Consider the following 57,671-nt stretch of genomic DNA (forward strand, 5'->3'; position numbering starts at 1 on the left):
CGTGCCCAGCACATCGGCGAGGCTCTGGGCCTGCCCGGCCGGGAAACGGGACACCGCGAGAGCGAGCCGCCCCCGGGCGATTCCGGCCGCGAGCGCTTCCGGAGTCTGCCCGAGCCGGTCCGCCGGCTCCCGGCCTGCCAAGATCCTCCGGAACTCTTCGAACGGCAACCGTCCGCCGTCGGGCCTGAGCAAGCCACCGGATGCCCGCTCGGCCACGACCAGCTGGACGCCCGGCGGGACCCGCACTGTTTCGAGCGACCGCAGGACCCCGCCGAAGTCCGCGCCGAGGCCGGGGAACACCCGGACGCTGCCTCGTCCGATAGACGGATCGGCGCCTTCCCATCGAGCGGTGTGTCCTTCCGGGACGTTCGCGAACAGGCGGAGCAGCCGCGCCTCGGCCGCCGGATCCGCCTGGAGGATCTCCAGCAGATCGTGGAACTGTGCGCCGCTCGACGCCCTCGCCGGATCGGCGGCCACCTGGTAGGCCGAGTCCTCGCCGAGAACGCGGCGTTCGAGTACCACGCTCGGATTGAGCGCCCTGTCCAGGAGGCCCAGGTACAGGTCCGACAGCGCCACCAACGCGCCCGGGTCTCGGACGAGGTAGGGCAGCCGGAAAGAGACCGAATGCTCGTGGAGCGAGAAGAAGTTTCCGAACTCGATGTGATCGTGCGGACCGCCGTTGTACCCGCCGCTCTCGGTGACACCCGGTGCCGAGGGGTAAGGATTCGGTACGGCCTCCGTCCGGAGCATCGGCGGGGTACGTCCGGCCGCGGCGACCGCGAGATCGAAGATCGGTCTCTCGAAGATCTTGCCCAGCCGCGCCAGCCGGTACGCGGCGTCCACCAAATACTCGGCGGTTCCCGGCCCTGCGGGTCCGAGGTCCACGTGCAGAGCGTCGACGCCGGGCGACCCGGCGATCGTGGCGGCGAACGCTCCCCACCCGTGCTGCTGGAACCAGGCCGGTGGTGACCGGAAGGCCGACCTGTCCGGGCTCGATCGCCATCCCTGCGGCAGCGCGATCGTCCGGTCGTCACCGGGGATCCGCGCCCGCGCCGAAACGGCGAACCCGACGTAACCGTGCCCGGACCAAGCGTGGTGGTCGCCCGTCGAGCCAATCGGCAGCGGACCGATCTCGCCCGCGTAACGCCGGATCTCCTGGCGCTCCCAGTCACGCCGTTCCTCCCGCAGTTCGTCGATCGCCCTGCCCCATTGCCTCAGCCGCGTGAGAAAGTCGGCATTGCGGCCGGGGTCTACCGGAGCCTGCCGCCAGACATCCACCCGGTGCTCAGCCACATCGGCGAATTTATCCAGCTCAAAGGTGTCACCGTCGGGACCGATCAGGTCACGATCGGCATCCCAGAGGTAGCCGTCCGGCGCGACCGTTTGCAGTACGGCGTTAGCCATCGGCATTCGCTGGATGACGTCCAAGGTCTCCTGGATGAGCAGCCGTGCCTCGGCCTCCAGTTGATCGGCTTCGACCGAGGCGCGCTCGAAGTCCGCCTCCGCGGCCTCCGCGGCCTCCGCGTTCCGCCGGGCCGTCGCCTCGGCCTCGGCCGACCACGGCCGGGAATGCACCACCGGCTCCCGGCCGTCGGGAAAATGCCGGACCCAGGACCGGCCGGCGGTGGGCCGCCGGTCGACCGGACGTCCGAGCTCGGCACTGAGCTCCTGCGCGAACCCCGGCAACGACCGGAAATCCGGTCCCTCCAGCCGGAGGACCGGGCGTTGATCGACCCCCTCCACACGGAGCTGCCGGGCCACCGCCGAGACGTCCGCCCCGGTGGCCACCCGCACCAGCACCCGGTCCGTCTCCGCGCGCACCACAGCCGGTTCCGTGGAGGTGTCCGGATCGAGGCTCACCACCGCGTCCGCCGGACGCTCGCCCGGCACGATCGTCCCGTTGGCACGCACATGCAGGCGCACGTCCAGCGCATACGGCACCACCCGCACATCCCGCGCGTCCGGCCGCGCGTCCACTTGCCGCTGCACCGACTCCACCACCGGATGCGTCAAATCGCACGCCACCAGCAGCAATCGCGACATCCGCGACCACGGCACCAGCGTCGCCGGCAGCTCCGCCACCGCACCCGGACCCGCTTCTTCCGGCACTTCGAGCCTGCCGTCGCTATGGCGGCCCACGACCACGAACGTCCCCGGCTCGACGTCCATGCGCGCCACCGCGGCGGCGACCGGACCCGCGGCCTCACGCGGCACGAACGCCACGGCGCCCATCAGGTTGCCGTCGCCCGCCAGCGGGACCGTCACCACCGCCTTTCCGGACTCCGCCGCCTTGCCGGGGTGGCTGTCCGAAGGCGGCTCCGGGGTGGTCGCCTCGATCCGGGCTTCGGCCGTGGCGGGAGGCGTCGGCCTCGACTCCACGGCTCCGGCGGTCCGGTCGCCGGCCGCGGGGCGAGCCGCCTCGGAGGACGCCGGGGTGGTCCGATCGGACAGGGCGGACACTGTCGGGACCTCACCGCCGGGAGCCCTGCCCGCGGCGGCCATCGACCGCTCACCGCCGGTGCTCGGAGCGGCCGTGGACTGTCCGGCTGACGACGTGACCGGAGGGCGGGTGCCGCCGCCCGCGATTGCCGTGCTCCGAGCGGACGCCTCACCACCGGGCCGGGTTTCGGTACCCGGTCGCACGGTTTCCGCGGCCGGCGCGGCGGCGACGCGCACCGAACCGTCCTGAATGGACGGTGCGGCGGCCGAAATCGGAACCGCCGCGACGGTGGGTTCGCCGGTGAAGAGCATGCCCAGCCCGCGCGAGCCCTCCCCGGCCGCGGCGACCGGGCCGCCATCCGCGATCGTCGCGGGTGAATAGGCCGGTGGCGCGAACATCGAGTACGGGGGCGGTGTGGCTTCCTTCTCGTCGACGATCGCCGAGAGCTTTTCTTTGCTCTGCGCGGCAAGGAACTTCGCGATGTCGGTGCCGACGGACGTCTCGGTCCCGACGTCGGCGGGTTTCTCATCTGCATTGGGGATCCTGAACTCCGGCGCCTTCGACAGCTCGAATCCCGGCGCCGAGTCATCCAGCGACGCGGCGTTCCCTCCTCGGCGACCCCCGCCGAACCCGCTGAGCGCCCCCAGCACCCCCAGCCACGGGCTGGTCCCCGGAGCGCCGGTCGCGAGGTTGATCAACGGCGCGGTCGCCAACGCCGCCAGCACCTGTGCCGATCCATAGGAGAAATGCCCGGACGCGCGCAGCACTCCCGGCAGGCCCTTCGGCACGGTCTGCGCCGTGCCCCGCAGCCAGATCGCGCCCGCGTGCACGATCCCCGCGAACGCGCCGCCCATCGCCCCACCCACGAACGACCCCAGCAGCGAGTGTCCGTCGAGGTCCGCACGGAGTCCTGCTGCCTGCTGGACCCCCTGGATCGTCAGATCGAGCCCACCGAACAACCCGCCGCCGATCGCCGCGAACTTCGCCGCCTGCTTACCGACTTCGGCCAGCCCGATTCCCGCTCCTCGCATCGTCAGGGAACCGAGCCGGGTCACCAGCGCACGCCACAAGGCCGCCAGCGCGGCTCGGGCTCCCGCCAGCACCACGCTCACGAACAACGCCCCGAACACCGACACCAGCAGTTCGATCACGGAGGCCAGCGCCATGAGTGCGATGGCCACCATCATGACCTTGGACTTGACCACGTTGGCCGCGCTGTTCTTCGCCATCCGCTCCAGCTCGGCGGCAGACGTCCGCAGCTGGTCCGCGCCGGAGGCGGCATCTCCCTTCAGCCAGGACGAAAAGAACTCGCCCACCTCGGAGGCGAGTGCCTCGGCCACGCCCGCCCCGCCTGCCGCCACCGCCTGCTCGAACTCGTCCAGTGCCGTCCCGAACCGCTTCCAGGCATCACTGATCGCGTACAGGCCCTCGTCATTGCTTTCCGGCCAGGGCATCCCCAGCGTCACCTGGAAGAACTTCTGCAATTCCGGAGGCAGGTTCACCGCACCGCCGCTCACCCACTCTCACCTTCCTCCGGCAGCGAACATGTCCTCACCTGAGCATTTCCCCGAAATCGGGTGACGCTCGCCGGAAGACGGCCGCGCTCGCCATCGGTGGGAGGAACCCCCACCAGGCCCGGTGCCCGGGCCGTCTGAAAGGGCAGCGAGGATTGCCGAACACACCTGCCAGGTGTTGTGTCCGGTGGCCGCTGAGGGCGCGGAGTGTCGCTCAGGGTGAGAGGTGTGTGGATATAGGGACGTTGAACGTCCCTATATCCACACACCCCTTCGCGATTGGTCCGGTCACGCGGGACTGTGTGGATTTCTGGTCATCCAACGCTCCGAAATTCACACGGTGGGTGCCCCAGGTCCGGCGTCGCGCAGAGCCACTGACCCGCCCACGAACACGCCCCTCTGCTTCACCCCTCAATAACCCTCATCGCCACTCACGACCCCAGGAGAACCCTCAACGGAACGCCCGCCGGCGGTCCCGGACCGGGAGGGTGCTCACGGTCGGCCCGTGAGGTAATTCCCTCCGATCAGACGGCGTGACGGACACATGGCCGGTCTCAGGGGCCCGACGAAAGCAGAATATTGCCGTCCGTGTCGGAAAGTGTCCGCTGGGTGATCAACCGGGGTACGGGGAGGGGTCCGTTGTGGGCGGGGGTGGGGTGGCCGTTCCGCCGGAGGTGCGGCGCTTTCTGGAATTCACGCTGGGGTTGTCGTGGCCGGAGAGCGACGATCAGGGTTTGGTCGCGTTGTGGAAGGCGTGGGAGGCCTTCGAGACAGCCGCCGACGTGCTGGAGGCGGCCGCCCGGGCCTCGGGAGCCGGGGTGTCGCGGGAATTGAGAGGCGAGACAGGAGAGTTCTTCGCCCGTTTTCTCCGGGTGACGATCGCCGATGGCGTGGCGGGGCTGGGCGACGCGGCCGGGCGGCTGGCGAAGATGTCGCAGAACGCGGCGGCGGATGTCTACAAGACCAAGGTGATGTTCGTGGTGTTCGCCGCGTTCACCCTGGCCGCGGTCCTGCATCTGCTGGCCACGGTGGTCGGGGCGTTGTTCACCGGGGTGGTGATCGCGGCCGCCCGGGTGGCCCTGTCCGCCATCTGGCGCGCTCTGGTCGCCCAGTTGAGTCAGTTGTCGGTGCGGGGTGGGTTGTCTCAGGCGACGAGGACGGCCTTGCTCACGTTCGCGAAGAATCTGGCGCTCAAGACCGGCGGGTTCGCCGTGTTCGGGGCGGCGTTGATGGGCGGCACCGATTTCGGGGTCCAGGCCAGGCAGATCGCCGAGGGCGACCGTGAGGGCTGGGACATCCGGTCCTTGACCTCGTCACTGGCCGGGGGCGCGCTGGGCGGCGCGTTCGCCGGAGTCTTCCACGCGGCCGCCGGTGGTGTCCGCCGGACCGCGTTCTCCCTGCGCGACCGGCTGGAAGCCGAACCCGGGCACCTCGACGCCCTGCTGCCGCGTGCCTCAGGCAGCGGCGTCACCGCCCGCGAGGTGACCACCGCGATCACCGGACCGCTGGCCGCGGTCGGCGACCTCGCCTACGCCCTGGGACAGTTCGCCACCGCCGTCGTCGCCGCCGTCCCGATCAACTACCTGCTTCACGACCCTCACGGCAATCCCTTCCTCGGCGCTCTCGGAGCCTTCTCCCGCTACGGCGGCGGCCGCACGACGACCATCCACGGCGGCATCAGCCTCGACACCTTCCACCCACCCATCCCGCCCGAACTCACCATCACGGCACCGGAAAAACCTCATGCGAGCACCGGAAGAACCACCGCGGACGCGGAGAAATCACCGGCCTACGTCACCGACACGCGCTACGGCGCAGCGGCTTCCCAGCCGTCCACACCCGTGACCGGCGCGATCGATCCCGCCGCCCTCGACTCGCACGAAACCGCGCCTCCCCTCGCGACGGCCGCGCCCCCGCTTTTCGGCACAGCGGTCGGTGTCACCGGGGCACCGGCCTTCCTCGACGCTTCGGTCTCACCACCGGTTTCCCCCGCCGTCACTCAGCCCGACGCCCCAGCGTCCGCCGGCACCGGCCCGGCACGGCCCCTGCGCACGATTCCACTTCCCGGCAACGGTGGAGTCGCCTTCCTCCACGACACCTACACCGCCAACGTCGTCAACGCCTTCCCGCACGCCGAATCCGGTGTCTATCGAGTCATCGTCGAGGGCGGCGGCAACGACACTTTCCTCCTCCCCGGGCATCGCGACCACCCCACTCCCCTGCCGCATCACGATCTCGCCGTCACCCTCGCCGGCCTTCCCTCACACCTGGCGACCTGGAACCGCGACACCGTCATCAAGCTCTGGTCGTGCGACCTCACCCGCGCCCACCACGAGCTCCTCGCTCCTTCGATCCGCACCACCCTCGGCACCGCACTCGCCATCGCCCACCTCGACCAGCCCATCACCATCACCCCCAGCGGCGCCGTCAACACCCCCGGCCCCCACGACCCGGACACCCTCCACCTCGGCCCCAAACGCAAGGCCACCCTGACCGACCCCGCCGGCCCGGGCAAACGAGTCAGCACGGACCCCGCTACCCAGGAAACGCACAAGGCCGCCGGGGAAATTCTTCGCCGGCACGGGACCATCGGCGACGACGTGCTGGCCTCGCACCTGCTCTCCACAGGTGTCACGGACCTCACGCACGCCAACGCCGTGAAAGCGATAGCCCGGGCGCAAGCGGAACTCAAGAAGACCGGAGAGCTTTGGGGCCCCCGATTCGTGGGCGCGTCCCACCCTGGGAGGTTCGACCCGGACGAGCCGGACGAGCTGACCGTCTGGTTGTGGTGGCACGCGGTCACGAACCCCGGATCCTCCATCACAGAGCTCGCGCAGGCGGCGCAGGCGGCGGGATTCACGGTCACCGCCCCTGAGGACTTCGTCTCGTTCGCCGGAAAAGCGATCGAGGCCGCCGAGGACGACGGTCGCCGGAACCCGGAGTTGCGGATCGGCAACGCGGAGGACAAGCCGGCGATCATGGCCCGGCTCGATCGGATCCTCGACGAGGACACCCATACAGCGGAACAACGAACCGACGCGGCCTATCTGACCGCCGCGTTGACGCGGCGCCACGTGAGTGGGCAGCAGTACCGGATCCGAGCGCTGGTGGCTGCTCACTTGCGTGTCCGGGCCGCGGGACCGCCCGTGCCCACGAGTCGGCCGGATCCGCTTCCGCGGCCGGCCCGGACCTTCCTCGGCCGATCGCTGGACATCGGTACGGCTTCGGACCGGGTTTTGATCGAGAAGCTCGCCTACATCGCTGCCTGGTCGGACAAGACCGCCATTCCCGCCGCACTGGCTGCCCGGTTGATCGCCGACGACCTGGTGAACGGCTCCGCGGCGGACCTGGAGAAGCTGGTATCAGGCGTGGTGGCCACCGCGACCAGAAACGGTGACCGGCTCGTGCCGCTGTCGGTCACCGACCAAGCCCACGCGACCGAAGTGATGGACCGGGCCTTGGGCGTCGCCCTCGGCACGCCTCGGCTACGCGAACCGGAACGATTGACCGACCTGATCCGGCACCTGCGCGTACGGCATATCGCCGGACCGCACGAGGCCGTGACGGAACTCGCCACCCTGGTCCAGCAGACCGTCGCGGATCTGCCACCGGACGCGGTGGTCGTCGACGGCCTTTCCGTGGACCCGCTCGTCCTCCCCGAGGCGAAACTCGATCCCTCCGACTCCGGCAGCCAGGCGGCCATGGACGAACTGATCCGGACGGTCATCACCGAACGGGGCCGCCTCACCAGGAGCGCCCTGACCTTTTGGCTACGGCAAAAGATCATGGAGAACCCCGGGTTCTCCCCGGCGATAGCACGGGGCCTTCAGCAAGCGGAATCCGAAGGCCGGTCGTGGCACCCCGCCTTTGGCGGCAGGGAAGCACATGTGCAAGGGGCGCACCGGGCATTCACCTCGGCCGAGCCGTCGGACTTGGCGGCCGCGCTGTGGCTATTGGTGATCGACCACCCTCGAGAGTCCCGGCCGGAGCTCGCGCGACGGGCCGAACAAGCCGGCTTCATCGGCGGGGACAGGCTGCTTCTGAACATCGACGAGGCGATCGACCTCGCCGTGCGTGACCGGCGGCGCCATCCGATCCTGGAACTCACGGAGCCGGCCCATCGTCCCGCGATCGACGAGCTGATCGCCGCTCTGCTCACCGATTCAGGGCGTACCGGGCCGACAGGTTCCACCAAGTCGATCTCCGATCTCGCGCGCGCGTACAACGTCGCCGGAGGTTCCGGCCCGCTGTCGGACGCGGTGAATGCCGTTCGGGACCGGCTCACCGCGGCGGCGATGAAGGGGGCGGCTGGGCTGCCTGTACTGCGGCCGACCGGCACGTTCGCGGGCCGGACACTCGACGCCGACGTGCTCACAGACCACGCCACGATCGCGAAACTGGCTTACGCCGCGGCGTGGGCGGACAAGAGCGCGGATACCGGGCAGCTGATCGCCCGATTGAAGCGGGAAGGCGTCACCGGGTCAGCCGAGACGCTCTCCCAGCTCGTGACCGATTCGATCGTCGAAGCCACCCGAAACGGTGACCGGCTGGAAACCCTGTCCGTCGCGGACAGCGGCGCGCTCGAAGCCATCCATGCCCGCGCACTGGACATCCTGCGTTCCGAGCCGCACCTTCGCACCCCAAACCGCCTGGACGATCTGATCACCCACATGCGCATCCGGCATATCACCGGGCCTCAACGCCTGCTGGAGGAAATCGCCGGCACGGCGCTTCGGACGCCGGCGGACTTCACTTCGCCCGCCGCGCCTTTCACCCCTCTCGACCGTTCTCGCAAGTTCAGTCGCGGCTGGCACGAGGATCACCAAGGCGTTACTTCCCTGGCGACAAGAATTCTCGCTGAACACGGCAAGCTCGATCGGGCGCAGCTGGCTCACTACATGAGCCTCGAGTCCGCGCGAACGGATGCTCCGACGTATTCGGCGCTCAAGAGTGCGACGGCTCTCGCCAAGGCCGACGGCTCAATGTGGCTCCCCACCTACCGCGGGGTCGTGGGGATGATCGATCCCGGACATCGCTCCGCCGCGGTATGGCAGCTGGTGGTCGACCATCCGAACGCGACGCCGACGGACATCCTGTACCTGGCGCAGGAGGCGGGGCTCCCCAACCGGAAAGGTCTCATCGCTGAAGCCCAGCAGGCCGTCGCCGCCGCCGAGCGGCACGGGCGGCGGCCGCCGATCCTCAAAATCGGCGACCGGATGAAGGACCGCTCGGTTCACGATCTCATCGACGCCGTCCTCATCACCGAACCCCACCTCGACCCCGGTGTCCTCGTTCTGCGCCTGTACGACCTCAACCTCCAAGGCGGGAGGCAACCCGTTCGTGCGGCGGTGGCGGAACGGATGCGTGCGCTGGCGGAGGTCACGCACGATGCGGACGCCATCGCCGCCGCGCGAAAACGCTTGACGCTCGTACCCGAACCGACGTTCTTCGACCGGAAGCTCGACAGCGGTGTGCCCGCCGATCGCACGATGATCGAAAAGCTCGCTTACGCCGCGGCCAGGGCACACAAAACCGACAGCGCCGGGCAGATCCTCGACTGGCTGGGTGCCAACGGCGTCACCGGGCCACGCGAGGTCTTGACCGGACTCGTCGCCGACGCCATCGAAAGTGCCGATCGGCACGGCGACCGGCTCGTCACGTTGACCGCCGCGGTGTCCACACATCACCACGCCATCCGAGAACGCACGGACGACATCCTGACGAATTTCCCCGAGCTGCGGCATTCCAGTACGCCGTACCGCGTGAACAAGCTCGTGGCACAGATGCGACTCCATCACATCACCGGCCCGCAGACCGTGCTGCGGGGAATCGCCGAAACCGCCCTCAGTGCCGATTTCGCGCCGCCGCCGCAATCCCTCGTCCTGCTCGGCGGCAATCCAGGCCGCCCGCGGAGCCCCCTCGACGCCACCGCCGAGACCGATCTCCAGGCGATCTACCGGCGCACCGGTGAACTGGTGCTCCAGCTGACGAGATCGCTGGCCGCGTCCGGAGAGCTGTACGAGAACTCGCGCTCATTGCTCAACCCCGGCAATCCTCACCGAGTGTCCGACCTGGTGAAACACATGTCCCAGAACGGCATCTCCGGTCCCGCGGAGGTGCGGCGCCAGCACGCCGAGACCGTTCTCGGCGTCCGCACCGGCCAGCCAGTGCCCGGAAAACATTCGATCCCGTTCTCCACCGACGGCGAACCGGTGCGGCTCGTTCCGCTGCCCGACGGTGTCGCATTCGTGACCGAGGCCGACGCCCCGGCGGTGCTCGACGCGTTCTCGCGGCCCGCGGCCACGACCCTGCGCCTCATCGCCCTTCGCGAGGACGGCCCGGACGGCGCCTTCCTGATCCCCGGGCCTGACGGTGACCTCGCGCCGGCCGACGCTCACCGGCTGCTCGACATCACCGCCGCCTTCGCCTCCACCCTGCCCGCCTGGAACCGGTTCACCGAACTCGAAATCTGGACCTCCGCCACCGCGTCGCAGCATGAGGAACTCGCCGGTCTCGTGAAGGTCCATCCCGCTCTCGGACACCTCGCTCTCACGATCCCGGGTCCGATGGGCCGTGAGCTGTGAAGGCGAAGATGGCGTGCGCCCGGCCCCCAAGACCCGCGGTCAGGGACGGCCCGCGAACAGCTGAACGGCCTCGACCGCCCAGTCCTGCCACTGCTCGGTCGTCCAGCCGCACTCGATGCAGAACTTCGTATAGGTCTCGATGCTGACCAAGCCCCACACGATGTCGACCGTGCGGTCGTCGGCTTGGCGCCCGTAGACCAGTTCGAGCATCTCGGACATCGTCGTCCGCCGCCCCGCTTCGAGCTCGGTGCACCATTGAGCCACCTCGGGGTCACCGGCGGCGGCCTCGTTCAAGGCCCGCCAGAGACGGGAAACTGGGCCGGAGTAGATCTGCCCGGCGATCGCGATCGCTCCCCGCAGCCTGCGATCCGGCGGCTCCGCGCTCAGTTTTCGGTAGGGCTCACGCTCCACGAGCGGAACCGGGTCGGCGTCGCCCACTATGGCGACGTCCATGGCGGCGCGCAGCAGGGCCTTCTTCGATCCGAACCCGCTGTAGACCGTCTCGACGGCGACCCCGGCCTCCGTGGCGATGGCGCCCACTGTGGTCCGGGCCCACCCGTTCCGGGCGAACAGGTCCACCGCCGCGTCGAGGACCTCCTGCCGGGTCTGCTCGACCTGCCGGGCCCGCAGCGCGGACCGATATCTCCGCGGCGTGCCCGCCGCACCCTTGGTCACGGTTGCGATGGTACAGCACACCCTGATTCAATACAGTGGCATTCCAGCGGATTACTGGACCGCATCTCGGCAAGGAGATGACATGCCAACCCCGCACCAGCCACCCCCGCCGGACACAGCCGTGGACGTGCGCGACATGCTCGTCGCCCATCAGGCGTTCCGGCGGGAGTTCCGGCTCGCCCCGGCCGCGGTCGAGCGCGCCGCCGACGGTGATCGTCGCCAGGTCCGGAAAGTCGCGAAGCACCTGAGACTCCTGATCCGTCTCCTTGATCACCACCACACCGGAGAAGACCGGCTGCTCTGGCCGAAGCTCCACCAGCGGGTACCCGACCGGCTCGACGCCCTGGTGACGTCGATGGAACACCAGCACGAGGAGCTGCACGCACTCCTCACCGCCGTCTCCGAACAGCTGACCGTCTGGGTGGCACACGGCGGCACCGAAGCACGTGACCGGCTCGCCGACACACTCAGGCTCCTGTCCCGGGCACTGGACGAGCACCTGGACGACGAAGAGGACCAGATCCTGCCGCTGGCCGCGCGGCACCTGGAGGTGGACGAATGGCAAGAGCTGGAGCGTGACGGTATCGGCGCCCTGCCCAAGACCCGGGCGGCGCTCGCCTTCGGCATGCTCATGTACGAAGGCGATCCCGAGGTCGTCTCCCTCATGCTCGGCCGTGCGCCCGCGCCTGCCCGGCTGCTCATGCCCCGCCTCGCACCGCGCGCCTACGCACGCCACGCCCGGCGCATCCACGGAACACCGACTCCCGAAACTCACCCTGCCGCGGACTCAGGACTCGAAGCCGTCGCCCGACGCGTGTACACGGACCTCTGGAACGACCGGCGGTACGACGTCGCCGACGACCTCTTCCATCCCGATTTCGCCTCTCCCGCCGCACCCGGACTCACCGGCGGAGCCGCGAAGCTCGCTGCCATCCGCGGTTACCACGCGGCCTTCCCCGACCTGAATGTCACCATCGACCAGCTGATCGCGTCCGCCGGTCAGGTCGCCGTCCGCTGGACCATCACCGGCACCGACACCGGTGGCCTCCGCGGCAGGCCGCCCACGGGCCGAACCGTCACGACCTGGGGCGTCGACTTCCTCGAATTCGAGGACGGACGCATCATCCGGGACTGGGTCGGGACCGATTGGCTCGGCACTCTCGTTCAGCTCGGCGTCATTTCGTCTCCCTGGGCGAAACCCGCGCCGGGAAGCGTCCACAGCTAGCCGATGGTGTTTCGTCCACGATGGGAGCGCGTTCTGTGATCGGCACCGAAACGAACCGGCATCTCGTTCAGGCGCACGCGGTGGAGGTTCCAGCGCAGGCGGAGTCCCCGGAAACGCCGAAAGTGGCCGTGCACCACGATTGCCACGCCGCCGAGGCCATGGCGGTCGGCATGCGGGGACTCGACCGGCCCTTGGCGACCCGGCTGGCCGATCGCGCGCTCACCACGGCACCGTGCAGAGACGACCTCCGCTGCGTATGGCGCGCGATGTCGGTGCTGCTCATCGCCCGCGCGCTTCCGGCGGTCGACGCGCACTGCGCCCGTCTCGCCCGGACCACTCATCCCGCGGGCCCGGCCACGGATCTGATGTGGCCGTTGCTCCGAGCCCAGATCGCCCGGCTGGCGGGCGACCTCGACGGCGCCCGGACCGCTCTCGAAAACCTCGTCGGCCCGGGAATTCCGCGCAGTATCCACCATGTCGCGCTGGCCTGGCAGCTCGAAACCTTGGTCCGGGCGGGCGAGGTGGAGAAGGCCAAGGAGTCGGCCAGGAAAAACGACCTCGACGGCCTGATCGCCCGCTCGACCGTCCACCACCCGCTGTTGCTCGCCGCACGCGGCACCGTCCGGCTCGCCGAAGGACGCGGCCAAGGCGCGCTGTCCGATTTCCTCGCCTGTGGGAACGTGCCCGCCTTCGAGCACATGGCCTTCCCCGCCGTGCTCCACTGGCGCGCCATGGCGGCTTTCGCCGCCGTCGGATGCGGTCGCCCGGACCTGGCGAACTCGTTGGCCGACGACGAACATCGAACGGCGAAGCATTACGGCACCCCTGCCGGTCTCGGCTACGCGCTGTATGTGAAGGCGATGGTCGCCGATCGGGGCGATTCGCTCGCGTTGCTCTCCGACGCGATCCACCTGCTCGAGGTCGCGGGCGCTCGTGTCGAGCTTGCCGCGGTCCGCCTGGAGTTCGGGCGGGCCCTGATGGCGGCCGGGGAGGTCGCCCGTGCGGCAGGCCAGCTTTCGCGTGCGGCGGAGCTGTCCCGGCAGATCGGCGACCGGCGGACGACCGACGAAATCGGCCTCGAACTACGCAAGGTGAGCGACACGCCCGCACGCGAGGCGCTCAGCCCGCAGGAACATCGCATCGCCGGAATGGCCCGGGCCGGCCTCAGCAACAAGGAAATCGCGGCGAGGGCCGGAGTGGCCGTGCGAACGGTCGAATTCCACCTCTCCAGCGTCTACCGCAAGCTCAAGGTGTCCGGACGCAAACAGCTGCTGTCCCCCGGGATCACCATCGACTGACCCCGCGCGGCCGGTGAGGTGATTCCCTCCAGTTACCGCCGAAACAGCGTTACCCTCCGGTAGCCGCCCTGGGCGCCTCGCAAGCTTGCCACCGCAGGTTCGTCGGCTGTTTCAGGAGGGGTGTCGCCGCGGTGAGTAGTGGTGTGCACATTCCTGCCGATGTCCGGCGATTCCTGGAGTTCACGCTGGGGCTCTCGTGGCCGGAGAGTGACGATCAGGGTCTGGTCGCCTTGTGGAAGGCGTGGGAGGCGTTCGAGGACGCGGCAGGGGTGTTCGAGGCCGCGAGCCGGGCCGCCGGGACCGCGGTGCCGGAGGTCTTGGAGGGTGCCACCGGAGAGTTCTTCGCCCGCTTCCTGAGCACCACGATCTCCGACGGCGTGGCGGGGTTGCGGGAGTCCTCGGGCGAGCTCGGGCGCATGGCCCAGAACGCGGCCGCGGATGTGTACAAGACCAAGGTGATGTTCGTGGTGTTCGCCGCGTTCACCCTGGCGTCAGTCCTGCATCTGCTGGCCACGCTGATCGGTGCCCTGTTCACCGGGGTCGTGATCGCCGCCGCACGGGTGGCGTTGACCGCGATCTGGAAGGCATTGGTCACCCGGCTCGGGCAGCTTTCGATCACCGGCGGCCTGTCCCAGGCCACCAAAGCGGCTTTGCTCAAGGCCGCGAAAGACCTCGCGCTCAAGACCGGCGGGTTCGCCGCCTTCGGTGCCGCGTTGATGGGCGGCACCGACTTCGGCGTCCAAGCCCGCCAAATCGCCGACGGCGACCGTGATGGCTGGGACATCCGATCACTGACCTCGTCGCTGGTCGGGGGCGCGCTGGGCGGGGCGTTCGCGGGGGTGTTCCATTCCGCCGCCGGAGGGATCCGCAGGATCGCGTTCGACCTGCGTGACGGACTCGCTTCCCGCGAGCCCGGCGGCCTCTTCGCCGACGGCGTCACCATCGGCCAGGTCACCACCGCCCTCGACGGCCCCCTCTCCGCCCTCGGCGACCTCGTCTACGCCACCGGCCAGATGATCACCGTCATCGCCACCGCACCCCTGATCAACCTCGCCCTCGGCGCCCCCGCCGGCAACCCCGCGCTCGGCGCGCTCGGCGCCCTGTCCCGCTACGGCGGCGGCCGCCGCGGCGGATCCAGCGGCGGCGGCACGCTCGACTCCGTTCACCCGCCGGTCCTGCCCGATTTCTCCATCCCTGCCAAGGACGAGCCGGACACCAAGGCTGACCCGGCAACGGAAAAGCCCACCAGCCCCAAGAAACCCGCCACCGGCGAAACCGGACACGGTCCGGAGAAGGCCGAACTCCCGCCGCCCTACCTCGCCACCGCGGAAGGCGCAGACCTCCGCGCGGAGAAGACACCCGCCTACACCACAAGCCCCCACGTCCTCGGCAGCCTGTACACCACGACGCCGATCGCGCCGGCGGTGGCGGCGCCGACGCCTGGTTCCGTCCCCGCGGCAGCGCCCGCGGTCACCACAGCGGCGGTACCGGCGCCTGCCATGACGTCCGCGCCCGCCGGCATACCGGCCTCCGCGGCTCCTGTCTCACCAGCGGCGGTGACCGCCGGGCATTCTCCTGCGACAGCCGCCTTCCTCGCCGGCTCCGCACCGCCGAGCCTTCCCGAAGCCGCCCACACCAGCGCCGGCCAGGACGCACCCCGGCCGTTGCGGACCGTCGCGCTCCCGGGCCGAGGTGGAGTAGCTTTCGTCTCCGATCTCCACGCCGGCAACGTGCGTGCGGCCTTCCCGGAGCCCACTCCCGGCGTCTACCGAGTCGTCGTCGAAAGCGGCGACGACGACACCTTCATCCTGCCCGGCCACGACGACCTCGCCACCTCCGCGCCGCGCCACCACCTCGTCACCGCACTCGCCGGTCTCCCGCCGCGCCTGGCCACCTGGAACCGCGACACCACCATCGAGCTGTTGTCCTGCTATCTCACCCCCACCGACCACACTCACCTCTCCCCCCTTCTCCACGCCTCCCTCGGCACCACCACCCTCACGTTCCCCCACGTCGGCACCCCCCTCACCGTCCATGCGAACGGCGACGTCCGCACCATCGACACCTCCCCCGAATCCGACGAGTCCGTCCTGCACCTCGGCCCCAAACGCAAACGCGGCACTCCCCTCGGCGCCCTCGACCCCGAAACCCAACGGCAACTCGCCATCGCCGCCACCGAAGCACTCCATCAACACGGCAGCCTCGATGCGCAACAACTGAGCCCACTCGTAAGCCGCGAATCACTCCCCCAGAAGGTGGAAGCGACGAGCGTCAAAGCAGCGGTTTCCGCCGCCCGCGAGAGACTCAGAGCGAGCGGACAACTGTGGACTCCGCACTACGCGGGCGCGTCCCGGTCCGGGCGATTCGATCTGGCCGAGCCCGACGAGCTGACCGTCTGGCTGTGGTGGCAGGCGGCCAGCCGTCCCGAGGTTTCCGCTCAGGAGCTGGCGCGTGAGGCGGTGCTGGCCGGCTTCACGTCCTATGCCGAGATGCCCGCTTTCGCCAGAGAGGCGATCGATGCCGCTGTGCAGGATGGCCGCCGTCATCGCCCGGGGGACCCGTCCCATGGGGCGGCGGCACTCGGCCGGTTGCTGGAGGCGGGGGTGGCCTCGGACCGGGATCTGATCAAGAAGATCATCCACGCCATGGCCTGGTCGGACAAGACCGCGACCGCGGAGGAGCTGGCCGCACGGCTGCTCACCGAGGCCGTGGTCACCGGCTCGGCGGCGGAGCTGGAGACGCTGGCGCGAGGCGTGGTGGGCAACGCGGACCGCGCCGGCGATCGGCTGGTACAGCTGTCCGTCACGGATCCCGCGCAAGCGCCCGCGGCGATGGACCGAGCCTTGGGCATCGTTTCCGGCACTCCGCGCCTTCGTGAACCGGAACGGCTGTCCGAACTGGTCAAGCATCTCCGGATCCGGCACATCACCGGGCCACAGCGAGCGGTCGAGGAATTCGCCGCCCGAGTGCGACAAGAAGGCATCACCGCACCGGCCGGCGTCCAGGAGCATCAAAGGACTTCTCTTGAACCCCTGACCCTCCGCGAAAGAATGCTCGACGTGGCCGAGCGGGACGATCGCGCCGCCATCGATGAGCTGGCGTTGAAGGTGGTGTCCGCTCTGGGGAACACGGACAGATCCACCTTGGTTGCGACCTTGGTGAACAAAGGAGTCAAAAAAGAATCGGTCCGTTGGGAGGTGCTGGACCGGGCGCTCGAGCAGGCGCGGACCGAGGGCTGGCTGTGGCACCCGATTCACGCAGGACGGGAAGGACGCGCCTACGGCCATCTGGAGGGCTTCACCCCGGAAGAACCGACCAGGCTGACCGCCTTCCTCTGGTTGCAGGCCATAACCCACCCCACCGAATCCTCGCTGGAACTGGCACACCGGGCCTACCGAGCCGGTTTCACCGACAACGAGGAACTCCGTGTGGCCGTGGAGCTGGCCCTGGCCGCCGCTGTGCGCGACGGACGCAGGTACCCCGATCTCATGATCTCGGACCCGGCGCATCGCGACGGAATTCGAACGCTGATCTCCGCGCTCGTCGCCCACCGTGATCCCGCAAAGCCGCCCGAGTCCGTCCTGTCATTCAGAAGGACTCTGCGTGATTACAACATTCGAGGAGGAAGGTCGGAGTTAGACAAGGAAATCGCCTACGCCAGGAGAGAAAGTGATCTGTCGGCGAATGCCGTGACGAAACCCGGAGTACCGGAATTGTCGCTGGAACGGAAATTCGCGGGCCGCGTGTTGGACGCGAACGCACTCGCTGATCACTCCTCGATCCGGGCGTTGGCCTATGCCGCGGCGACCATGTACAAATCCGCCGCAAGCGATCGGCTGCGCCAGGTGCTGGGCCACGCCGGGGTCATCACCCGGGCCGACCCTGCCGCGGAGAGCGACCTCCGATTGCTGATCGAGGACGCGGCTGCCGAAGCGACCGCGAACGGAGACCGTCTGGAGACTCTGACCATCACCGATGAAGCCGACCGCGAGCTGGTGCTGGCCCGCGCGGTCGGTGTCCTGCGCTCGGCTCCGGAGCTGCATGCGCGTGGTGATGTGGCCGAGGTGGTGGCCCACCTGCGGATGCGGCATATTTCGGGTCCGCACACCGCGCTGGAAAACCTCGGACGAGGCCTTCTGAGCACCCCCTTCGACAACCTGTCAGCCCCCGGTACCGTTCCGCACTTCGCGCCTGTCGTCCGCGCACACAAGCCGAGTTTCACGAATCCAGCGGACCAGCCCGCCCTCATCGAATCCGCTCGGAAACTCGTCGAACAACACGGCGGTCTCGACAGTGAGACCCTACGCGTTCGCCTGACGCGCACAAATGCGGAACGGACGGGGACTTATCCCACGGCGAGCATCGCGAAACAGCAGGCCGACGACGAAGGGTGGTTGTGGAGTCCCACCTATCGAGGGGTCACCAAGCTGGACGATGAAGGTCATCGCCAGGCGATGTTGTGGCAGCTGGCCGTCGATCGCCCGCGTGCCACCGCGTCCGATATCCTCCAGCTGGCCGAGCAAGCCGGTCTCGCCCGAACTCGGGACATGCCCGCGCTGGCGCGCGAAGCCGTCACCGCGGCGGTAGCGGATCAGCGCCGCCATCCGTTGCTGCACATCACTACCGACGAGCACAAGCCGCAGGTGCACGCCCTCATCGATGCCGTGCTTCTCACCGAGCCCGAACTCGGCGTCGAGGCCACCGTTCTGCGGCTCTACGAGCACAACTTGCGGGGAACACGAGAAAGAGTCCGCAAAGCGGTACGCGACCGGCAGGCGGCGCCGGCGGAGCATCCGCCTGATGAAACGCGGAAGCTCGCCGCCGCGAACACCTTGACGCTCAACCGGAAAGGGACGTTCTACGGCAGGACACTGCGTAGCGACGTGCCCGAAGACCGCGTCACGATCGAAAAGCTCGCTTATGCCGTGGTCTGGGCCCACAAGACCGATACCCCATCCGAACTCGCCCGCCGGCTGGAAGACAACGGGGTCATAGCCGAGCCGGACGCCCTCGCCGGGATCGTCACCTCCGCCATCAGGCTCGCCGACCACCACGGTGACCGGCTCCAGCGGTTGTCGGCCGACCTGCCCACCCATCGCGAGGCCATCCGCCGCCGTACCCTTGACATCGCGATAGCCCAACCGGACTCCCGTGGATTGTCCACCCCGGACCTCGTCCGGCTGATGCGCCAACGAAACATCACCGGCTCGCGAAACCACCTGCGCCAGGACGCAGACACCGTCCGCGCCCTGCTCGCCCGCCCCACGCCCCACGCCGCCACCGGCACCGAACTGGGGGTCCCGGTCGACTTCGGCGGGCACGAGGTCCGTGTCATCCCCCGGCGGCACGGCGCCGGATTCGTGACCGAGTCCTTCGGCCGCCACATCCTCAATGCCCGTGTTCCCGAGCAGGAGGGCGTTTTCGACCTTTTCGCCGCGCAACGGAACGACTACTACTTCCTGCCGGGATACCGATCCGGTGTCGTTCCCAGCACACCGGATCGGTTCCTCGCCGGCTTGGCGGGTCTGCCCGCGCAACTGGTCGCCTGGAGCGCGGTCAAGGAAATCCGGCTCTGGGCCTGCGACCTGGACACCCGTCACGTCACCCACCTCAATCGGCTCGTGCTCGATCCCGCGTTCGCCGTGCTCGGCCACGTCACCATCACCGCCGCCCGGCCGGGTGAACCCATCCTCATCGCCCCCGACGGCAGGATCCATACCGCCGACGACGGCACCCTCCCCGCCGATACCCTCCATCTGGGCCGTAAGCGCAAAATCGACGAGACAAGCGACGCGCGCACGGGATCGGGCGTAGCCGATGCCGCTACGAAGAAGAAAGTCATCGACACGGCGAAAGCTCTTTTCCACGATTTCGGCAATGTCAGCGTCGACGGGTTGGCACCGCTCACCAGGCAACAGGGCGTCGAAGCACTCAAGCGCGACGACTACCGGAAGCTGACCGGGCAGGCGAAACAGGAACTCGAGGCATCCGATGACTTGTGGACTCCCGTTTACCGCGGAGCGTCCCGGAGGGGCGTGTTCGATCCCGAGCGGCCCGACGAACTGACGACCTGGTTGTTCTGGCAGGTGTCCTCCAGCCCCGACGCCGGTGGCCCAGACCTGGCGATGACCGCGCAGAAGGCAGGATTCACCAACTCCCGCACGGAATTGCACGGCTATGCCCGGCAAGCGGCCAAGATCGTCGAGGATGACCGCCTTCGGCTCGGCCTGGGAGCCGATGACCGGATTCCGGCGTTCCTGGGGCGGTCATGGGACGTCGAGGTCGATTCAGACCGCCGGGTGCTAGCGAAGATCGCATATGCGGCGGCATGGTCGGACAAGACCGCCGACGCCGAAGCCTTGACCGACCTGCTGTCTTCGCGCGGTGTCACCGGCCCGCGCGAGAAACTGCTGACGCTGGTCACCGCCGTGACGGAAGAAGCGACTCGCAACGGTGACCGGCTCGGGCCGTTGTCCGTGGCCGATCCCGCCCAGCAAGCCGAACTGGTGGACCGCGCTCTGGGTATCGTGTTCGGCACGCCGGGATTGCGGGAGCCGGCACGACTGGGCGAGTTCGTGAAGCATCTCCGAACCCGGCATGTCAACGGTTCACAGGAGGACTTGAGACGCTTCGCGGCCGACGTCCAAGGCATCCCCGATCTCCCTTCCGAACCCCAGTTCGTACCCGGGCGGTCCTTGCTTCCTCTCACGCTTCGCGGCGTTCGGCTCGCCTCATCCGACGCCGTAGAGCTCAAGACCGTCGAAGACCTCGCCAGGAGAATCGTCGTAGAGGAGGGGCTTCGCGGCCGTCGCACCGTTTTGATGAACCAGCTGGCGCGGGAGATCGGCGCACGGGAGACCGGGCTGGACGCCGTGATCAGCCGCGCGGTGGAGCGCGTCAAGAACGAAGGGCTGGCTTGGCATCCTGTTCACCGGGGCCATGAAGCACGTGAATATCGCCATCGGCGAGGTTTCTCACCTGCCGAGCCCACCGAGCTGACAGCCTTCTTGTGGCTTCTGGTCGTCGACCACCCGCGATCGACCGCAACCGAAATCGTGCGCCGCGCCGAGGATGCCGGCTTCGCCGACAGCGATGAGCTGCACCTGGCGGTGACCCAAGCCATGGTGGCCGCCGTGCGCGAACGACGACGGCATCCGACGCTTTCGCTCGCTCGGCCCGAACACCGTCCCGCGATCGATACGCTGATCGCCGGCCTCCACGCCGCGGCCCCCGAAGCCAGCGACGTGGAAATCCAGAGGCGTTTGCGCTCGTACAACGTCGCCGGACAAGCGAAAAGCCTGAACCTCGCGATCAAGGACGGGCGAACCGCTCCCGGCACACCGGCCGCTTTGCCGGTCCTGCGCTCCGGCGGAACGTTCGCGGGGCGGGCGCTGGACATCGACGTACTCACCGACGTGGAGGCGATCGCCAGGCTGGCCTACGCCGCGGCTTGCGCGGACAAAACCGCGGACGTCGGGAAACTGGTCCACCGGCTTGCCAGGGAAGGCGTCACCGGTTCACACGAGGCACTGACGCGGCTGGTCACCGACGCGACCACCGAGGCCGCTCGTAACGGTGATCGGCTTGAGACCCTGTCGATCACCGACATCGCCGACGAGGACGCCATCCGGAGCCGCGTCCTCGGCATCCTTCACTCCGAACCGGCCCTGCGCGTCCCCGACCGCCTGTACGACCTCGTTACCCACCTGCGTATGAGGCATATCACGGGCCCTCATCAAGTCATGGAGGATCTGGCCCGCGACTTACGGGACAAGGCACCGGCCCAGCGTGGTGAGCCGCCCTTCGCGCCCATTCGGCGCCTTTACGGCTTTGTTTCCGCGACAATTCCGAAACAGAGGGTCGACGAATTGGCCCGGGAGGTCGTCGCCGAGCACGGTGCCCTCAGCGTCGGCACCCTTGCCGACTACCTGGAAGCTGAAGGCATTTCGTCGGCAGAGCGCACCCGGGCGATCATGAGGGCGGTACAGCGGGCCAAGGACGAGGGCTCACTGTGGTTTCCCACCTATAGGGGTATCGCCGAAAACTCCGACGCGGGTCACCTCGATGCCGTGCTTTGGCAACTGGTGATCGACCATCCGCGACTCGGCCCGCTGGAGATCGCCCGGCTGACCGAGCACGCCGGTTTCGCCCCGACACGGACACGACGTCGGGAAGCCGAGCTGGCCATCGCCGCCGCCGAAAAGGATCGGCGCCGCCACCCCCTTCTCCAGGTGGCCGACCACGCCACAGACGCCAGGGTCAACGAACTGATCGACGCGCTGCTTCTCACCGAACCAGGACTCGACACGGAGTCGCAGGTGCTGCGTTCGTTCGAGTACAACCTGTCCGGACGTGAGCGAGAAATCCGCGAGCAGGTCGGCAACCGAAAACTTCAGCTGCCGAGCACCACTCCCGATCCCGGCGTGCTGGCCCGCGCACGCGAGATCTTGGCTCCTCATCCGGTATGGACGTTCCGAGGCAGGAAGCTCGACACTGGCCATCCGGCGCACTTCGCCACGATCGGGATGGTGGCCTATGCCGCGGCATGGGCGCACAAAACCGAAAACTCCGAGGAACTCGTCGAACGGTTGATTCGGAACGGAGTCAGTGGTTCACGAGAAGCTCTCTCGAGATTCGCCACCGCAGCGATCGCCGAGACGATCCACCACGGCGATCGGATGGCTCGCTTATCGGCGGACCTGTCCCCCCATGAGATCTTCATCCACGACCGTCTCAGCTGGATCGTGCGGAAGATCCCTGGCTTCGACCAGCTCGACGGCCCGCGCCGGGTGACGGCATTGGTCCAGGCGATGCGGACGCACCGGATCACCGGCTCTCGGCAAGCCATGCGTGCCATGGTCGAAACCTACCTCGGAGAGCACGTCGTCTCCGCTCCCTTCCCGACCGAGCCGTCGCGAACCATTCCGCTACCGGGCAACGGTGGCATGGCGTTCGTCCCCAGCATTCCCAACACTCTCGACGGCGCTCCGAAACGCCGCCGCGACGGCACGACGGCGGCCGATCCCCAAGACCCGCAGACCACAGTGAAGCTCGCCGGGACCACCGCCGAAATTCTCCAGCGGTACGGTGCCCTCGCCACCTCACATCTCGTCACCTCGATTCCTCACGAGGTCTTCCCGTACAGAACTTTCGGAAAGCAGATCACCCTGCACTTCGAACAAGAACGGAAAAGGCAGGCCGATTCCGGCACACTGTGGAGTCCGCTCTATCGCGGGCGACGCGGTTACGAAAGTTACGACAAAGACGAGTTGAATGATCTCACGGCGTGGCTGTACCGAAAGGTCGTCGCCGATCAGACGAGTAGTCCCACCGCGATAGCCAGGAGTGCGGCGGAGGCCGGTTTCACCACCGGTACCAAACAGCTTCTGGGCGCGGCGAGGGCAGCGATGGAAGCAGCGGCGCTCGACGGCCGCCGCCACCCCTATCTGATTCTCGGTAAACCTGAACACCGCGTCAGGATCGTCGCTCTGCTCGACCGGATTCTCGTGAATACCGACCGCCGCGCTCAAGTCCAGACACTCGCCTCACTGAATGACTTGAACGTGCACGGACACAACAACCTGCTACGCGCGCTGATAACCGAGCGGGAACAGGCATTGAAGGACGATCCCGCGCTGGCTGAGGCCGCGCGGCGGCTCGGGCTTCCTACTTTGCGGCCGAGCGGCGCGTTTCTGGGCCGGTTCCTGGACGTGGCCAAGGCGGCGGATCGGGGCTGGATCGACAAACTCGCCTACGCCGCGGCGTGGGAACACAAGACCGCCACGGCCGACGAGCTCACCCGCCTGCTGCGGGATGAAGGCATCACCGGAGACCCCGGCCTTCTCCGCGAGATCGTCACCACGGTCATCGGCGAAGCCACCCGCCAGGGTGACCGGCTGCCCCTCCTCGACGCCACCGACCAGGGGCAGCACGCCGCCATCCACGCCCGAACCGCCGCCATCGTCAACGCAACCCCCGCCCTCTACGCCTCCACCGGCACGGCCCTGGTCACACACATGCGGACCCGGCACATCACCGGCCCCCAGCACGACCTCGAAACCATCGCCCAAACCATCCTCGAGACCCCCGCCGAAAAACTCACCCAGGACTATTCCCTCACCCCGCTCGACCTCGACTACCTCCCTTCCGCGGCACGGGCCATCGGCGCCGAAACCGAACCCACCGGCTACGGCCCGGACACTTCACCGGCCATAGAGGCACTCGCCACCACGGCCAAGCAACTCCTGCTCGACTTCGGCGACCTCAACATCAGCTACCTGACCGCCAGGTGGCCCAACCCCAGCGGCAAGAACAAACCCTCGTTCAAAGAGATGAGCGAGCACCTCACCACGGAACGAGCACGCCTCCTAGACAGCGGCGAGCTGTGGCTGCCCACCTACCGACGACTCCGCAACTCCAGAAAAGACGACCACACCGACGACCTCACCGCCTGGTTGTACCGGCAAGTCGTCACCGACCGCACGAAGAGCCCGACCGCGATCGCCTCCAGCGCGGCGGCGGCCGGTTTCGCCACCGGCTACAACCAGCTGGTGGGCGCGGCGCGGGCCGCAATGGAAGCAGCCACGAACGACGGCCGCCGCCACGTCTACCTGAGGATCGCCAAGCCGGACCACCGTGACAGGATCATCACCCTGATCGACCGAATTCTCGCGAACACCCCTTCGCCCACACGGCACCAGGTGATCAACTCACTGCATGAGGTGAACGTGCACGGAGACTACAGCGTCTTGCACGGACTGGTGAGCGAGCGTAGACAGGCGTTGCAGGACGATCCCGCGCTGGCCGAGGCCGCCCGGCAGCTCGGCCTGCCCACTTTGCGACCGACCGGCGCATTCCGGGGCCGGTTCCTGGATACGGCCAACGAAGCCGATCACAGCTGGATCGACTCACTCGCCTACGCCGCGGCATGGGAACACAAAACCGCCACCGTCGAGCACCTGGTCACCCTTTTGACCCAGGAAGGCATCCGTGACACGAACGGCGGCCTGACACCGCTGGTCGCCCGGGTCCTGGCCGAAGCCGACGCCAACGGTGACCGTCACACCACACTCTCCACCCACCGACCCGCCGATCACACCGCCATCCTGCGCCGCACCGGAACACTCGTCCTGAAAAACCACCACGCACTGTTCCCCCTCGACCCCAACAAAGCCACCACCCGCCTCGTCCGGCACATGCGCCGCAACCACATCACCGGCACCCAAGACACCCTCCGCAACATCGCCCACACCGTCTACACCCTCCCCACCCACCAGCCACTACCCGGCACCCACACCATCCCCCTCCCCACCCACGACGGCCACACCGTCACCGCCATCCCCCTACCCGGCAACGGCGGCATCGCCTTCATCCCCGCCACCTACGCCACCAACGTTCTCAACGCCTTCCCCCACCCCGAACCCGGCGTCTTCCGGCTCATCACCCAACACCGACAAGGCCTGTTCGCACTCCCCGCACACCCACACGCCATCCCCCACCGACCCGACCAGCTCATCCGCACCCTCCACCAGCTCCCACCGGCACTCACGAACTGGGGCGACCACACAACAATCACCCTCCTCGCCTGCGACCTCACACCCACCCACCGCGACGACCTCGCGGACCTCATCCACACCAACCTCGGCCTCCAACTCACCGTCCCCCACACCGAAACCCCCCTCTACATCACCCCAGACGGAACCATCACCACCACCGACCCCGGCCTGGACAACACCCTCCACCTCGCACCATCCGACACCCCCAGCCAAGCCACCCTCACCACCACCGGCGCCTGGCGACGCACCCCCGGCACCACCGAAACATTCAAACAATTCCTCCTCGACAACAACCACGCCACCGAAACAGACCTCACCCCCTACAGAAACAACGAACTTCCACCCCGAGGCCAAGCCCTGCTCAAAAACTGGGTCATCGCCACCGCCACCGTCGAATACCTGAGCAACCCCGAGACAGCCAAACAGTCCGGAGGCCTCGTCTCGTCAATCTCGGTGTGCCGGTGGCGCCGGCAAGCACCGCGGGAAGTAGTACTGCCTGACGCGGACACCCTCACCACCACCAGCGCCTGGCGACGCACCCCCGGTACAACCGAAACACTCAAAGACTTCCTCCTCGACAACAACCACGCCACCACAACAGACCTCACCCCCTACAGAAACAACGAACTTCCACCCTGGACTCGGGCCCTGGTCAAGAACTGGGTGATCGCCACCGGCACCGAGAACCTGAGCGCTCCCGATACCGCCGAACAGTCCGGAGGCCTCGCCTCACTACGCTCGGTGTATCAGTGGCGGAAGCAAACGCTTCTGGCAGCGGGCGGAACAGCACTGCCCGACGCGGACACCCTCACCATCACAGGCGCCTGGCGACGGCCCCCCGGCACCACCGAAACACTTAAACAATTCCTCCTAGACAACAACCACGCCACCACAACAGACCTCACCCCCAACAGAAACAACGAACTTCCACCCCGAGGCCACGCCCTGGTCAAAAACTGGGTCCTCGCCACCGGCGCCGAATACCTGAGCGGCCCCGACACAGCCGAACAGTCCGGTGGCCTCGTCAAGCCTTCGGCTGTGAGCCGGTGGCGGGTCGGTGCCCGCGCTAATGCTGGACCAGCGGCCACCACAGCTCAAGGAGACGTTTCCCAGCTGGAACTCCGTCCGACGAAGCGACGCAAGACCGAGTCGAGCGCGAGCAGGCCGGAGTTCGTCGTTCCCGGGGACATCCGGGAATTCGTCGTCGGATTCGACCCGGAGACAAACCGGACCCAGCCCTCGCTCTGGGCGATGCTGGAACATTTCCAGGCGACCTTCCTGCCCGAACTGGACCTGTCCCGCGACAGCACAGGACTACCGACCTCCACCGCCACCCGGAACCTGGTCCGCGACTGGGCCACCGACCGTGCCAAGAAATACCCGGCGGACTGGATCGCGAAAATGTCCGGCTGGTCGATCACCATCACCCAGGCCGAGGGACTGTCCGCCCGGATCGTGACCCAACCCAGCCCGCACTCGACCGTCCCGGCCAGGCCGTCACCCTCCCCGAGCATCACGACCTTTTCCCCCTTGGGACCGATCAGGGTGATCCCGTTACCCGAGGGCGGTGGGGCCGCTTTCGTCAGCGACGCCTTCGCCACCAACGTTCTCAACGCCTTTCCGCACCCCGAACCGGGCGTGTTCACCCTGGTCGTCCACCACCAGAACGGCTACTTCCCGCTACCCGGCGAGGACGCCCGGCCCGTCCCTCACCAGGCCGCGCACCTGGTCGAAACCCTCGAACACCTGCCCTCGCGGCTGGCGGGCTGGCACAATAACCGGAAAATCGAGCTCTTCGCCTGCAATCTCGCCGATGGCCACGCCGACCAGCTCGCCGCCATCGCCCGCTCGGCTCTCGATATCGAACTCACCTCCGCCCGCCCTGGCCGCTTCGTCTCCATCACCCGCGCCGGAGATATCGTCGCCACCATCGATCAACCCACCGGTCTGCCCCCCGGCACGCTCATCCTCGGCGGCGGCAAACGCGGAAAGCCGACGGACTCCGAATCCGGCGCCAAACGCCCTCGGATCGACGAGGACCCGAATCACGGCTTCAGTCCCGAGCAGGCGGAGTTGCTCCGTTCCACCTTCACCGAGCTGTACCTTCGCCACGGCGACCTGGGCGTCCGAGGCATCGTGAGTTACGCAAGGGAGCACGGACGCACTTTTCGACCAGAAGGGAATGCCGAAAAACTGGCCGTGGCGACACGGAACCGGCTCGAAAAGGACGACTTGCTCTGGCAACCGGTTTACCAAGGTCGCCGAATCTCGGAAAAGTTCGATCCGGATAACGTCAACTCACTGACGGCGTTCATGTACTGGCAAGCATCGACCCAGCCGGAGTTCGATGCCGCGAAAATCGTCCGCAGCGCACGAGAGGCAGGCTTCCTCGCCCACTACACAAGACAACTCAAGGACGCCCAAGAGGCCATCAAAGCAGCCGAGAAGGACGGCCGCCGATCACGCTCTGCCCAGAAGGACGCTCCGGCGCGACGATTCCTGGATCGACCACTCAACGCCGACGAGCCGAAAGATCGAGGACTGATAGAAAAATTCGCTTACACCGCCTCCTGGGCGGAAAAGACCGCCGATCAAGGACAACTCACCGACCGGTTGCGTGAACTGGGCGTGACCGGTTCAGCCGACAACCTGACCGGCCTCGTCGCCGACGCCATGGCCGAGGCGCAAAAGAACGGCGATCGACTCGAACTTCTGCAGACCGCTCTTCCCGCCCACCGGGACGCCATCCGGAATCGCGTGGCCGGCATCTTGCTGACGACACCGAGCCTGCGCTCCGCGGGCTCGGTGAACGCGGTGGTGAAACACATGCGGATGCGACACATCACCGGCGGTCAGGAAGAGTTGTCGCCTTACGCCACCCAAGTACTGGAGACATCGGACTCGGACCTGTTCGGCGATCCCACGATCGAGATCGACTGGCATCTTCGCCCTATCCTCGGCACGGGTGAGCTCGACCCGCAGAACCCACTGCATGAGCCAATCGTCGACGCGCTGGCCAGAAACATCGTTGACGAGTTCGGGATGATCGACCGGAAACTCCTGACAACTCTCCTCACACGGAGAGGGGTCAAAAAAGGGAAGGGGACCTCTCCAGCGGTCACCAAGGCAAAGAGCGCCGCAGAAGCCGAAGGGACATTGTGGGGCCCCATCTATCGTGGCGCCAGAACTCACGAGGAATTCAATGCCAAAGCACCCAACGATCTCTCTGTACTGCTCCTGCGACTGGCAGCCGACAACACCCGATGGGACGCCGGGAGGATAGCCGGCAGCGCCGATGTGACCGGCTTCACCGGACACAAGGAGCTCATGTCGGGCGCCGCCGAAGCCATCCGGATGGCCGAGCGACACGGGCGCCGCCATCCCTTGTTGCCCTTCTCTTCAAAAGAACAGCATGGACGGATAAACGCCCTCATCGACGCCGCGCTGGTCGAACATCCCGACATGGACCTCAACTCCATGCTCGCCTTCTTACGGAAGTACAACGTCCAGGCGGATTCGGCCAGCCTGCGTAACGCGGTCGCCAACAGGAAGAAAGAACTCGACAGCCTGCGCGCCCAGGACGGTGGACGGCACAGTGGTGACATCCTGAGCACCGCTCGGCTACCCACGCTTGATCCTGTCCCCCTGTTCGCGGGCCGGTCAGTGGACCTCGACCGTGACCTGGTCATGAGGGTCGCCTACGCCGCGGCGTGGGCTGACAAGGCGGCCACCCCGGACCAGATCGCGGACGGCTTGCGATTCGAAGGTATCTCGGGTTCACGCGAATCGCTGATCGCCATGGCCACGGCCGCCATATCCGAAGCGACCCGGAACGGCGACAGGCTCCCCGAGCTGTCCGTCACCGATCCCGGGAACCGCGAGGCGGTCCGTGCCCGTATCGGGGGCATCCTGCGGAACACCCCCGCCCTGCACGCACACGACAGGCTCAACGAGCTGGTCACCCATATGCGGATGCGGCATATCACCGGGCCACAGGAAGCGCTGAAAGCTCAGGCCCTCGCGCTCCTGAGAATCCCCTTGGAGAGCCTGCTCGCCGACCCCACGACCCAGCCCGATGCCCCCTTCGGTCCCATCACTCTGCACGCTGATAAAGGCGCTGCATCGTCGGGCCACAGCGCACCTCGCGAGGAGACCACGCGCTTCGACGATGTCGATGAGGTGACGGCTGGGCTGTGGCTTCTTTCGATCGATCATCCCCGGGAAACGGCGGCTCAGATCGCGCGCCGCGCCGAAGAAGCGGGACTCACCGGACACCCGGACCTGGTTGAGCGCGCTGGAAGCGTCATCGACATCGCCGTCCGGCATCAGCGCCGGCACCCTTTCTTGGACGTCGACGTGTCCAGCGACCGCCTCGCGCTCCAAACGGTGATCGGCGCGTTGTTCATCACCGAACCCGGCGCCACGATCGACTCCGTCATGACACTGTTGCCCTCGTATAACATCACCGGCGACGTCTCGAAGCTTCGCGCGCTGCTGGCCGCCCGTAAGTCCGATCTGGCCCGGACAGCCAAGCGGACGCCCGAGATCTATCAGGAGATCGCCCGCAGCAGCAGGACCACACTGCGTCCAGAGCCGGAACGGCCGTTCGCCGGCCGGTCACCGGACACCGACCGCCCCCTGATCGAAAATCTGGCGTACGCCGCCTTCATGCTGAACAGGGAAGCCACTACCGAGGAAGTCGTCGCCCGGCTCGTCGAGGAGGGGATCACCGGGGATCCCGCGGCGCTGACCGAACTGGTCGTTCAGGCGGCGGCCGAAGCGGCCCGGCGCAGTGCCCCGGCGCCGGCGCTCCCCGTCGTGAGCAATGCTCTTCACCAGCGGATCGGCGAAATCCTGCTGTCCGATCCGGAACTCCGGGATCCCGAGAATCCCGACGGGCTGACCGGCCTCGTCAAGGCGCTGCGAGAACGGGACATCACCACGCCGGAGGACGTTCTGCGCGACCACACGCAGACCGTGCTCGCCATCCGCTCCGACGTCCCGCTACCTGGCGGCTTTTCGATCCCTGTCCCCTCACCTGCCGGGAGGCCGGTGAGGGCGATGCCCTTCCCCGGCGGTGTCGCCTTCGTCCGCGACGTCTTCGCCCAGAACATCTTCAACGCTTTCCCTCAACCGGAAGCCGGTACCCTGCGCGTCGTCGTCCCCCGGGAACACCGCCGGGGTGGCGCCTTCGTCCTCCCCGGCTTTCTCCCGGACACCGACCTGCGGCACGACCCCGCCCAGTTCGCCGAGGTCCTCGCCAACCTGCCCGCCTCGATCGCGGCTGGGGGCTCGATCGGCACGATCGCGCTGTTCTCCTGCCGTGTCACCCCCGAATCGGGAACGAACCTCACGCGGCTCATCCGCCAGCGAACCGGCTGGCAGCACCTGAATCTCACCGTCGCGCATCCGGACAAGCCCGTCGCCTTCACCCCCACAGGCGGCATCCGTCTCGTCGACAACGGCAAACACCCCGTCGGCACTCTCATTCTCGGCCCCAAGCCCGCCACGGTGGCGGCGGTCCGAGGCGAGATAGACGGCTCGGTCTATCACCGCTACATCGACAGTGGCGGAGTCGTCCGCGCGGTCGCCTTCTGGCACAAGGAGCAGGCCGAAACCCTCGCGCAAACCATGCAGGGCCGAGATCTGGCCGCTCAGCTGGGTCGTCCGGGTGCCCGGGTTATCTTCACCCACCATGTCCGGGACCGGTTCTTGATCTCGCGCGAGGAGGATCGCTTACGCCGAGCGAGCGCGACGATCATGTTCAGGATTTTCGACGCGCTCGTGCAAGATGGGGTTCTGCCTTGGCGGCAGGAGAACATCCTGCTGGCCTCGAGCGAAGTCAGCCAGGCCGAAGCCGACCAATTCCGAGAGCTCGCGCGCGACAACGGCTATACCGGCGACCTACGCGTGATCACGGACCAGATCGTCGAGATCGATCCGGACGCCGGTGCCTCGCTCCTGCCTCCGAAGGCGCGCGGCGCGAGTTCCGGGAACGACCAGACTCCACAGGGGGGCGGTGCTTCCGGTCGCGCCATCCGCTTCGGGTTCGTCGAGGGGGATGAAGCGGAGTCGTCAGCGGTTTCGCGTGACACAGCCGTTCCCGCGTTGCCCGCCCCTGCTGCACCGGTGGCCGAAGTCGCTTCCTTGAAGCCGGAGGCCGATGAGGCGCTGCTGGACCGGGCCACGCTGCCCACCATGTCGCGCCTGGCCGGGCTTCCCCTCGAAACACTGGCCGGAGTGCTGGGGCGATTCCGGGTCGACAACGCTCCCGGCCTCGCCCCCGCCTCTCACCTGAACGCCTGGATCGAAGCACAGTTCTCGAGCCGTTCGACGGGGAACCGGTCACTACCGCTGTCCCAGGTAGCGGGACGCACCGGTGGTTTGGTGACCGGACGGGAGATCGCCGAAATCCTGGCCAGGAAGGTGGTCGACGCGCACGGAAGCCTCACTCCCGCCGCGGTACGCCTCCAGCTGACCACCGAAGGCATCCGGCACCCGGAACTGAACACGGCGATCACCGAGGCGCTGGCGCGGGCCGAAGCCGAAGGTTCCGCGTGGCATCCGACCTATCGAGGAGACCGGCGGCCGGGGGTGTTCGATCCGGACGAACCGGGCCCCGCCACGCTCCTGCTGTGGCGGCTGGCCGTCGACCACCCGCGGGACACCGCCGCCGGTTTGGCGCATCGCGCCGAGCAGGCGGGTCTCCTCGGCGGCGAAAACCTCGTGCGCAACGCCGAAAAGGCGGTCGACTCCGCCGTACACGACCAGCGGAGGGTCCTCTCGGCGGCCAGGCCGAGCGACCATCCGCGTATCCACTCCCTGATCGACGCGCTGCTGATCACCGAACCCGGGCTCGACACTCCCGCCGTGGTGGACCGTCTGCGGGGATACAGCGTCCATGAAGGACTCCGTGGCCTGCACCCCATGGTGGAAAGCCGCCTCGGTCTCCCCGCCTTGGACATCGAGGCCGCCCGCGCGCTGCTCGTTCCACGACCGGCAGGCGCGATCCTGGGCGGAATCCTCGACGCGGCCGACACCGGCCACCGCGAGATCATCGGGCATCTCGCGTACGCCACCGCCTGGACCCACAAGACCGACACCGTCGAGCAGCTGGCCGCGCGACTGCGCCGGGACGGGGTCACCGGGCCGGAGCCGGCTCTGCTCAGCGTGATCACCGAGACGGTGGCCGAAGCCGACCTCCACGGTGACCGGCTCGAATCCCTGCCCGCCGATCGCCCCGCCTATCACCACCTCCTGCGGCTTCGCGTCGAACAGATCCTCGCCGACACGCCGTCCCTGCGCGATTCCCGCAACCCGGAGCGGCTCACGCAGTTGGTCCGCCAGATGCGCCTCCACAAGGTCACCGGCCCTCAGTACCTGCTCACCGCCCACGCACACAGTGCGCTCACCCGCCCCGCGACGACACCGCTCGGCTCGGCTGCGACCACTGTCGGCGCCGGTTTCCCCGCCCCCATCCGACCATTGCGGGCCACCCCTGGCACCCGCTACCAGCACATCATCGACGCCGACGGCACCATCACCGGAGTCGGCTTCCTCCCCGAGAACGAAGCCCCCATCCTGCGCGCCGCCGCGGCCCGCCACGACCTCGCCACCCAACTCGGCCACCCCGGCGCCCGGCTCGTCTTCGCCCACCACGACCACACCGGCTACACCACCCCCCACCCCACCGACGGTGCCGGTCTCTTCGACGCCCTCGACATCACCCTCGCCGGGCTGGGTGCCGCCTGGAAACACCACGACATCCTCCTCGTCACCTGCCTCCCCAGCCCCACCCACACCGAACAGTTCCGCGCCGCCGCACGAACACACGGCTACCGAGGCACCGTCCACACCACCACCAGCCCCCACACCGAAATCACCGAACACCACGGCGCACGCCCCCTCCACCCCGACGACACCCCCCACCCCGACGCCATCATCCTCAACCCCACAAGCCAGACAGTCACTTTCGCCAAAGGGGCCCGTGACCTGATGGCGGGAGACTGGTTCAACGCCGATCATCCGGCCCAGCGGGTCATCCAGCTGGGAGAATCCCTCTACGACGGCCTGCTCAACGCCTACGAGTCCAGGGGCGAGCTTCCCGAGATCGAGGTCCACGGCTACGGCAACTCCCGGCGTCCGGGGCGGGCCATGGCCACGAGTGTCGCCCGCGTGGATTCGGTGGTCGACGCGCTGCTGTTCGGCCTGAACGTCGCCCACCAGAACCGGCCCGCCGCCGACAGGATTCCCGACTTCGCCCTCGTGCCCCAGGCGATGTTGAAGATCACTCACGGCCGAGCGGGATCCCCGTTGAGCAGCGGCCGCGATCTCGAGGAACGCCGTCGCGGTGTGTTCGTGCGGATCCCGGCGCTGCCGCTGCCCGCCGGGCGAATTCCCACGTTCACGTACCGGAATCCCTCCGGTGTGGACCTCTCCGGGCTGGAGCCCCTTCGGTTCGAAGGTGCGGACAATCCGGTGAGGCTGCCCCGGGAGTTCCTCGTGCCGCCGGATCCCGCCCTGGCCATAGAGAGCCCGTCCGGTGCGATGATCTTCCCTCGCTACCTGTTCGCGCTGACAGGGGATTGGAGCTGGATTCGAAAATATCCGGGAGTGATCTCGCTGTGGCTCGACGTGGATCACCGTTCCGGCGAGGTGCTGCTCCGGGACGGAATCCGCCTGTCCTACCACGACTTCGCGACCTGGGTCCATGAGATGCTGAACGGCGCACCGGACTCCCAGCGGCTCCTGCTGCTGGCCGATCACGGCGGCGAACAGCCGGGACGCGCCGGGAACCAGCCCGGCGTACCCGCGTCTTCGCTCGCCGGAATTCTGTCCGCGGCCACCCACGGCCGCGTCCTCACCCCACTCACCGGCACGATCTGGACGTACGGGGATGAAGAACACTACGCCACCAACTGGGGCCTTTTCCAGGACGGCACCCTGCTCGGCGTTTACGAACGTCACGAAACTTGGCGACGCGCGGGCATTTCGGTTGCTGACGCGGTCGCCGCCACCCGCTTGGAATACCCGCGGCATCCTGAGACCGCGCAAGACGTGAACGGGTTGGTCGCGGAACGAGAAGCGACCGCCGCCGCGGCCGCCGAGGCCTACATCAACCCACCGCCGCCGCTGCCCAGCGCTTCCAAGCCGGTGAAGCTACCCGAACGAACCAGGATCAAGTTCTCACCGGATTCGCACAGAATCGAACTTCGCTACCGCAACGAACTCGAACGACTCTTTCGGCAGGTATACCTTCACGCCCAAGAGGCCTATGACGAGGCAGAAACCTTTCCCCAGGTGGTCATCACCGCTCTCGCAGAAAACACGCCAAGGTCGAAACAGCTGGGAAAGACTCGCGCGCGAGCCATCAAAGAGCTGGCAGTGCAGTGGATGGCCAAGGAACTCGAAGAGCGAGCCGCACGCCGTGAATCGACATTCGACGCGGGTTCCCCGGAAGAGAGCAGATCTTTTCTGGAGTCCTTCATCCGCCTCGGCTCACGCCCCTACGACGGCGCCCCCACCCACGAAGTCGTCATCGAACTGTTCAACCTCCGGGAGATACCGGAAGAAGTAGCGGGCGCCTCGTCCGCGGACCACGCACCCAGCACCCTTTACCAACGCATCATCGACGCCGACGGCACCATCACCGGAGTCGGCTTCCTCCCCGAGAACGAAGCCCCCACCCTCCACAACGCCGCGGCCCGCCACGACCTCGCCACCCAACTCGGCCACCCCGGCGCCCGGCTCGTCTTCGCCCACCACGACCACACCGGCTACACCACCCCCCACCCCACCGACCCAGCCACCTTCTTCCACACCCTCGACACCACCCTCACCCACCTCGGCGCCACCTGGAAACACCACGACATCCTCCTCGTCACCTGCCTCCCCAACCCCACCCACACCGAACAAATCCGCACCACCGCGCAAGAACTCGGCTACCAAGGCACCATCCACACCACCACCGGCCCCCACACCGAAATCACCGAACACCACGGCGCACGCCCCCTCCACCCCGACGACACCCCCCACCCCGACGCCATCATCCTCAACCCCACAAGCCAGACCATCAGATTTCCTCAAGGCACCCGCTCGACCCTGGACTCGGGTATCGAGTACACCGTCGTGCAACGACTCTACGATCTGGGAGCAGCTCTCTATTCCCCCTTGGTGAACGCCCAGCGGGCCGGAACTCCCCTTCCCAGAATCGAGATCACCGGGTACGGCAACGCCCTGAATACCGCGCAGGCCACCGCCACTGGTCTGGAACGCGCGGAATCGGTGCGCTGGCGGATCCTGACCGGCCTGAGGCGGGAGCACGAAAACCGGGAGTCCGGCACTGCCAGCACCGATCCCGGGCAGCTGGCACGGGCGATCGTGGCCACTTCGGGCGGCCGTGCCCAGTCCCCCAAAAGCGCCGGCGGCACCTTGACGGAACGTCGTCGCAGCGCTTTCGTCGAGGTACCGGCCTTTCCCCAGGCTCCGGCGCGGGTACCCACGTTCACCTATCGGGCCCCTCACGGAGTGGACTCGTCGAGGCTCGGGCCACTCCGTTTTTCTCCCCCGCTCGACCCAGGACGCATGACCGAGCTCGGATTCCTCGTTCCGGAAGGCCCGGCGTTGGCCATGGAGTCGCCCGGCGGGGCGATGATCTTCCCGCCGTGGACGGATGTCCTGGGGGCAGGCTGGGAGACGCTGCGTCCGTTCCACGGTGTACTGGCGATCTGGGCCGAGCCGAATCTCCACGGTGAGGTGCTTCTGAGGGACGGCAACCGGGTTTCTTATCGCGACTTCGCGACATGGGTACGCGATATGGCGCCAGGCTCGCACAGGGTGCTGCTGTTGTCCGACCGTGCCGGTGCACAGCCGGGGCAGCGTCCCAGCCAACCGGTCCGGCCCGAGTTGTCGCTCGCCGCCATCCTCTCCGAGACCCTGGGCGGCTCGGTCCTCGCACCGATCGACCAGCTCCTACCCGAGGGCCGGACCCTTTTCTCTCTACGGTGGGGTCTGTTCCGCGACGGTGAACTCGTCGAAGTCCACGCGCGAGCACCCGTTGAATGGCAACACGAGCTCGGCCACGCGGACGCGGTCCAGGACTCGGGCCTCGCCGCGCAGCCTGCTCCGTGGCAGCCGTTGACCGCAGCGCAAAACGCCGCGCGAGCGGCCATGGCGGAGGAGCGTTCCGCCATGGCCGCCGAGGCCGCCACGGCCTACCTGGCCTCACCGGCGGTCGCGCCCGCGACGTCGGCCGCACCGGCCCAGCCCGTCCTCGACGCCCATGTGGCTCCACCCGGCGCCGCCTACGCCAGGCCACCGGTCCCCGGCGCGGAGCCGATCGCGCTTCCCGGGAAGGTCGAGGTCAGCTTCCCGGCGGGATCGAATGTCCTGCGCGACGGCAACCAGCATCTGGAAAACCTCTTCCGCCACATCTACGTGCGCTCGCTCCAGGTTGCGGCGAACGCCGGATTCGACTACCCGCACGTCTTCATCACCGGCCTTTTCGACTCCCCTGCCACCGGCACGTCGCACGCCTCGGCGCGGGCCAAGGCGCGCGCCGACGCGCTCAAAGCACGCGCGGTCGAATGGTTCAGCAGCGAAGAGGATGCAAGGAGAAGTCGCCGGCAAGAACGGTTCGGTCCCGACACGGAAGTTTCGACCGTCGCGGAGCACCTCCTCCGGGTCGGCGACTCGCGCGTCCGCACCGGGGGCCAGTCGCACGATGTCGTGATCGAGATCATGTACACCGCGGCCGACGACGAGGCTCCGGCCCCCTGACCTTGCTCGCGTGGGTCGTGAGTGGCGTTTCGGGTTCTGTTGAGGGGCAAGGCATAGGCGGCGTGTGCCGTCGCTCGCTCGCGCACCGGCCGCGGGTGCCGCGAAAGCCACTTTCACAACCTTCAACGTTGCGAAAATGGCTTTCGCAACCCCTCCTGGGATTCCACTGCTCACGAGGACCGCACGACCGGGGTGAAGGGGACTTTCCGATCGTGCGATGAGGGGAAAGTCCCCTTCACCTCGCTGATCACCACCGAGAGCCCGCCGAGAGCCGGTACGCACTCACGCCCCCTCCACTGACGACCCTCAAACAGCCGTCATGGACCTGCCGGGCAGCAGGAGTGCGGTCCCGCGGGTCCGCCGCGTGGAACGCCCGTTTTGGCTCAGCGACGCCCTGTTCCAGAATCCTGTGATGACACAACACGTTCCGGGGCCACACGGACGACGATCGGGCTCGGAACGCCCAGCGTCCGTGAGAGAGGTGTCGATGCGTACCGAATCCGGAGCTGCCGAGGCTGAGACCGAGGCGGGTTACGCGGTACTGGGCCCGGAACTACACGATGGGGACAGGATCCTCCGCTGCCCTGCGACCGATCTGCTCCGTGGATCGCTCCGTCGTGCCGGTGTCCCGGTCCAGGAGCTTTCCCGGCTCGACACCACCGACCAGGCGCTGACCATCGTCAGCGAGCCCGTCGACGGCAAAGAGGACATCGCGGTCTTCGCCGGTGCCTCCGCCGCCCACCACGACACGGTCAGCCGGGTCGTCGCCGCCTGGAGCGCGGTCAAAGCGCCCCGCCGGGTGTTGCTGGCTTCCCCTCGATCCTTCTGCGCGGGGGTGGAAAGGGCGATCGAGATAGTCGAAAGAGTCCTCGAGGACCGTCGAACCCCTGTCTACGTCAGGAAACAGATCGTCCACAACACACACGTCGTCGACGACCTGGCGAGCCGGGGCGCGAAGTTCGTCGACGAGCTCGACGAAGTGCCCGACGGGGCCACCGTGGTCTTCTCCGCCCATGGCGTCTCCCCCGCCGTACGGCAGGAAGCCCAGCGGCGCGGTCTCGAAGTGATCGACGGCAGCTGTCCCCTGGTGACGAAGGTGCATTCCGAGGCCAAGCGGTTCGCGGCGCGTGGTGACACGATCGTCGTGATCGGCCACGCCGGACACGAAGAGGTCGAGGGCACCATGGGCGAGGCACCGGACGCCACCGTCCTCGTCGAGACCCCGGCCGACGTCGCCGCGCTCGACCTGCCCGATCCGGATCGGGTCTCCTACCTCACGCAGACGACGCTCGGCGTCGACGAGACCGCGGACGTCGTCAAAGCCCTGCGCGCGAAATTCCCCGCGCTGCGCGAGCCGCCGACCGAAGACATCTGCTATGCCACGACGAATCGGCAGGACGCGGTGAAGGCGATCATGGCCGAGGCCGACCTGGTCCTGGTCGTCGGATCCCCGAACTCGTCGAACTCCGTACGACTGGCCGAAATCCCCGGCCGCGCGGGCACGTCCGCGCACCTCATCGGTGATACCGCCGACATCCGGCCCGAATGGCTGGCGGGGGTACGCACCGTCGGAGTGACCTCCGGTGCCTCCACTCCGCCGGGACTGGTCGACCAGGTCGTGGCCGCGCTGGGCGGCCTCGGCGAGGTCACCGTCGAAGAACGTGCCGTCACTCGCGAGACGGTCCACTTCGGTCTGCCCGCGGTCGTACGGCGGCAGACCGGCTGACTATTCATGGGAAGAGGTGAACTCGCGTGACCCGTTCCTTTCCGGGCCTCTCGGAGCTCAAGGAGCTCGACCACGATCGCCTGTCCGCGCTGGCCGAGAAGATCAGGACGTTCCTGGTCCGGGAGGTGAGCCGCACAGGCGGTCACCTCGGCCCGAATCTCGGAGTCGTCGAGCTCACGCTGGCGGTGCACCGCGTATTCGACTCACCGCGGGACAAGATCGTCTTCGACACCGGTCATCAGTCCTACGTGCACAAGATCCTCACCGGACGCGCGGTCGACTTCGGCACCCTGCGCAAGGCCGGCGGGATCGCCGGGTATCCGCAGAACTCCGAATCCGTCCACGACCTGGTCGAGAACTCGCACGCCTCGACCGCACTGTCCTATGTGGATGGACTGGCCAAGTCGTTCCGGTTGCGGGGCGAAAAAGACCGGACGGCCGTCGCCGTGGTCGGCGACGGCGCCTTGACCGGCGGCCTCGCCTGGGAGGCACTGAACAATCTCGGCGCCGGCGGCTCCCCCGTCGTGGTGGTGCTGAACGACAACGGCCGCTCCTACGCGCCCACGGCCGGTGGCCTCGCCGACCACCTCGCCGCCCTTCGCTCGGGTGAAGGCACCGGAACCAACCTCTTCGAACTCCTCGGTTTCGGTTACGTCGGACCGATCGACGGGCACGACACGGTGGCGGTGGAAGAGGCGCTCCGCGAGGCCGCGTCTCGGCGCGAGCCGACCGTCGTGCACTGCGTGACGGAAAAGGGGCACGGGTACGTCCACGCCGAAAACGACGAAGCGGACCGTATGCACGCCGTCGGCGCGATGGATCCGGAGACCGGCGAGCAGAAACCCGGGTCGGGCCGGAGCTGGACGAGCCTGTTCGGTGACGTCATCGCCGAGATCGGCGCCGAGCACGAAGACGTGGTCGCGATGACCGCCGCCATGCTGCTTCCCGTCGGGCTCGGCCGGTTCGCCCGGGAGTTCCCGGAGCGGGTCATCGACGTCGGCATCGCCGAGCAGCACGCGGTGACCTCGGCCGCCGGTCTCGCGATGGGCGGGAGCCACCCGGTGGTCTGCGTGTACGCGACCTTCTTCAACCGCGCGTTCGACCAGGCTTTGATGGACGTCGCCCTGCACGGACTGCCGGTCACGTTCGTCCTGGACCGCGCCGGGGTCACCGGCCCCGACGGCCCCAGCCACCACGGGATGTGGGACCTGGCCCTGCTCGGCCGCATACCCGGCATGCGTGTCGCGGCCCCGCGGGACGCCGACCAGCTCTCGCTGTTGCTCCGCGAAGCGGTCGCGGTGTCCACCGGCCCGACGGCGGTGCGTTTTCCCAAGGCGACCGCGGGACCCGCGATCCCCGCCATGCAACGGATGGACGGTGTCGACCTGCTGCGCCGCAGCCCCGGCATGCCGTTGGACGTCCTGATCGTAGCCGCCGGGGTCACCGCCACCGCCGCGCTGGAAGCCGCTGAACTCCTGGAAAGCGAAGGCCTCGGCGTGACCGTGGTGGACCCCCGCTGGATCCTGCCGGTCAATCCGGTGCTCGTGCACTTCGCCGCGCGGCACCGGCTCGTGGTGACGGTCGAGGACGGTGTCCGCGGTGGAGGAATGGGTTCCGCCCTGCGAGAGGCCGTTTCGGACACCCGGGTCACGACTCCGGTGGTGACTCTGGGGCTGCCCAAGTCGTTCCTCGCCCACGGCGATCGTGCCACCATCCTTCGCGCGTGCGGACTCGACGGCCCTTCGATCGCGCGGGTGGCGTCGGCGTCCATACCGGCTCTTCCCGAGGGCGCTCCCACCTCGGCGGAGGTCACTCGATGACCGTCGCCCTTGGTATGCCGACACTTCCTGCTCCCGTCCTCTCCGAGCGTCGCAAGACCCGACAGCTGCAGGTCGGGCCGGTCGGCGTCGGCAGCGAGCACCCGATCTCGGTGCAGTCGATGACCACCACGCTCACCTCCGACGTCAACGCGACCCTGCAGCAGATCGCCGAGCTGACCGCTGCGGGCTGTGACATCGTCCGCGTCGCGTGCCCCTCGGCCGATGACGCCGAGGCCCTGCCCGCGATCGCGAGGAAGTCGCAGATCCCGGTGATCGCCGACATCCACTTCCAGCCGAAGTACGTCTTCGCCGCGATCGAAGCGGGCTGCGCGGCGGTCCGGGTGAACCCGGGCAACATCCGCAAGTTCGACGACCAGGTCAAGGAGATCGCGAAGGCCGCGAAAGACCACGGCACCCCGATCCGGATCGGCGTCAACGCGGGTTCGCTGGACAAGCGGATCATGGACAAGTACGGCAAAGCCACCCCGGAGGCGCTGGCCGAGTCCGCGCTGTGGGAGGCCTCGCTGTTCGCCGAGCACGACTTCTACGACGTCAAGATCTCCGTGAAGCACAACGACCCGGTGGTCATGGTGCGCGCGTACGAGATCCTCGCCGAGCAGTGCGACTACCCGCTGCACCTCGGGGTCACCGAAGCCGGGCCCGCGTTCCAGGGCACCATCAAATCCGCCGTGGCCTTCGGCGCGCTGCTGCGCCAGGGCATCGGCGACACCATCCGCGTGTCGCTCTCGGCGCCGCCGGTGGAAGAGGTCAAGGTCGGGATCCAGATCCTGCAATCCCTGAACCTCAAGGAACGCAAACTCGAAATCGTCTCCTGCCCCTCCTGCGGCCGCGCGCAGGTCGACGTCTACACCCTCGCCGAGCAGGTCACCGCCGGCCTGGAGGGCATGGAGGTCCCGCTGCGCGTCGCGGTCATGGGCTGCGTCGTCAACGGCCCGGGTGAGGCGCGCGAGGCCGACCTCGGCGTCGCGTCCGGCAACGGCAAAGGCCAGATCTTCGTCAAGGGCGAGGTCATCAAGACCGTCCCCGAGCACGCCATCGTCGAAACCCTGATCGAAGAAGCCATGCGCATCGCCGAGGAATCCGGCCAGACGATCGGTGAAGGGGAGCCCACCGTCACCGTCGGCTGAGTGGTTCCGCTGCCCGAAACGGCGCGATCCTTCGACGTTCGCACATCGATTCTCTCAGCTCTTGTCTTTCGTTCAACACGCATGAAAGCTGGAAGACATCATCGGCGAGCCGCGCGAGAAAGCGCTGTCCTCGGCCAAGAACACCACATCCACGTGCAGTGAAAACAGACGATGGAGGAGTTCCGTGTCGACCCTCTCTCCGGACCGGCTTCCCCGGCATCTCGCGATCATCGTGGACGGCAACGGCCGATGGGCCAATCAGCACGGGCTGACCCGCACCGCCGGGCACCGCGCCGCCCTGCCGTCCATGTTCGTCATCGTCAACACGGCGATCGATCTGGGGCTGCGCAACCTCTCGCTCTACCTTTTCTCCAGTGAGAACTGGAAGAGGGAACCGGCCGAGATCGCCACGATCATGGAGATCATGACCAACGCGATCAACGGCTACATGCCTTTCTTCGAGACGCGTGGCGTCCGGATCCGGTGGAGCGGCAGGGAAATCGAAGGATTTCCCGAACTCACCGCGACTTTGCGGGGCTGGCAAGAACGCACCGCGGAGCACACGGGGCTGACCCTCAACCTCTGCGTCAACTACGGCGGGCGGCAGGAGATCGTCAACGCCGTGCGCCGCCTGTCCGACGACATCGTGGCGGGAGAGCTTTCCCCCGAGGACATCGACGAAGACGCGATCATCTCGCGCCTGTACCAGCCGGACCTGCCGCCGGTGGATCTACTGATCCGCACCTCCGGCGAGAAGCGCATCAGCAATCTCCTGCTGTGGCAAAGCGCCTACGCGGAACTGCACTTCCCCGACCGGCTTTGGCCCGACTTCACGCAGACGGATCTGATCGAGGCTGTGGAAACGTACGCCGATCGCGATCGGCGCTTCGGCGGGGCGGTCGACCAGCACCCCGGTGAAGACACCGACCGCCCCGGGGCCGCCGAGAACCGCCCGGTCCCGCAAGCGTCGGCACCCATCGCCCCGCCGGTTCCGACGGGAAAGCGGGTGGCGATCCTCGGCGCGGGAATCGCCGGTCTGTCCGCCGCCCTCGAACTCGCCGAGCGGGGCTACGCGGTGACCGTCTACGAACGGCACGAGCTCGGCGGCAAGGCCCGGAGCATCCCCGCCCCCGGCAGCGGTCTTCCGGGCGAACACGGGTTCCGCTTCTTTCCCGGCTTCTACCAGAACCTGACCGACACCATGCGGCGGATTCCCTTCCCCGGCAACGTGAACGGGACCTGGGACAACCTGGTGGACACCTCGGCGTACCTCGGCGCCCGGGCCGACGGCACCCCCGACGCCATGATCCCGTTCCTCCCCGACTCTCCCCTGCCGCCCGCGGTCTATTCGTTCACCCCGGACACCGCGACCGCCATCATCTCCTACCTCGCGAGCACGATTTCCCATGTACCGGAGGACGAAGCGCTCTTCGGCGCGCGCAAGTTCCTGGCGTACTGGGCCAGCTGCGACGAACGACGTCTCGGCCAGTGGGACAAGATCTCCTGGAACGACTTCCTCAACGCCGACAAGATGTCGGTCCAGTTCCAGCGCTCGTTCGCCGACGGCATGATCCGCAACCTGGCGGCGATCAAATCGGACGAGGCGAGCACGCATTCGGTCGGCCTGGTCTCGGAAGCGACCATCTGGAGCGCGCTCGGCCGGGGCAACGAACCGGGTGGCACGGTCGACCGCGTCCTGAACGGATCCACCGACGAGAAGCTCCTCTCGCCGTGGATCGAACATCTGCGGGGCCTCGGTGTGGAGTTCAAGGTGGGCTGGAGTGCCGAGGCGCTCAGGGTCTCGGAAGGCCGGGTCACCGCGCTGACCCTGCGGGACGATCAAGGAGGCGATCACATCACCTCCTACGACCACGTCGTTTCCGCGATCCCCGTGGAACGCTTCACCCGGCTGTTGAGCCGTGACGTCCTCGACGCCGCCCCGGAACTGGCCCGTACCCGCCGGCTGCGCACGGACTGGATGAACGGCCTGATGTTCTACCTCAAGGAAGAGCTGCCGCTCGTGCACGGGCACGTCAACTACGTGGACTCACCCTGGGCGATCACTTCCATCAGCCAGGCGCAGTTCTGGACGCGCCCGTTCTCGGAATACCACGACCACACGGTCAAGGACTGCCTGTCCGGGATCATCTCCGACTGGTTCAAACCGGGCACCTTCAACGGCAAGGCGGCCAAGGACTGCACGCCCGAGGAGATCGCGAAGGAGGCATGGGAACAGATCAAGGTTCACCTGAACACGGAAGACCGGACGGTCCTCCGTGACGACATGCTGCATTCGTGGTTCCTCGATCCGGCCATCGTCGCGCCGGGGAGCCCCGACGTCGCCAACGACAGCCCCTTGTTCATCCAGAGCCCGGGATCGTGGGACGACCGGCCCGAATCCCGGACCTCGATCGCCAACCTGTTCCTGGCCGGCGACTGGGTACGGACCAATATCAACGTCACCACCATGGAGGGTGCGAACGAAGGCGCCCGCCAGGCCGTCAACGCCCTGCTCGACGCCGACGGCTCCGCGGCCCCGCGATGCACGCTCGGGGAGCTTCACGTCGCCCCCGACTTCGCCGCGCTCAAGGAAGCCGACCGCGAACGCTATCGCCAGGGCCTGCCGCACGCGCTCGACCCGGAGCAGCTCGCCCCCTTCGCCCGAGAGGTGCGTGCCGGATGACCACAAGCCACGTACCGGCCGAAACCGCCCAGGTCCGGCCCGCGCCGCCCGGCCCGGGCTCGCTCAGCTGGGACCTGGTGGGCCGCTGGGCCATCCTGACCATGAGCCTCCGGCTCGTCGTGCTGCAGACCGCCCATCCCGTGGTCGGCGCGGGGGTCGACGGGTACTCGGATTTCCGGTCCGAGGGGGTGAGCCGGTTCTTCCACACCGTGCGCTCACTGCAACGCCTCGTCTACAGCCCGCTCATCCAGTCGAGCGCGGAAGCCAGGAGGCTGCGGGCGGTCCACCGGCCGATCCACGGCGTCGACGGGCAGGGGCGCGAGTACCGCGGCTTGGACCCGAACGCCTACGCCTGGGTGCACGCCACTCTTTTCGAAGCCGCGGTGACGCTGAGCGAACTGTCCGGTGAACCGCTCGGGGAAGACGAGCAGGAACGCTTCTACGGCGAGTGGCGCGCGCTCGGTGCGGTGATGGGCCTGCGCCGGAAGGATCTGCCGGAAACCGTCGCGGGGTTCCGGGAGTACTTCCGGGAGACCGTCGAGAACCGGCTCGAGGTCAACGACGTCGTCCGCGATCTGCTCGACCCGGCGGCCATCAGCCCCCTGCCACCACCTCACGTGCCGGGGTTCCTGTGGGACCGGGTGTGGCCGCCCTTCCGGCGGCTGGCGGTCGGCCTCACGATCCCGACTCTCCCCGAAAGCTACCTCCGTCGCCTCGGCGTCGAGGTCACCGAAGCGGATCGTCGCCACACCCAGCGGTTCTTCGCCGGGCTCGGGGCCCTGGTGAACTTACTCCCCGAGAGCCGGCGCTACCTCCCCTTCGCGGCCGAAGCGAGGCGATCCGCCAAAGGGAGCCACGTTCCTGCCTCCCGGCGAGCCGTTCGTGAAAGGTTCTCCCCTCATCACGACGGAGCCGGGTCCTGTCCCCATGCAGGCCCCGGTGCGTGACCTAGGCTCGCGGTGAATCCCTCTCCTACGGAGTCACCGATGAAGCTTCCCGGGAATGTGGCCGCACGCGCGATCGTGGCTTTCGCCGTGGCGGGAACCGTGACGGGCGCCGCCGCTTCACCCGCTTCAGCGTCGGCGGGAACGCTGACCGTGTGTTCGCAGGGCAGCTACTCGTCCTATGTGACTTTTGTGGCGCGAGGCGTCGCCACCGCGGCCGTCGACCCGGGCGGCTGTGCCGACTTCGCCGGGTTCGCCGGTGACGAAGCCGAGCCGATCGAAGTCTATGGAATCAGTGGTTCCGCCGCCTTCCGGGTCGCCGAGGGCGGCTACCGCGGCAGTCTCGGTGGAAAGGTCGTCACCTACGGCAAGCCCGGCGACGTCTGGGCGGTGACGCCCGACGTCGGGGAGGACGCGGAATCCGATGACGGCTCCTGACGGCCGGTCCGCCGAGACGGAAGAACTGGTGGTCCTGCTGGACGAGCGGTTCCAGCCCCGCGCCACCGCCCCCAAAAGGTCGGTCCACACGACCGACACTCCCCTGCATCTCGCCTTTTCCTGCTATGTCTTCAACGAGGCGGGCGACGTCCTCGTCACCCGGCGCGCGCTGGAAAAGAAGACCTGGCCGGGAGTGTGGACGAACTCGTTCTGCGGCCATCCGGCTCCCGATGAGGACATGGCGGACGCGGTGGTGCGACGCGGCGGGCAGGAACTGGGCCTGGCGATCGGCAGGCTCACCAAGGTCCTCCCTCGATTCCGTTACCAGGCTGTCGATGTCAGCGGCATCAAGGAGAACGAGTTCTGTCCGGTCTGGACGGCGATCGCCGACGGCGGGGCCCGCCCGAATCCGGACGAGGTGTGTGAGTCGCGGTGGCTGCCCTGGCCGGATCTGGTGTCGGCGATGGCCCGGGCTCCGTTCCTGTTCAGCCCATGGTCGCAGGAACAGGTTCCGCTGCTCGCCGAGGCTTTGCGGCCCTAGGGCACCTGGCCAAGTACATGAAGGCCCCCTTCCTTGCGCCTAGGTACAGGAAGGGGGCCTTCATGTACTTCAGGAGCACGCGAGGGAGACCTCCCGGGCTCGCCGCGTTCCAACCGTTGGAACGACTAATTCCCGCCTTGGCACAAAGTCCGTAATTTCACAGCCAGGCCACGAGAGCAGGCGGAACTCTCCCGCAGAGACCGATGGAGACCGGATGGGAAAGCGCCTCCCACCAGAGGAAAGACAGCCCACCGGCTGATCTTTTCCGGACTCGATCGCCCCGCGACCACACCGAGCGCACGGGCGTTCGGACTCTCTCTCCGCAGGTCCTTCGAAGATCCTCCCGCCTCACCAGTAAGAGGAGTCTCCCCATGTCCAACGCGGTGAACACCGACACCTATCTGACCCGGCTCGACAAGTTCATCACCCGGATGAACGCCCACGACATCCCCGGCGTCATCGAGTTGTACACAGAGGACTGCGTCCTCGACGACCTCGGCGCCGACAGTGTCGTACGGGGACACGAGGAGCTGTTCGAGTTCCTCACCGGAATGTTCACCGCCGCGCCCGGCATGACCGGCAAGCTGGTGGCGGCCTGCGAGGACGTGGACCGGGTGTGGGTGGAGTGGGGCTGGCACGGCGTGGGCCCCGACCCGGAGAAGGTGCACCGGATCGTCAGCGTCATGCGCTACGAAGACGGCCGTATCAAGCACGCCACCGATTTCTGGCGCGGTGTCGGCGCGGAGAGTTCGCAATCATGAGCGCCGCGACGACCATCCCGGCCGACCGGGTGCCGACCGCTCCAGGAGCCCTGCCGGTGGTGGGGCACGTTCCGGCGTTGCTGCGGTCCCCGCTGCCGCTGTTCGCCTCGCTGTCCGAGCACGGCGACGTGGTCCGTCTACGCTTGGGCTCACGGCCGATCTATTACCTCACCAACGCCGAACTCATCCACACCATGCTGGTGAAGCAGGCCGAGCAGCTGGACAAGGGCAAGATCTTCGAGCGCTCCCAGGCCTTTCTCGGAAACGGGCTGGCCACCACGGACAACGAGTTCCACATCGGACAGCGGCGGCTGATCCAGCCGGCGTTCGTCCCCGGCAGGCTGCCCGGTTACGTGACGCTCATCCGGGAACAGGCCGAGGCGGCCATCTCCGGCTGGCGACCGGGGAAACCACTGCAGTTCGCCCGTGTCATGAACGAACTGGCCCTCAACGTGATCTCGGTGCTGGTGTTCTCCCGGCACCTCAGCCAAGCCGACTTCGCCGCGGTGCGCGGCGCCACCCCGCACATCCTCAAGGGGATGATCCTGCGCACCGTGTACCCCAGTTCCCGGTTCGAGCGCCTGCCCATCCCGGCGAACCGCCGCTTCGACACCGCCGTGGAGACCCTGCACGAGCTGACCGGACGCGTCATCGAGGAGGGCAGGAGCGGCGGAGACCTCGGGGACAACGTGATGTCGCTTCTGCTGTCCGCCGAGGACCCCCGGACCGGGAAGCCGATGGACCCCCGCCAGATCCGGGACGAGGTCATGACCATGCTCATCGGCGGCTCGGAGACCACCGCGCTGCAGATGGCCTGGCTCTTCCACGAACTCAGCCTCAATCCCGCCATCGCCGAACGGGTCTACGCGGAGAACCGCGAGGTCCTCGGGGGCCGTCCCTGCGAATACGACGACGTCGGCCGCATGCCCTACCTGCGTCAGGTGGTGATGGAGACGGTCCGGCGGCACACGCTGACCTGGCTCGTCATGCGGCGCACCCGGACCGAGTTCACCCTCGGGGACATCCGCTTCCCGGAAGGCACCGAACTGGTCTTCAGCCCGACCACGATCCACCGCGATCCGCGGCTGTACCCCGATCCGATGCGGTTCGACCCGGACCGATGGCTGCCCGAGGCGATACGGGAACGCCCGCGCAGTTCCTTCATCCCCTTCGGCGCGGGACGCCGCAAATGCATCGGTGACGCGCTGGCGCTGCTGGAGGTCACCGTGGTGGCGGCCACGATCATGACCCGCTGGCGACTGGCGGCGGCGAACACCGGGGAGGTCGGCGAGAACGTGCTTTCCGCGGCGGTGGCCCCGACCAACCTGCTTCTTCGCCCGGAGCCGCTCGACTCCGCGGCCACCGCGGGCGGTGGGCGATCATGAGCACGGAGACCCTGAGCAGTGAAATCGAGGCGGCACAGGCGAAGCTGGTGTCGGCGCTCGGGGACGACGGCCGCTGGCGGGGTGGCTGCCGGAGCAGGTTGTTCGAGTCCGGGCTCACCCTGCACCTGTTCCGGCGGCTGAACGTCCAGGGCGCGGCACCGCGCAAGCTCGCCGCGTACTGCCGCGAAGCGCTCGCCGCGCCCGCCCCGCGGTGGCAGGGCGCGCTGGAACGAGATCTCGCGAGTGTCATCGCGACGAGCGCGCTGGGGCTGCCCGTGACCAGCGAGCAGGCCGACCGCGTCAAGGCCGCGCTCGGCGGCCTGGAGCACCACTCCCGGAAGCGCAAGCACGACTTCTTCCTGGCTTTGCTCGCCGAGCTCGTACCCCAGGTCTCCTGGTCTCCGGCTCGCGCGTTCGATCCTGGACCGTATGCCCACCAGTGGATCACCCTGATCGCCACCTCGTTACGGCTGCTGGCCGCGGATGACGCCGACAAGGCGGTGCCGGCGGCCGAACTGACGAAGGCCCAGGGGCCGGACGGTTCCTGGCAGTGCCACGTGCCCGCGACCGTCATCGCACTGCTCGCGCTGTCCACACAGGACCGGAACAACCCCGCCGTGCGCTCGGGACTGGCGTTCCTGGTCGCCCAGCAACGGGCGGACGGGGGCCTGCCGTTCATCGCCGACGAGGACACCTGGGTCACCGGTCTGACCACCCTCACCCTGCTCGACAGCGGCTTGCCGCCCACGCGGCTGGCCGGGGCGGCGCGCTACCTGGCCGAACAGCAGCTGCCCAGTGGAGGCTGGGGTTACAGCGAAACCGTGGACCAGTCGGACATCGACGACACCGCGGTGATCACCCTCGCGCTGAGCAGGGTCCCCGGCCACGAGCGCGCCGCCGAGCGGGGCGCGTGGCACCTGCTGACTTTGCAGAACGACGACGGCGGGTTTCCCACGTTCGTCCGGGGCGCACCGTCCGAAGTGGAGATCACCGCCAAATGCCTGCGCACGCTGGGCGCGTTTCCGGGTACCGCCTCAGCTGTCGCCCGGGGCTGGCGATGGCTCGCCGGCAAGCAACGTCCCGACGGCGGCTTCTCCCACGAGTGGAGCCGCAGCCCCGCCTTCCCGGTTCTCCACGTGCTGCGGGCGGCCGCGGACCTGCCACCGGGGTACCCGGAGCAGGTCGTGTCCGAGATTCGCGGCGGCTGCCTCCGGTTCCTGCGGGACACGGCGGGTTCGGGCGGCGGATGGCGCTATCACCGTGACGAGTCCGAGGTGAGCCTGCTGGTCACCTCACACGCCGTCGCGGCACTCGGCAGCCTGCCCGACCCGCCCGTGGAGCTGATCGAGGAGGCGTTGCCCTGGCTGTCCGAACAGGGTCCCGCGGTCGCGGACCCCGACTCGCTGGGCCCCCGGCCGTTCGTCTACGACGTCCCGATTCTCGCCCGCGTCTATCGTCTGGCCGCCTTGACCTCCGCGCATCAGGTGCTGGCAGGCACGGACGCGCGGTACTCCGGATTCAGTTTGGAGAGGGCATGACCGTCACCCACGCACCCGGCGCCGTTCCGCTGATCGGCCATCTGCCCCAGCTGTTGCGCGCGCCCGAGCAGTTCATCGCCTCGCTGCCCGAGCACGGCGACGTCGTCCAGATCATGCTGGGCACCCAGCCGACCTACGTGGTCTGCCGCCCCGATCTGGCGGAGCAGGTGCTGGTCAACCGGAACCGGGTCTTCGACAAGGGCGGCCCGTTCTTCGACAGTGTCGGGGAGTTCCTCGGCGACGGACTCGCCAGCTGCCCCGACGCCGGCCACACCCGGATGCGGCGCCTCGTCCAGCCCGCCTTCCGCCGCACCCGCATCCCTTCCTACAGCGACACCATCGCCGACCAGCTCACCGAGGTCACCGAGGGCTGGCGGGACGGTCAGGTCGTCAACACCGTGCACGACATGCAGCAGCTGTCGATGCGGTTCGTGGTGAACACGATGTTCGCGGGCTGGGCCGCGGAGGGAGCCGAAGCCGAGCAGCGGACGCGGGCCGCCGTCGAGACCTTGGTACGCGGGGCTTTCGTGCGGATGGTGCTGCCCTGGTTCGGCAGGCTGCCATTGCCGAACAACTGGCACTACTCCGGTGCCAAACGCCGCCTGTACGAGCGTATCGACGCCACCGTCGCCGAGTACCGCCGCGACGGCGCCGACCGCGGCGACCTGCTGTCGATGCTGATCGGCCGCGACGAGAACGGGGACGGCCTGTCCGACGAGGAGATCAGGGATCAGGCGGTCACCTTCTTCATCGCGGGAATCGGCACCACGGCGGCCACCCTGTCCTGGACGCTGTACTTCCTGTCCCGGGATTCCACATTGGACGCTCAGATCGCCGAAGAGGTCCGTCAGGCCCGGCCGACCGGCCCGATCGGCTACGACGACACCGGATCTTTTCCGTTGCTGCGGCGCACGGTCAGCGAAAGCATGCGGATCAAACCGGTCGCGTGGATGTACACCAGGAAGGCGATCGCGGACACCGAACTGGCGGGCCACCGGATTCCCTCCGGCATGGGCATCCTGGTCAGCCCGTACCTGCTCCAGCACCGGGCGGACGCCTTCGCCGATCCCGAACGGTTCGACGTCTGCCGGTGGAGCGAGCAGGAGGACGTCCGCTTCCGCGGCGCCCCCATGTTCCCTTTCGGCAAAGGCGCGCGCCGGTGCATCGGCGACGAATTCGCGATCAACAACATCATCGTCACCCTGGCGACCCTGCTCCGGCGGTGGCGGCTCGAGCCGATGATCAAGGGCCCGGTCACTTCGAGCGCCCGGAGCATGCTCGAACCGAAGGCCCTGCGGTTGCGCCTGCGCGCCAGGCGGTGGGCGTGACCACGGCCGCCCGGTCGCCCAAGGTGCTGGTGCGCAGCGTGCTCCCGGCCCGGTCCCATCCGGAGACGGAGCGGCTCGTCACGGAGTCCGACGCCTGGATACGCCGGACGACGCGCCCGTGCTTCCGTGACGACGCCGGGATGGAGAAGTTCCTCGCCGGCCGGATCGCCGAGCTGTGCTGCGCGATGCTGCCCGGCCTGCCCTATCCGGCCATGCGCCCGATGTGCGATCTGTTCCAGTACATCGTCGTCATCGACGACGCGTTCGGCGACGCCGGCTGGGTCGGCGGGAGCGTGCACGCCTCCCGGCAGGTCGTGGCCCAGATCATGGCCGCGGTCACCGGCTGGGACAGCGTGCCGGACACCGCGGCTCCGGCACGCGACGCCGTCGAGCGGCTGCGGCCGCACCTGGCCGAGGCCCGCTGGCGCCGGTTCGTGGTGGACTTCGAGGACATGCTCGACGGCTATCTCCTCGAAGTCGCCACCCGGAACGCGGACGGGCTCACCGACCTGGACTCCTACGCGGAGCGCCGTCGCGTCACCGTCGCGATGAAGTGGTTCCTCACCGTCGCGGAGCTGGGGCACGATCGGCCGCTGTCCGACGAGACCGCGGCCGATCCGGAGCTTCGGGCGCTGCGCGAGGTCGTCCTGGACCACCTGTGGCTCACCAACGACCTGTACTCCTGCGCCAAGGAACGAAGGGACGGCGAGTACATCAGCCTCATCCCGCTCCTGCAACGACTCGAAGACCGGTCCCATCAGGACTGTGTCGACTGGATCGCGGGACGGGTCGCCGAGCAGGAAACCCTCTTTCTCGACCGGACCGCCGCACTGAGTCACGGCAGGCTCGCCACCGATCCGGGCCTGCCCGGCTACCTGGACAACCTGACCCACACGATGTCCGGTCCGCTCAACTGGAGTCCCGGCACCCGCCGGTACCAGGTGCCGGGAGATCCCCATGCGACACGGTGACGCCGATCCGCCGTTCCCCGCCGTCGCCGTCGCGGGACCGGTGACCAGGGTGCGCCTCGCGAACGGCGAGCAGGTCTGGCTCGTCACACGCTACGACGACGTGCGCACGGTGCTCGGCGATCCCGTGTTCAGCGCGGCCGGTGACCCGATGCACCGGGCGACCCCCGGAGCCGACGCCCCCTTCATCGGCCGGTTGCCGCACACCGACCCGCCCGATCATTCCCGCTACCGGCGGCCGCTCGGCCGCGCGTTCACCCCCCGGCGGGTGGCGGCCTGGCAGCCCGCGATCGCGCGGGCGGTGGACGACCGGCTGGACGCCATGGCCGATCTGGGACCGCCGGTCGACCTGATCGAGTCCCTTGCGGTGCCGGTCCCGCTGTCGATCATCGGCACGATGATGGACCTGCCCGGACAGGACTGGCCCGCGTTGCGGAAAGCCGCCACCGACCTGCTGTCGGACTCGCCTGACCGCGCGCACGCCGCGGCCACCAACGACTGGCTGCTCGGCTACCTGCGCACGCTGGTCACGGAACGCCGGATCAAACGCGGCTCCGACCTGCTCAGCGAGCTGATCGAACACAGCGACCTCGGCGACACGGAGATCGCCGACCTCGGCGCGACCCTCGTACTGGGCGGCTTCGACTCGCTGGCGGCCAGCATCGGGACCGCGGTCGCCCTGCTCCTGTGCCACCCGGATAGGCCGAGGACCCTGGCCGCCGAGGACGAACGTCTCGATCCCCTCGTGGAGGAGGCGCTCAGGTTCACGACCATCGTCCAGCGCGGGGTGGACCGCACCGCGGTCGCCGACTGCCGGCTCGGTGACGCGGACATCCGGGCGGGCGATCGTGTGGTGGCCGATCTGCCCGCGGCCAACCGCGACCGGGAACGCTGGGCCGGAGCCGACACCTACGACCCCACCAGGCCGGCGCTGACGAACCTGGCCTTCGGTCACGGTCCGCATCTGTGTGTCGGCATGCACCTGGCCAGGCTGGAACTCCGCGTCGTGCTGGAGCGGCTCCTGACGCGGTTCCCGGCCTTGAAACTGGCCGTGCCGGCCGATCGGCTCGTGCTGTGCCGGGATCGCACCTTCGCCGGACTCAAGGAGCTTCCCGTGGCCTGGTGACCGTCGCCCTATCAGACAAATTTCATGAGATAAATCCCTACGCTTAGGCCTTTTGGGTGCTACTCACCAGTTCACTGGTCTAGAACAGAATCAGGACGGTTCGGCCGTGGTTCGACCGCAGCGCTGGTCGGACGTTCGGAGGAGGTGTCGCACTTGAGCAACGGGGGTGTGCACATTCCTCCGGATGTGCGGAAGTTCCTGGAGTTCACCCTGGGGTTGTCGTGGCCCGAAAGCGACGATCAGGGCCTGGTCGCGTTGTGGAAAGCGTGGGAGGCGTTCGAAGACGCCGCCGGTGTGTTCGAGGCCGCTGCCCGGGCCGCCGGGGTGGCGGTCCCGCAGGTCTTGGAGGGTGAGACCGGGGAGTTCTTCGCCCACTTCCTGAGTGCGACGATCCCCGACGGGGTCGCGGGGCTGGGTGAGGCCGCGGGTGAGCTGGCGAAGATGGCGCAGAACGCCGCCGCAGACGTCTACAAAACCAAAGTCATGTTCGTCGTCTTCGCCGCCTTCACCCTGGCGTCGATCATCCACTTGATGGCCACCCTCATCGGGGCCCTGTTCACCGGGGTCGTGATCGCCGCTGCGAGGGTGGCGCTGACCGCGATCTGGCGGGCCTTGATCACCCGCATGGGTCAACTGTCCCTCAGTGGTGGTCTGTCGCAAGCCACCAAAACCGCGTTGCTGAAGTTCGCGAAAGACCTCGCCATCAAAACCGGCGGCTTCGCCGCCTTCGGCGCCGCACTCATGGGCGGCACCGACTTCGGCGTCCAAGCCCGCCAAATCGCCGACGGCGACCGCCAAGGCTGGGACACCAAATCCCTAACCTCGTCTTTCGTCGGTGGCGCGTTAGGCGGCGCGTTCGCCGGCGTGTTCCACTCCGCCGCCGGCGCGATCCGCAAAACCGCCTTCAGCCTCCGCGACCGCCTCGCCATCGACCCCGGCCACCTTCAAGAACTCGTCCCCGACGCGGCAGCCAAGAGCGTCACCGCGCAGGCCGTCTCCGCCGCCATCGACGGCCGCGTGGCCGCCCTCGGCGACGCGGCCTACGCCACTGGACAGTTCGTGACGACGGTCGCCACCGCGCCCCTGGTCAACCTCGCCCTCGGCGCCCCCACCGGCAACCCCGCGCTCGGCGCGCTGGGGTCGCTGTCCAAATACGGCGGCGGCCGTGGCGGCACCGCCACCGGTGTCGCCCTCGACACCATCCACCCGCCGGAGATCCCCGACCTCACGGTCCCCGCGGTCACGGAGAAACCCCACCCCGACGAGAAACCCGTTGGCACCGAAAAGCCCACCAAGGACAGCGACAAGGTCATCTTCGAGACCCCCGAGGTGTTCCAAGCGCCGCCGCCCTACACCGCCCTCCCCACCGAAACAGGCCACCGCCCAGAGAAAACCCCCGCCTATACCACCAATCCTCAAGCTCTCGGCACGCTCTACACCGCGCCCTCGGCCGCGGCACCGACCAGCGCCATCTCGACCTCTCCGAGCGGTCTCGCCCAGGCCACCGCTTCTTCACAGGCTGCCGCGAAAGGCTTCATACAAGCCGAGAGCACCCAGGCGATACCAGCGGCGAGCACCGACACCGGATACTCACCCGCTGACGTCGAGGCGTCGTCTCCGGGGGCAGGCACACTGTCCTCGCCGGTCAGTGCGGTGGAAGTCCAGTCTGGTTCCTCCGCCACCACGAGTGTCGCGACCGGTGGACTTCCCGGCCAGCAGCTGTCCACGACGGACCTGCGCCCGGGAGAAACACGACCGGACGGGTCGAACCCAGCCAGGGCCGCGGTACAGGAAGCGCCACCATCACGTGTTCAGGCCGAGCGCGCCGCTCTTCCACAGGGCGCCCCTTCGGCGGCCGCTTCGCGGCCCGACACCTCCAGTGGGCACCTTGCCCCCAGCTCCGGACGCCCGACCGAGGCGACGCTCTCCACCGGTGCGCGCTCCTTTCTCATGGAGGCGGTACCGGCCGTCCGCGACGTCGTCCAGGCCACGCCTGTCGCGGACCCCGCGCCGCACCGGTCCGCCTCCGCACCGGCCGCGATCGCGGAGTCGCTGCCGCGCGAAGTGACCGTTCCTTCCCCGGTCGAACCTGTGCGTTTCATTCCGCTCCCGGGCAACGGTGGCGCCGCGTTCGTCCCCGCCGGCTACGCCGACAATGTCGCCAGCGCCTTCCCCGAACCTCGGCCAGGCACCTTCCGGGTGATCACTCAGCACCGAGACGGCACCTTCGCCCTGCCCGGCGACAACGGATCCGACGTCATCCACCAACCCAGGCAGTTCTCCGAAGTACTCGGAAAACTTCCCGCGACCTTCGCCGCGTGGAGCACCTACTCCGAGCTCGAACTCATCGCCTGCGATCTCACCCCGGCCATCCGGGACCATCTCGCGCCCATGGTCCGCACCACCCTCGGTGTCGACCTCACCACCCCCTACCTCCACACCCCCGTTCACATCACCCCCGACGGCGAGGTCAGCACCGCCGATCCCGGCGTCGAAGGCACTCTCCACCTCGCACCCAAACACCGCCGAGACGGATCCACCGTCGAAGTCGATCCCGACAATGCCGCGACAGCCCCGGCCCTGAGCGCCACCGTCGCCGACATCATCCACCAACACGGTGACCTGGAAGTCAGGCATCTCATCGCCTACGTTCCCGAAGAGATCATCGCGAAAAATGTTTCACCCAAAGAGCTCCGTCAAGCCTTCAAGCAAGAGCGAGAAGCGCTCAAGACGTCCGGTGACCTCTGGAGGCCGATCTACCGAGGGAACCGCGTCAACGAGACCCTCGACACCGAGAACTTCAATGACTTCACCGCTTGGGTTTACCGGAAGGTGGTCGCCGACCCTCAGCACACTCTCCTACAGGTCAGCCGCAGTGCCCAAGAGGCCGGATTCGCGGTGCCCCAGAATCGCCTCCTGACTGATATCAAAGCCGCGATCAAACAAGCGGAAAAAGACGGGCGCCGCCACCCGGAACTTTCGCTGCCGAACGACCAGGACGGGATCGTCGCGTTGGTCGACCGACTTCTCGCCAACAGCGACGACCGTAGCCCCGATGGGATCGCAACAGAGCTGAAGAAGCTGAATGTACGCGGGTCGAACCTGACACTGAGAGCCCTGGCGACTTCACGTGAACGTGAACTGGAAGCCCATCCCGAACTCCAAGCGGCCGCCCGCCAAGGCGGGTTGCCCAGTCTGCGGCCGACCGGCCAATTTTTGGGCAGAGCACTGAACGCAGACCAGGAGGCCCACCACGGCCTCATCGAAAAACTCGCCTACGCAGCGGCCTGGGAAAGGAAGAACGCCGACATAGAGACACTCACCGACCTGCTCATGAGGGAAGGTATCGGAGGGTCCCGCGAAGTCCTCCAACGTCTGGTCGGCGCGGTCATCGACGAAGCCGACCACAACGGCGACCGACTCCACCCTCTTTCCACTGATGATCCCGGCCACCACGACGACATCCACAGGCGCACCGGCATCATCTTCAACTCCACCCCCGCGTTCTACGCGGCCACGGATTCGGGCCAGGTCGAAAACCTGGTCAAGCACATGCGAATGCGGCACATCTCCGGCCGTCGGCAAGACCTCGAGGCCGTGGCCCATACCGTAGCCCGAACAGCCACCACCGAGCCTTTCCTCGATTTCTCCCTCCTGCCGATCGATCTGGACAAGCCGGCTCCCGGCGCACTCGCTTCCGCAGCCGAAAACACCCTTCTCCAATTCGGCGACCTGGAATCCCGGCACCTGATCTATGGCGCACCACGCAGAAACTTTCCCAGAACGACGTCCGATGCGGATGTCAGGGAGCACCTCGCTGCGGCGCGAGCGAAGCTCAAGAACTCCGACGAGCTGTGGCGGCCACTCTATCGGGGGGAGCACAACACCGAGATGTTCGACCAGGCGAACGTCAACGACCTGACCGCCTGGCTCTATCGCAGGGTGATCGCCAACCAGGACCACACTGTTCTCGCAGTCGCGCGCAGCGCGGCCGAGGCCGGATTCTCGATCCCGCACGAGAGGCTTGAGGATGCCGTCAAAGAAGCGATGAAGGCCGCCGAAGCAGACGGCCGCCGACTCCGGAAGTTATCGCTTTCGACGCCATCCCACCGTGAAGAGATCACCTCCTTGACCGATCGGCTGATCGCCACCGGCCTATACCCCAACCCTGGCAAGGTTGCGACCGCACTGACGAC

At 67.9% G+C, this 57,671-nt stretch carries 20 protein-coding genes (2 of these 20 cut by a window edge); 18 read left to right on the top strand and 2 right to left on the bottom strand.

The annotated features are described in order from the left end of the window. A protein-coding gene (locus tag IE302_RS41615) for a WXG100-like domain-containing protein (protein ID WP_191259979.1) crosses the window boundary here: on the bottom strand, positions 1-3,957 show its 5' portion. The gene continues 7,227 nt to the left of window position 1, outside the view; the window shows 3,957 of its 11,184 coding nt (coding positions 1-3,957); the start codon lies at positions 3,955-3,957; its stop codon lies beyond the left edge, outside the window. Between the two features lie 653 nt (positions 3,958-4,610). Between IE302_RS41615 and IE302_RS41620 the strand changes: the two genes are divergently transcribed. Further along, positions 4,611-10,538 carry a WXG100-like domain-containing protein gene (locus IE302_RS41620; protein ID WP_191259980.1) on the top strand — a complete coding sequence of 1,976 codons (5,928 nt, stop codon included), beginning with the start codon at positions 4,611-4,613 and terminating at the stop codon, positions 10,536-10,538. Positions 10,539-10,577: 39 nt separating this feature from the next. Here IE302_RS41620 and IE302_RS41625 read toward each other — a convergent pair whose 3' ends face one another. Further along, positions 10,578-11,213: a TetR/AcrR family transcriptional regulator gene (locus tag IE302_RS41625; protein ID WP_191259981.1), complete on the bottom strand. Its 636-nt coding sequence runs from the start codon at positions 11,211-11,213 to the stop codon at positions 10,578-10,580. 82 nt (positions 11,214-11,295) lie between these two features. Here IE302_RS41625 and IE302_RS41630 point away from each other — a divergent pair, with 82 nt between their 5' ends. The 17 genes from IE302_RS41630 to IE302_RS41710 all read left to right on the top strand — a co-directional run. Then, positions 11,296-12,438 carry an ester cyclase gene (locus IE302_RS41630; RefSeq protein WP_191259982.1) on the top strand — a complete coding sequence of 381 codons (1,143 nt, stop codon included), beginning with the start codon at positions 11,296-11,298 and terminating at the stop codon, positions 12,436-12,438. 20 nt (positions 12,439-12,458) lie between these two features. Next, positions 12,459-13,736 carry a helix-turn-helix transcriptional regulator gene (locus tag IE302_RS41635; RefSeq protein ID WP_191259983.1) on the top strand — a complete coding sequence of 426 codons (1,278 nt, stop codon included), beginning with the start codon at positions 12,459-12,461 and terminating at the stop codon, positions 13,734-13,736. Positions 13,737-13,867: 131 nt separating this feature from the next. Beyond that, the gene (locus IE302_RS41640) at positions 13,868-37,069 is read left to right on the top strand and encodes a WXG100-like domain-containing protein (RefSeq protein ID WP_191259984.1); all 23,202 of its coding nucleotides are present in this window, start codon (positions 13,868-13,870) and stop codon (positions 37,067-37,069) included. 487 nt (positions 37,070-37,556) lie between these two features. After that, a complete protein-coding gene (locus IE302_RS41645) occupies positions 37,557-38,795 on the top strand; it encodes a 4-hydroxy-3-methylbut-2-enyl diphosphate reductase (RefSeq protein WP_191259985.1) in 1,239 nt (412 codons plus the stop codon). Positions 38,796-38,821: 26 nt separating this feature from the next. Continuing rightward, positions 38,822-40,615, top strand: coding sequence for a 1-deoxy-D-xylulose-5-phosphate synthase (locus IE302_RS41650; RefSeq protein WP_191259986.1), 1,794 nt, complete (start codon positions 38,822-38,824; stop codon positions 40,613-40,615). After that, on the top strand, positions 40,612-41,763 hold the full coding sequence (gene ispG, locus IE302_RS41655; RefSeq protein WP_191259987.1) for a flavodoxin-dependent (E)-4-hydroxy-3-methylbut-2-enyl-diphosphate synthase: 1,152 nt from the start codon (positions 40,612-40,614) through the stop codon (positions 41,761-41,763). Before IE302_RS41650 ends, ispG begins: the two co-directional genes overlap by 4 nt. Before the next feature lie 184 nt (positions 41,764-41,947). Next, positions 41,948-44,446 (top strand): polyprenyl diphosphate synthase, encoded by a 2,499-nt coding sequence (gene uppS, locus IE302_RS41660; protein ID WP_191259988.1) that lies wholly within the window; start codon positions 41,948-41,950, stop codon positions 44,444-44,446. Beyond that, positions 44,443-45,393, top strand: a complete 951-nt coding sequence (locus IE302_RS41665) for an oxygenase MpaB family protein (protein WP_191259989.1) — start codon at positions 44,443-44,445, stop codon at positions 45,391-45,393. Before uppS ends, IE302_RS41665 begins: the two co-directional genes overlap by 4 nt. Before the next feature lie 39 nt (positions 45,394-45,432). Further along, positions 45,433-45,828, top strand: a complete 396-nt coding sequence (locus IE302_RS41670; protein WP_191259990.1) for a hypothetical protein — start codon at positions 45,433-45,435, stop codon at positions 45,826-45,828. Continuing rightward, positions 45,815-46,369, top strand: a complete 555-nt coding sequence (idi, locus tag IE302_RS41675) for an isopentenyl-diphosphate Delta-isomerase (protein WP_191259991.1) — start codon at positions 45,815-45,817, stop codon at positions 46,367-46,369. The genes IE302_RS41670 and idi overlap by 14 nt, the downstream gene beginning before the upstream one ends. A 371-nt stretch (positions 46,370-46,740) precedes the next feature. Beyond that, positions 46,741-47,130: a nuclear transport factor 2 family protein gene (locus IE302_RS41680; protein ID WP_191259992.1), complete on the top strand. Its 390-nt coding sequence runs from the start codon at positions 46,741-46,743 to the stop codon at positions 47,128-47,130. Further along, complete coding sequence (locus tag IE302_RS41685; protein ID WP_191259993.1) at positions 47,127-48,515, top strand: cytochrome P450; 1,389 nt, start codon at positions 47,127-47,129, stop codon at positions 48,513-48,515. The genes IE302_RS41680 and IE302_RS41685 overlap by 4 nt, the downstream gene beginning before the upstream one ends. Next, a complete protein-coding gene (locus IE302_RS41690; RefSeq protein ID WP_191259994.1) occupies positions 48,512-50,053 on the top strand; it encodes a prenyltransferase/squalene oxidase repeat-containing protein in 1,542 nt (513 codons plus the stop codon). The genes IE302_RS41685 and IE302_RS41690 overlap by 4 nt, the downstream gene beginning before the upstream one ends. Next, entirely contained in the window at positions 50,050-51,381 is a 1,332-nt protein-coding gene (locus IE302_RS41695; RefSeq protein WP_191259995.1) for a cytochrome P450, read from the top strand. Before IE302_RS41690 ends, IE302_RS41695 begins: the two co-directional genes overlap by 4 nt. Then, positions 51,378-52,352, top strand: coding sequence for a terpene synthase family protein (locus tag IE302_RS41700; protein ID WP_191259996.1), 975 nt, complete (start codon positions 51,378-51,380; stop codon positions 52,350-52,352). Before IE302_RS41695 ends, IE302_RS41700 begins: the two co-directional genes overlap by 4 nt. Further along, the gene (locus tag IE302_RS41705; RefSeq protein ID WP_191259997.1) at positions 52,339-53,475 is read left to right on the top strand and encodes a cytochrome P450; all 1,137 of its coding nucleotides are present in this window, start codon (positions 52,339-52,341) and stop codon (positions 53,473-53,475) included. Before IE302_RS41700 ends, IE302_RS41705 begins: the two co-directional genes overlap by 14 nt. A 153-nt stretch (positions 53,476-53,628) precedes the next feature. Continuing rightward, positions 53,629-57,671 carry part of the coding region annotated (locus tag IE302_RS41710) for a WXG100-like domain-containing protein (protein WP_191259998.1) on the top strand (this coding region is incomplete at its 3' end). Its footprint extends 1,332 nt past the window's final position, so 4,043 of the 5,375 annotated nt are shown.

It is taken from the genome of Amycolatopsis oliviviridis, from assembly GCF_014654365.1.
GTDB lineage: Bacteria > Actinomycetota > Actinomycetes > Mycobacteriales > Pseudonocardiaceae > Amycolatopsis > Amycolatopsis oliviviridis.

Excerpts from the sequence above, each read along its gene's own strand:
- IE302_RS41630 (WP_191259982.1), top strand. The coding sequence starts at position 11,296 with ATGCCAACCCCGCACCAGCCACCCCCGCCGGACACAGCCGTGGACGTG.
- IE302_RS41635 (WP_191259983.1), top strand. The coding sequence starts at position 12,459 with ATGGGAGCGCGTTCTGTGATCGGCACCGAAACGAACCGGCATCTCGTT.
- IE302_RS41645 (WP_191259985.1), top strand. The coding sequence starts at position 37,557 with ATGCGTACCGAATCCGGAGCTGCCGAGGCTGAGACCGAGGCGGGTTAC.
- ispG (WP_191259987.1), top strand. The coding sequence starts at position 40,612 with ATGACCGTCGCCCTTGGTATGCCGACACTTCCTGCTCCCGTCCTCTCC.
- IE302_RS41665 (WP_191259989.1), top strand. The coding sequence starts at position 44,443 with ATGACCACAAGCCACGTACCGGCCGAAACCGCCCAGGTCCGGCCCGCG.
- IE302_RS41670 (WP_191259990.1), top strand. The coding sequence starts at position 45,433 with ATGAAGCTTCCCGGGAATGTGGCCGCACGCGCGATCGTGGCTTTCGCC.
- idi (WP_191259991.1), top strand. The coding sequence starts at position 45,815 with ATGACGGCTCCTGACGGCCGGTCCGCCGAGACGGAAGAACTGGTGGTC.
- IE302_RS41680 (WP_191259992.1), top strand. The coding sequence starts at position 46,741 with ATGTCCAACGCGGTGAACACCGACACCTATCTGACCCGGCTCGACAAG.
- IE302_RS41685 (WP_191259993.1), top strand. The coding sequence starts at position 47,127 with ATGAGCGCCGCGACGACCATCCCGGCCGACCGGGTGCCGACCGCTCCA.
- IE302_RS41690 (WP_191259994.1), top strand. The coding sequence starts at position 48,512 with ATGAGCACGGAGACCCTGAGCAGTGAAATCGAGGCGGCACAGGCGAAG.
- IE302_RS41695 (WP_191259995.1), top strand. The coding sequence starts at position 50,050 with ATGACCGTCACCCACGCACCCGGCGCCGTTCCGCTGATCGGCCATCTG.
- IE302_RS41705 (WP_191259997.1), top strand. The coding sequence starts at position 52,339 with ATGCGACACGGTGACGCCGATCCGCCGTTCCCCGCCGTCGCCGTCGCG.